This window comes from Allobosea sp. FW305-C-101, from assembly GCF_058783685.1.
In genome coordinates, this window is record NZ_JBYSYT010000012.1 from 1 (window position 1) to 55,064 (window position 55,064).

A 55,064-nucleotide genomic window follows, 5' to 3' on the forward strand; every position below is an offset into this window, starting at 1 on the left:
GACAGCGGTCACTATAGCCGCTTCATGCCCTGGCATGCAGCGGCCGAACACCGGCTCGATCTTGCTTTCATTCGCAGCGAGCTTGCGAAGGCGCACGAGGGGCCGACCGTTGTGGTCACGCACCACGCGCCACACCCGCAATCGGTCCAGCCAAGACATCAGGGCAGCGCGCTGTCGCCAGCCTTCGTCTCGGATCTGAGTGCCCTGATCGAGGACTACCAGCCAGACCTCTGGATCCATGGTCATGATCACGGATCGCACGACTACAGGGTGGGACGCACGCGCGTTTTGGCCAACCAGGCCGGTTACCCAAATCTGCACGGCGATCGAGAGAATCGACGGTTCGACCCTCTTTGCGTCGTTGAGGTCTGATCAATCGATCAACGCACGTCACAGGTGATCTGTGAAGCGAGATCAGCCTATCCGTCCCAGCCCATCAATTGGCCCTCGAGGGCCAGCGGATGTGCAGGTCATCGATCACGAAGGCGTGGTCATGACGATGGCCATCGGCCTCGACCAAGTGAGGATGATCCGGCGGCAGATCGTCATGGCTGTGAACCTGGGTCTCGGCGTCGGCCGCGGGCCAGACCTGTGCGGCAACGACGAGTGCGGCAAAGGTGAGGGCGGAGAAGGCCAAGGCGGTGACGGCGAGCGGAAGCGTAGCACCGAGCCATCCAGCGAGCGGATAGGTCACCAGCCAGCAGGCATGCGATAGCGCGAATTGCGCGGCAAAAACGGCCGGACGGTCGGCTGCCTGGGCGGAACGCCGCAGCAACCTGCCCGATGGTGTCTGCACGGCTGAGTAGCCGATACCGAGCAGCAGCCAGGTCGACAGGAGCAAAGGCCAGACCTGGCTTCCCGCGGGCAAGGTGGTGTTCGTGGTACCGGTGCCGGAAGCGGCAAACAGCGACGCGCTGAAGAACGCCAGGACGAGGCCGAGCCAGAACGCCGCGGCCAGCATCACGCGCCGGTCGGGAAGCTTGTCGAGAATGCGCGGCAGGACGAGCGCCGCAAGCATGGAACCGCCTCCAAAGCAGGCCAGCACCAGGGCAACCTGCCCATCTCCCAGCTCGAGCCAGCCCTTCACGATAACGACGGTGTTGACGATCACAAGCGCGCCGCCGGCTGCCGCCGCCATGTTCAGAGCCAGTAGACCCCGCAGGCGCGGCGTCGCCAGATAAATGCGCATCCCACGCGTCGTCTTGTCGTAGACGCCTCCCTGCCGATGGGCGGCGGGCGATGCGGGTAGTGACACCGACAGCACGAGGGTTGCGGAGCAGAGAAAGCCGACAACTGTGCCTGAGAATAGCCAGTGGAAGCTGATCAGGCTCAGCAGTAGTGCCGCGAGAGCCGGGCTGACCAGGCTCTCGAGATCGTAGGCCAGGCGCGAGAGCGAGAGGGCCCGCGTATAGTCGGCTTCCTCCGGTAGCACGTCGGGGATCGTCGCCTGGAAGGTTGGCGTGAAGGCCGCCGAGGCCGATTGCAGGAGGAAGATCAGGACATAGATCTGCCAGACCTCGGAAACGAAGGGCAGTAGCAGAGCGATCGCCGCCCGCACCAGATCCATCGCGATCAGGAAGAAGGCGCGTCGCGGCAGTTGTGCGGCGAAGGCACCGACCACGGGCGCGACCGTTACATAGGCGATCATCTTGACCGCCAGCGCGGTGCCGAGAACCGCGCCCGCCTTTTCACCCGCAAGCGCGAAAGCGAGTAGTCCCAGCGCGACGGTCAGAAGGCCGGTCCCAAGCAGCGCGATGATCTGGGCGAGGAAGAGGTGCCGATAGGTTCGGTTGGCGAGAACGTCGAGCATGATCGTCCGATGCAGTTCTAATCAGCCGCGGAGCGGCGAAGTCGGGGCCGCCTGGGATCACGTTCTCATAGGTATTTGGCTATCTCCTTGAACTCGTCGATCGAGCGGCGCTGTTCGCGTGCGAGAGGGCCGACGACGTCTTCAAGGCAGTGATCGAGATGGTCTTGGATGAGGTTCTTCTTGGCCTGCCCGATCGCCTTTTCGACCGCCTGGAGTTGCTGGGCGAGCTCCAAGCACGGCCGGCCGGCTTCGATCATTTCGATGACCTTGCGCAGATGGCCCTCAGCCCGCTTCAGGCGTTTGGCGATCTCGGGATGGCTCTCGTGAAGATGGCTATCGGACATAGCGGATGGTATCCCCCTGGATAGGATGAGTCAAAGCGCCGCATTCCTGGCGGTGTGCGCGATGTTGCTTAGTGAATGAGCGCGAAGATCATTTAAAGCAGTGTGCCAGGCCAGTGTGCCTACCGTCCATCCGGCGCAGCACGTGCGGTGCTCGTAACGCATACCAATTCGCAAATGCGATGGCATAGTGAACAGGATCTGAAGTCGGCCCCCCGCTTCCGACCGAGGCAAAAGCGAGGCGGTGAAGAATGTAGTCGAATTTTTCTAGATCAGGTTAGATAAGGAGGATGCTGTACGAAGGGGAACAAGGGAGTGAAATCTAAATCTCACCTGCACCAGAATGAATTGTGAGCTTTGCCATGGAGGTCATGTCAAAGAGCACATACTGAGGTTTGGAAAAACGGTCCCTCGCCAGAAGATCCTGCGTCCCATCTTTAATTAGGTCGCGGAATTGCCGCCCTTGTAGAATGGCTTCGCAGCTTGCAACAGCGGTGCACACTCCGGAGCGGCCTTGAGAATTGCTCCTTCGAAGCCACCCCCCTGAAGCCAAATTTCCGCAGCCAGGGAAATGCCCTGCGACGGTTGCGAAGCAATCCTCTTCACTAGATCGGGCAAAGCCGCATTGACACACGAATTAGCGGAGGCGACCAATGCGGCAGGGGCCTGGGCTTGTTTCAGCCGGGCATCGATCTGCGATGTGATCGGACCGACGATCACGAGCTGCACCAGAAACAAGAGGATGCTGTTCAACATAAGGCTCGCCCTCCAATCGGACTATCGAGCTATTGGGGTATCCCGAAGAGCGTTGTCTACTTGGTTGTGTCCGAGCGTTGGACGCCGCCGCCTCCCATCTCGCGTGTCACGTGTCGGAAACTCAACACAAACGCGAATGCGACAAAGGCGATGAGGCCCAGCAGTACAATCAGATTGCGTCTGCGGAGCTTGGCGGCGGCCCCAGCTCGTTCAGTTTGATGTGCTGACATATTCCAAAACTCTGCGAGATTTGACTAAGCTGGGTCAACGAACGCTGATCGTGCCCGTTGCTTCGGGCGAAGATCCGGTCGCTCCATAGGGATCGAGCAGGGCGGCATCTGGTCGGCTTATCTCGACGCGGCCAGCCACAAGGCTTTGCAGGCGCTCAGGGCCCATTTCCTTCAACATTTTGCGGAAACTGGGATGCATTCCGCCATCCGCGTAAGCGAGGATCGGCGATGCTGAGCTTACGCTGGTAAGCGCGCTGAACCGCCTCTCATCGCTCGCGCGTCTTTCTGAGACGAGAGACTGAATTGCCGGCTCGACTTCGTAAGCTGGGCAGGGCGCACCTGCGATCAACCGTGAGCTATCGCCCGCTGCGTCGAAAACATATCGCCTTTCGCATGCCGCGACCTTCGGAGGTTGCTTTGTCGCCTCGAAGTGATCAGACCCTTCCTTCAGATTGCGCCAAAATGCGATGTGCGGGCTATTGCGATGAGCTGCCATGTTTTCCGGGGTCATCCGGAAGGGTAGCGCCTGCACCTGGAAGCTCTTCTGGCCGCCGGCAAATGCCTCGCGAGCCAACCCGAATACCTCCGTCACGCCATCATCGGTCATAGCGAAACAGCCCGCGGACGTGCAGGCCCCATGGACCATGAGCGCTGAACCCGTGAACCCCTGCGACCGCTCCAACGCGTTCGGATAACCCAGATTGAACGATAGGTAGAACTGTGACCGGGGGTTCATCAGGTCAGGAGTGACCGTATAAATTCCCTCTGGCGCTTGCCGATCGCCTTCGCGCGTTTTGGGACCAAGTTGCCCCGACCAGCGACACATCGGATAGGTCTTGAGGAGGGCAAACCGGCCGCTCCGATCCCGCTTCCAGACCTCCAGTTCGCTCTCCCTTTTGAAGATGCGGATGAAGATCGGATCGGCCTGCGACATGCCTTTAGCCGACATTTGCGAGACCAGCTTCACAGGCAGGGGCTGCAAATGGCGCGCGTCATCGCCTTCGCCGACGACGCAGCCGGCAAGCAGCGCCAAAAGGCCGATGGCCGTCGCTATTTTGACCAAGGTCGAGGAGCGTTGAGACATTGCGTGAGGATGATCGGCTATGGCTTCTGAGGCGTTAATAGTGGGGGAGCCTACAAGCTGATGCCACTAGAGGTTCAAGGGGCAAAATGCCGCGCGATTGAACCTTTGTCAGAATGGGACTTGAACCTCATGTCACTATAGGTGCGACACCTGCGGGAACGTAGGAGTTTGCGAAGTGAAAAGTTCCCGCCAGATTCTCGGGCACCCAAGCGCGACGTTCGCGGCGGATTGGAGAGAGCCGGCCGAATCCCAGAGCCCGCGCTGCGACCTCCCTGACGCGATGCTGCCATCGGCGGGCGGAGACATTTGAGCTGTGTCCGCCGCCCATAAATATCGCCCTTGTTGGCTTCATGGAGCGGAACAACCCGGAAGCCGAGATCGCGATCCTCGTATGAAGGGGGCCGCCGAGCCCCTAGCGAGATGGGGTGATACTAGCGGTCACTACATCCGGACGGCCGAGAATGCGCCCCAAGTCCTGCCAATCATTCTGGTTGGTCGGGGACTGGCGCTTGATGAAGGTCAAGCCGGAGCGCGACCAAGGGAGTATTCTTTCGATCTGGTTGTCGAGAACGAATTCGCCGCGATCGGTCACGACGGTCAGAACTGCATGTCCGCCACCTTCGCGATCAATCACAATCGTGATCAGGAGAGCGGAGAGGGGCCAGCCTCTCTTCGACAGCTCGCGACGCTTTTCCAGTACATAAATGGATGCATCGGATCGGATCAAGGAATACTGAAATGAAATCTCGGAACAGAGCCTTAGCGTTGGCTTTGATTGTCTTGGCGGGCGTCTTTTACGCTGTATCTTTTGTTCGCATGCAACAGACGGAAGACCGGAGACATGTCGAGGATCCGAACGTGCATTCGACGCCAGGCAAACTATGACGCGGGGAGTTGCGTCATTCCGCCTCAGAATGCCGCCTTGAACCTCTAGTGACTGTAGCTTGTATCCTGTGCGCCCAGTGTTCGTTAGGAGCGCCTGCAATGAATGATACCGCTTCCAAGCCACATGAAGGATTGCCGTGCCCGGTGTGCCGCGTCGATCTCGTTATGAGCGATCGACAGGGCATCGAAATCGATTACTGCCCCAAGTGCCGCGGTGTCTGGCTCGACCGCGGCGAACTGGACAAAATTATTGAGCGCAGTTTGCGCGAGCCAAGTTCCGTTCAGGACCAATCCCAGCCAAGCTTCATACCTCAGCCGGGCGCGCCGACACCTTGGGGGTCCGCACCCGCTCAACCAGCCTACCAGGGCTATGCGCCTCAAGGCGGTCATCAAAGTGGCTACGACAGTCATGGTGGCAGCGGCCATGGAGGGGGGCACGGCGGCGGTCACGGCCGACGGGGGTTCCTCGGTAGGATCTTCGACTAAGCTGACCGCGAAGCTCAGATCCGAGTGTCGTGTCCAGAGGACTGCCTAATATCCTCGTCCTCAATCTGAATGGTCGTGTGCGAGATTCCAAACTCCTCGCGCATGACCACGCTGGCGGTCTGCAAGGTGCTCTTCGCCTGCGACATATCCGACGTGATGACGTGGCAGCTCATCGCATCGAGACCGGATGTGAGAGTCCAGACATGGAGATCATGGACCGCGGTGACATTCGGAAGTGACGACAAACGAGCTTCGATCGCTCCGACGTCGACTTCAGGCGGTGTCCCCTCCATCAGGATGTGGACCGCTTGTTTCAGGAGCATCCAGGTGCGTGGAACGATGAAGAGTCCAATCGCCGCGCCGATGATCGGATCGGCCAGCTTCCACCCTGTAAACATCACCACTGCAGCAGCGACAATGACACCTAGCGAGCCCAGCATATCGCCGAGCACCTCGTAGTAGGCGCCTTTGACATTCAGGCTTTCGGACGAACCGCCGGCGAGCAGTTTTAGGCTCAGTAGATTTACGAACAGGCCGACGACCGCAACCACCAGCATGGGACCACCAAGGATCTCCGGCGGGTTTTTGAAGCGCTCATAGGCCTCGAATAGAATGTAGACGGTCAGCAGTAACAGCACGACCGCGTTCGCGAGCGCCGATAAAATTTCGAGGCGGACATACCCGAACGTCTGCCTTGGCGTGGCCGCGCGCTCAGCAAATCGAATGGCAATCAGGGCCAGCGCCAAACCGCCCGCATCGGTGAGCATGTGCGCGGCGTCCGCCAACAGGGCCAGACTGCCGGTCCAGAGGCCTCCGACAACCTCCGCAACCATAAAGGTTGTCGTGAGACCGAGAGCAAGCGCGAGACGCGACTTATGCTTACCCGCGCCGGTGGCTTGCGCTCCGCCGTGAGAATGTCCTGCGCCCATGAGGCCCTCTCAATCGATTTGCAGCTAGCCGGTCGGAAACGGAACCTGGAGGAGTTGTGACGAAGGGGCACCCTTCCGGGCAGTCCCCCGGTCCCAGCCAACGAGGCTAGGAGTGGTCATTGTGAGGCGGCTGACCCGGGCTCTCGATCCGAATGTCGGCTTTTAGCCGACCAGCCCGAGCAAAAATGAATTCGACGGGCAGAGTCGTACCTGGCTCTACCTTCTGCCTCAATCCGACGAGGCGAATCTGCTGATAGTCAGGCTTGAGGCTTGTCTTTGCCGATGGAGCCAGATCGATCTCTCCAAGCTCGTCCATTTTCGTGCTCGCTGAGCGCCCGACGATCTTCTCAAACACGGCGCCAGAGGCTGCAGTCGTTTCGACGGCGACAAGTCGATCCAGCGTCGGGGCGTTATTTTCAAAGGTTGCGAACACTGGCAGGTCGTCCCCGACCAAGGCGGTCCCGCTCGACCAAGGATGTATTACCGAGACGCCATTGGCTCGTGCGACCGGTTCGGTATGGGTCATGCCCAGCAGTAGGAATGGCCCGACACCTATCAGAGCAAGGCCGACTGTCCTGCCAACCGCTTTATAACTCGGAGAGGCGACTTGGTCGGCTCGTCCGAGAGCATCGATAAATTTCCTGAAGCCGGCACCGATCATTGGGAGCCATCCTCCAATCCTGTGTTGGACGGAGCCGATCGCGAAATCAGCGGCGTCAGGCTGACGGCCACTATCAAAGAAACGCCGATGCTGATGGCGATGTCGGCGCCGTTGAAGGTCGGCCAGTGGTAGCCTACCCAGTGAAGGTCGATGAAATCTGTGACGGCACCTTGTCGCCAGCGATCCGTGGCGTTGCCGAGAGCCCCGCCCGCGATCAGAGACAACCCTGTCTGTTCCAGGCTTGCCTCACTCCTCGCAGCCCAGACCAGCAATCCTATAGCGACGACAAACTTGAAGAGGCCTAGCGCGCCGGGCCAGGCGTCGAGCCATTCGCTGCCCAAGCCGAAGCTGACCCCATAGTTGAAACCGAGACGGAGATTCAGAAACGGTGTCAGTTCGATGATGCGCGGTGGCACCATGACCTTGGTGAGGATCAGCCACTTGGTGATCTGATCGGCAGCTAGTGCGACGCCTGCCCAGGCAAGCACGCGACTGGTTATCCGAGCCTGTGACATCAGGTGTTCCCGGATTGATGAGACTGGTAGCCAACCCATCGGCCTACGCGCGCGGAATAGGCGCGATAGGATTCGCCTAACGCCTCCAGCAAAACGCCTTCCTCGATGCGCACCTGAAGCGCGATCGCATAGAACGCGGACGCCGTGAGGCCGGCTTGAACGAGGCTCGGCTTGGCTATGAAAAGGCCGCCGAATAGGAGCGCTTGGCCGACAAAAACCGGATTCCGCGAGATAGCGAACGGGCCACCGTCAACAATACGCCCAACGTGATCTTCGGCCGCCCCAATCCGCCATGAGTTACCCATGTAGCCTTGTGCAAAGAGGGCAAGGCAGGCTCCGGCAAGCACCAAGGCAAACCCAATCACGTCAGGCGCTTTTCCGCTCAATAGTCCCGACAACGGATCGGCCGAAAATGCGCTGCCGAAAACCGTCGTACCGAGCGGCCACAGCACCGCTCCTGCGAAGGACAGCCTGAACAGCAACCCCGGCAGGGTTTGTCGACGCGATCCCTTTTCAAATAGCCAGACCGGCTGATCTGACGACCTTGCCAGTGCGAACGTCAGAGCGAGGAAACCCGCAACGTAGCCTATCGCGGTCCCGTAACTGGCTACCTCGAGGGGCGACATTCTTATGACACGCGGCTGGCGTTGAAGCGCAACAACCGCAGAGCGTTCGCTGTCACGATCACGGTCGCGCCGGTATCGGCAAGGATGGCAACCCACAAGCCGGTGTAGCCCAAGACGCTGGTCACGAGGAACACGCCCTTCAGAGCCAGGGCGATGGCGATATTTGTCCGGATATTGCCCATCGTCGCCCGCGCCAGGCGGATCATTGCAGCGACATCTCGAACCCGGCTTTTGAGAACGGCTCCGTCCGCCGTCTCCAGAGCAACATCCGTACCAGAGCCCATCGCCACCCCGACATTGGCTGCAGCGAGGGCCGGGGCGTCATTTATGCCGTCACCGACCATCATCACAGCGGTCTCGCTCGCGAGTGATTTGATGGCGGTGACCTTATCGTCGGGCATCAGCTCGGCTTTGTGCTCCATGCCAAGTCCATCTGCGATGGCGGCGCCGGTTCGAGCGTTGTCGCCCGTCAACATAAGCGATCGAATTCCCATCGCCTTTAGCTCGGCCACAGCCAGGGCAGCATCATCGCGGGGTTCATCACGTAGCGCGATTAGCCCCACCAGTTTGCCGTCAGCAATGACGGCGGCGACGGTCTTGCCATCGGATTCAAGCCGCTCAACATTTGCCTTGGCCTCGGCGTCGAACGTCGCCCGGGCAATTGCATGCCGGGGCGCGCCCACAAAAACCGATATACCATCCAACGATCCTGTGACGCCCTGCCCAGCGATAGCTGAAGCATTTTGCGCCGGTCGAACCGTGATGGCGTGAGACCGGGAACGCTCCAGGATCGCCTCAGCTAGAGGGTGGTTAGATCCGGTTTCCACGGATGCCGCGAGTTCGAGGACGCGGCGTTCATCCTCTCCGAGTGCGATCACTTCAGTCACGCGCGGAGTACCAGCGGTCAACGTACCGGTCTTGTCGAAAGCGACGATGCCCGTCTTGGCGGCCGCTTCAATGACAACCCCGCCCTTCATCAGTAGACCCTGACGGGCGCCAGTAGACAATGCGGCTGCAATGGAGGCGGGCACCGAGATGACGAGCGCGCAGGGGCAGCCGATCAATAGCAGCGCCAGCGCGCGGTAAATCCAGACCGACCACTCGGCGCCGAGCAGGAGCGGGGGCACCAGCGCGACCAGCACGGCAAGCCCGACGATCGCCGGCATGTACCAACGCGAGAAGCGGTCGATGAAGCGCTCGGTCGGGGCGCGCGCCTCCTGCGCCTCCTCGACCAGGCGGATGATGCGGGCGATGGTGTTGTCCTGCGCCGCCTTGTCGACGCGTACGCGCAGCGCCGCCTCGCGATTGACCGAGCCTGCATAGACCGGCTCGCCGACACCCTTGGTCTTGGGCATCGACTCGCCGGTGACCGGGCTCTCGTCAATGCCGGAGATGCCGTCGGTGATCTCGCCATCGGCCGGGATGCGGTCGCCGGGGCGGACCAGCACGGTCTGGCCGATGCGAAGGCTTGCGGCATCGACCTGCCGGGTCGCGCCGTTCTCCTCGACGATGGCCGTCTTGGGCACGAGATCGCCGAGCGCGCGGATCGAGGCGCGGGCGCGGTCGGCCGCGACGCCTTCGAGCACTTCGCCGACCGCGAAGAGGAAGACGACCAGCGCCGCTTCCTCGGCGGCGCCGATGAAGAGTGCGCCGATGGCGGCGATCGTCATCAGCATCTCGATGGTGAAGGGGATGCCGGCGCGGGCCGCCGCGAAGGCGCGCTTCGCCACCGGCGCGACGCCGACAATGCAAGCCAGGAAGAAGGCCCAGTGGCCGATACCCGGCCAGATCAGGCCAGCCGCATAAGCGGCGCCGAGGAACAGGCCGGTCGCGATGACGAGCCGGCCCTTGCCGGTCTGGTACCAGCTCGCACCGTCGGGCGTGGCCTCATGGACATGGCCGGGCAGGCCGTGGCCGTGGTCACTCACCGCAGATGTGGAGCCCGAGACTTTGGCACTGTGTGAATGAGCGGCGTGCTTGTGGCCTGAACGATCGTGATTGTGGTCGCCGTGATCATGCTTATGGCCAGCCTGATCATGGTTGTGCCCGTGCTCATGACCATGGTTGTGCCCATGGCCATGAGCGTGCGAGTGGCCATGGGCATGGCCCGAACATGAATTTTCGCCGTGATCATGTTTGGCATGATCGTGATCATGGTGATCGTGAGTGTGACCCGCGTGTCCATGATCATGCCCGCAGCCACAACTGTCTTCTTTTGCCGCCGGCGCCGGTGATGCCAGTGCTGCAAGCGCGGTAGTCGTGTAGCCGAGGCCCTTCACGCGCTTCTCGATCGCGTCAGGGGCGGTTCTTCCGGCATCCAGTGCTAGGGTCAAAGTCTCGGATATCACCGAGACTTTGACATTGCTGACGCCGGGGAGGCGCTCCACGGCGCCGCGAATCTTCGCTGCGCAGCTTGCGCAGTCCATGCCCGCGACCTTCCAGGACAGAGTGTGCTTCGACGGTTCAGCTTTGTCGTGGTCGTGGTCGTGGGTTTGGCCGACGGCGTCATTCGCGTGGCGCTTGCTCTCGACCATAGCTATTGCGCCAAAGCCTAGGCTTTTCACGCGCTGCTCGACCGCCTGGCGAGACGTACGCGTCTCGTCTAGCTTCAGCTTCATCGTTTCCGACATCAGCGAGAGCCTGAATTCGGACACGCCTGGCATTTTTTCGACGGCCCCGCGCACCTTGGCAACGCAGCTGGCGCAATCCATCCCGCTGATCTTCCAGCTCAAAGGCTGAAGCTTGCTGTCCTTGCTGGCCGCCATAGGGATGACTCCTGGTGCCCGAATTTCGGAAGCAGCTTCTCTACAACCTCTAGCGACTTCAGGTTCAAGCGAAAAATTTCAGACTCTGGTTGCGGACGAAATCGCCCGCCGAAGGAATTTCGTCGGGCTTCGGATCGCTCAAACATTCAACGGGTATCCCCGGGCCTTGACAGGCTTCAGCAAGTTCTCTTATTGCAAATGAAATGCATTTACAGAAAGACCTTCCGATGAAGGGCAGTGAGATCGTTGAAACTGGCTGGCGCAGGCAGCGCGGCGAGCCGTCCATGCTCGAAGTGTTTCGGAGCATCACAGTAAATCCTGGTGCGACGCCCTGGCGCAGATTCCTTGCCTTCGTAGGCCCCGGCTATCTCGTTGCAGTAGGCTATATGGACCCCGGCAATTGGGCGACTTCACTCGCTGGGGGAGCGCAGTTCGGCTACGCGCTGCTGGTCGTCGCTCTCATTTCCAACATCATGGCGATTATTCTGCAGGCCCTTTGCGCCCGCTTGGCCATCGCGACCGGCCGGGATCTCGCGCAAGCGTGCAGGGACGCATTTCCAAAGGCGATCTCCTGGCCGCTGTGGGCCTTTGCGGAGCTGGCCATCTGCGCAACCGACCTGGCTGAAGTCATCGGGACGGCAATCGCGCTGAATTTGCTGTTCGGCATGCCCATGGAAATCGGCGTCTTGGTCACCGCTCTCGACGTGATCGTTATCCTTTGGCTGCAGAATATGGGCTTCCGTTGGGTCGAAGCCTTTATCATCACGCTACTTGGCGTAATTGCGCTCTGTTTCGGCATCCAGATTGCTCTGGCGGATCCGAACTGGGGTGAGGTCATTAAAGGTTTTGCACCGACGATCGAGATCGTCCGCAATCCCCAGATGCTCTACCTGGCCTTGGGAATCATCGGTGCCACGGTGATGCCGCATAATCTCTATCTGCACTCCGGCATCGTGCAGACGCGGGCGTACGGGAGCACGATCCCTGAGAAACGAGACGCGTTAAAGTGGGCAACTCTCGACTCAACGATCGCGCTGATGTTTGCGCTCATCGTCAATGCGTCCATCCTCGTACTGGCTGCTGCAAGCTTTCATAAGACAGGGCAGACCGAGGTCGCGGAGCTCGGCAGAGCGCACGAGTTGCTCGCGCCGCTCCTCGGAGCTTCAATCGCACCGACCCTTTTCGCGATTGCCCTTCTCTGCTGCGGGCTCAACTCGACGGTCACCGCGACGATGGCGGGCCAGATCGTCATGGAAGGCTTCCTCGATATCAAGCTTCCCTCGTGGCTACGACGGTTGGCGACCCGGCTCGTGGCCATCGTTCCCGCCCTCCTCGTCACCTGGATCTATGGGGCTGGAGAGACGGCGAAGCTTCTGATCCTAAGTCAGGTCGTCCTGGGTCTGCAGCTGCCTTTCGCGATCGTTCCACTCGTCATGTTCACTGCGTCGCGGACAAAAATGGGCGAGCTCGTCGCCCCACGCTGGTTGACGGTGACCGCAGCGGTGGTGGCCGCCATCATCATCGTCCTCAATATCAAATTGCTGGTCGACCTTGCGGTTGGGTGAACATCTCGTCGCATTGCCTGAGCGCAGTGGCCGGCTTAACAGGGCATCGTGAGAAGCATTTCGAGCGCATACTGTTGGCGGTGCCTATGGGCAGTTGCGCTCGCGTGCGCGCTGGTGCTGACGTGTTTGATGCAGCCCGTTCAGGCCAGCTACTCACTCGAATTAACCGTCGCGAGGTCTGCCAAAGCCCTGCCGCGCGATTCTGGTTCGCAGGCGCCGGCCCGCGTTTCGGACCACCACCAATCTTTGCAGAATGGGAAGTCCGACCGGTACGCGCCAGGCGATAGGGCTTTGCTGCTTACCGGCAAGCTAGCTGTTGCCCACGAAAACAGCTTGCCTCAGTTCGTTCACCCACCTCCGCCCGCCGTCGACGCTACGGTTGCATTGCCAGTCCGGGCACTTCTTCGACAAGGATCAAGAGCACCACCAGCCCTCATAACGTGAGTTGAACCGGCCTAGCGGCCCCTTCACTATGAGGAGACCACCTTGATGATTGTGCCCCCCGCAAGCGGCCTTCCGAAGTCCGGCTTGGGCGCTGATTCCCCAACTCTTGCCATCGGTCATAGTGGGAACCGACGAGCGGCAGGCCATGCCTTTCGTCGCTATCAGCGCCACGATCAAATGTTTCAGCCATGCCATTTCTAAAGTGGATACGGTACGGAGCGTGGGCTGCCGTTATCCTGATCAGCTTCACCTGCGCGGCGATTTTGCTGGGCTGGTGGCGGGTTGACGGATCCAGGGTTACCGCGGAGAGCCAATCCAACATCTCCGCGCCCGTGGACATCGGAGGGCCATTTTCGCTGACCGATCACCGAGGGAAGTCTGTCACCAACAAGGACTTTGTCGGCAAACCGATGGCCGTCTTTTTCGGCTTCACGCATTGCCCAGAGGTCTGCCCAACCACGTTGGTTCAGTTGGGAAACCTAACGAAGCAGATCGGACAAGCGGCGGACAAGCTCCAGATCCTGTTCATCACGGTGGATCCTGAACGCGACACGCCGGAGCAGATGGCGCTCTATTTGGAGTCCTTCGACCCGCGGGTCGTCGGCTTGAGCGGGACCCGTGAGCAGGTGGCGGCTGCTCTGAAGGCGTACAAGGCCTATGCCAAAAAGGTCCCGACCGATGGCAGCTACACCATGGATCACACCGCGTCCGTTTATCTTATGAACGCGGACGGCAGCTTTCGAACAATGATCGACTACCACGAGGAAGATAGCTCGGCGCTCGCCAAAATTCGCATGGTGTTGAGGTGATCAGCAGGCGCCGGTGGCTCGGCGCTTCCGTCGTCATATTAGGCATCGTGGCCCCGGCAGCATATCTCGGGCTGGCTTGGCGACTTGGGGGGCAGGCAGAATTCCGCCCGGCAGTGACCTTTGAGGACGTCAACGGCCAGCCGCGATCGCTGGCCGATTTCCGGGGCAAGTACGTGCTCTTGAATGTCTGGGCGACCTGGTGCCCACCTTGCGTGAAAGAGATGCCTTCGCTCGATAGGCTTCAGGCTTTGAAAGGCGACACTCGCTTTGAGGTTGTCGCCCTTTCAGTCGACCGGAAAGGTCCGCAGCTCGTCAAAGACTTTTATCTGCGCGCGAATATTCGATCGCTTGGAATCTACCTCGATCGCGAGGCCCGGAGCATGTCTGCCCTCCGGGTCACGGGACTTCCGATGACGCTGTTGCTCGATCCAAGCGGCGTCGAGGTCGCGCGGTGGGCTGGAATGCGGGAATGGGATAAGCGTGAGATGATGCGGGAGATCGACGAGCGGATCACCGAAAGCTCGACGGGTCGATGATCCCCTCCGGACGACACCTTCAAGAAAGCGCGAGCCTCGGCCTCCCAAATTGCCTCGGATGCTCAACTCGCGATAATTCGGAACCATGATGGCAACCAGATCAGCTCGAACGATCGGACGCAGCCTCTTGGCTGTCGTTGGCGGTCTCGTGCTGCTGCTTCAGCTGCTGGTTAGCGCGTCGGCGACGAACAACCGCCTCGGCATCGTTCAACGAGACACTCCGCTGTCAGAAATTTGCGGGACGACGCCGGCCACCAAGGGTGATCGCGCCGCGCATATCGAAGGCCTGAACAGTTGCTGTTTCTGGGCGAAACCCATCGCCTTGGCGTCCTCGATCCCGCCTGCGGCCGCAGTCTTGGTTTCGGATCGTCCCGGGCCTGCCAGGGTGGTTTTTGCGCCGCCTTTCGTTCGGTTCGTTTTGCCACCCTCGACCGCACCGCCGCGCGCGACTGGCCCTCCATCCCAAGGTTGATCAAGCGGGTCTCGCGAGAGGCTTTGCTAGGACCGCGTTCAGCGGATCCGAAATCGTAGCTGAACCTCACGCGCACAGACAGCGCCGTGGATTGGGGCAGCTCATGATCCCGATCAGCCCAGGAGCGCCGCGGAGTGCTCGGCAAAATTCTCAAGTCCCGGTTCGCTATCCTCACGGCTGTCGCAACTGCGGCAGTCGCGATTTTGGCTGCGTCACTCTTAGTAGCTGAGAAGGCTCCGCGACCGGGAACCGCTGGGGCACTCGGGTTCAATCGACTTGGTGGGGAATATGCCGACCTGAAAAGCTTCCAGGGCCGGCCGGTTCTTTTGAGCATCTGGGCGACGTGGTGCTTGTCATGCCGCGAGGAGCTTCCAGCTCTCGCGCGCCTAAACCGCGAGTGGAAAGAGCCGAGCCTTGGCGTCGTCGCACTGTCTGTCGATCGTGACGGCGCTGAAGTCGTAGAACCTTTGCTCCGTAATCTGGGCATCGTGGACTTGCCGGTCTTTCTTGATCCCGCAGGCCGAGCCGTCAAAGAATTTTCGGTTTCCGGGCTGCCTACATCCATCCTTCTCGATCGCAATGGTCGGGAGCTCGGCCGCTGGTTCGGCCCCAGATCTTGGGATGCGACGGCGACGAGGCAGGAGATCATCGGGCTGATCGCAAAAGGCGGGAACGAAGGATGGAAGCCCTGATGGAAATCGCAAACATCAGCATTCTAGCCGCTCTTGCTGCCGGCGCCGTCTCGTTTCTGTCCCCTTGCGTGCTGCCGTTGGTCCCTGGGTACCTGTCGTATGTCGCGGGAAGCTTGTCGGCCGACTCCGACAGCCGGAGAGCGCGGACAAGTGCCTTTGCCATGAGCTTCTGGTTCGTGCTCGGATTTTCGACGGTTTTCGTCATCCTAGGCGCGGGAGCCTCTGCGGTAAGCCGCCTTCTGCTCTCCTATCGCTATGAGGCCGGCCTCGTCGGCGGCGCGATCATCGTGGTCTTTGGCATTTTCAGCACCGGGGTTGTGCAAGTTCCCTGGATGGAGCGGGAATTCCGACTGAGTCCGCAAGTATCAGGTGGGCGGCCGCAAAGCGCTTACGTTCTCGGGCTCGCATTCGGTTTCGGTTGGACGCCCTGCATCGGGCCGATTCTCGGCGCAATCCTCACCGTGAGTGCGACCTCCGCGACGCCCGCGGCGGGCGTGACTCTGTTGGCAATCTATTCGCTCGGCCTGGCCATCCCCTTTCTCCTCACCGCACTGCTCGCCGGCGGCATCACTGCGCGCCTGCGGCGGCTGCGCAGCTTCGGTCGAGGTCTCCAGATTTTCACGGGCCTAACGATGGTCGCCATGGGGCTCGCCATGATGACCGGGCGCCTCTCAACCATGGCGTTCTGGCTACTCGAAACCTTCCCAATCCTCGCACTTATCGGTTGAAAGGCCTCCATTTGATGACAAATCCCAGCATGTTACCCGACCAGGAAGGGCGGTGGTCGTTTCTGTATCTGGCATGGCTCGTCGCGCTAGTCGCGAGCTTAGGCGCGCTCTTCATCGGCGAGGTGATGGGCCAGGCTCCCTGCAGCCTTTGTTGGCAACAGCGGGCTTTCATGTTCCCGCTCGCCATCCTACTCGCTTTCGCCAGCTTTCGTGCGGACACGACGGTGTGGCGATATGCATTGCCGCTGGCCGCTCTCGGTGCGGCGATAGCTCTGTTCCACAGCCTGCTCTACGCTGGCCTGATCCCAGAAGGCATCCAGCCGTGCTCGCAAGGCCCGTCCTGCGCGAGCGCAGAGATGACCATCCTCGGAGTTCTGCCGCTCCCATACCTCTCGCTGGCGGCATTTTTGGCAATCGTGCTCGCCCTGCTTGCTTCAAAGTCGAAGGCACAATCATGAACCGTCGCGGCCTTGTCCTTGCAACTGGCGCGCTGGCGCTCTCGTTCTTCGTGGGCGGGAGTGTGGCTTACAACGCTCAACAAGCGCGGAGAGCCCGCGAGATTGCCGCGGCCCGTGCCGAGGCACTGGTGCGGAGCCATTCCCCGGTCCTTGGTTCACCGAACGCGCCCGTCACAATCGTGGAATTCTTCGATCCATCGTGTGAGGCGTGTCGAGCCTTCTATCCGGCTTTGAAGCAGATCATGGGATTGTTCCCCAACGATGTTCGCCTCGTTATGCGCTACGCGGCATTTCACGACGGCTCCGACGCCGCCGTAAAAATCCTCGAAGCGGCTCGCCTTCAGGACAAGTTCGTGCCTGTCCTCGAGGCGCTCCTGGAGTTTCAGCCCGAGTGGGCCGATCACTCCGGCCCGGTGTTGGAGAAGGCATGGGCGCGCGCGAAAGACGCGGGCTTGGATATCGAGCAGGCCAAGCGGGACTGGACACGCGCTGAAATCCAAGCTGCCCTGGAAAGCGACACCCGCGACAGCAAATCTCTGGAAGTGACACGCACTCCGACGTTCTTTGTGAACGGTCAACCGCTGACCGACTTCGGCCCACAGCAGCTCTACGACATGGTTCGTCGGGAGGTGCAGAAGGCGAAATAGCGCGGATATGTTCGATATGGTGGCTGGATGCGCCCTGCGTGCACCAGCCACCAATTCGCGATTGTGGAGCTGTACCTTGTCCCGAAGAGCGATTGTAAACTTACTATTCAGGGTAGCGATATTGATCGTCGCCGCAATCGGCATCTGGACCGGTTGTATCAAGCTTCGCGGATGAGAGAACCATTCTTGTGGACGAGCGCCAAGGAAGCGCTAGGGCTGGAGTGGATACGTCATGCTTGACCCGCATCATAGCGCCCATATCATGCCTATGATCGGGGAGTTGCAATGGATCTACGTCAGCTTGAAGCGTTTGCGGCGGTCATGTCCGCTGGGAGCATCACTGGTGCAGCGCGCCTTCTAGGACGGTCACAGCCCGCTCTGACACGCCTCATTCAAGATCTCGAAAACTCGCTTGGCTTCAGCCTGCTTCATCGAAGCGGACCGCGCGTAACAACCACGGAACAGGGCCTCCGATTCTATCAAGAAGTCGAGCCAGTGCTAGCTTGGCTCCGACAACTGCGAGAGCGTGCGGACGCGATCGCGGTCGACAAGCCGAGATCGCTCTCCATCGCGTCCATCGCGTCTTTTTCAGTCGGAATGCTTCCGGCTGCTTTGCGTCGCCTCGGGCTCGATAACCTTCCTGACCAGATCCACATTCGCACCGCGATTGCCGAGCAAGTCGTTCAGGACATCGCTACGCAAGTGTCAGAGATCGGCATCACGAGCTTGCCGGTGGATCACCCGGCGTTGGAAATCCATTGGATCGGTGAAGCCCCTTGCGTCGCCGCGATCGCATCGGACGATCCTCTCGCGGAGCTGGACTGCGTGCCATTATCCGCATTGGCCGGCCGACGGCTGATTACGCTCGCCAACCCGTTCAGATGGCGTCGGCGGGTCGATCTTGCCTTGGAGGCTAACGGCGTCACTCCCGCGGCGGTGTTGGACACCAACACGTCGAACGCAGCCATTATGTCAGCCCGGGCAGGTCTGGGAGTGGCGCTCATCGAGCCCATCATCGCATATGGAATGCCTGTCGAAGGGGTCGTCATCAGGCCACTCGACGTTAAAATCTCTTTCTTCTGGGCAATCGTGACACCTTACGGTCGTCCGTTGGCTGCGCTGGTTTCGGGCCTGATCGACAAGTTCGATGAGATTGGCCGGGAGACCATCCCGGGTTTCGTTAGGCACCCGGCGGAGGCAAGGCAGCAACTCGTGGCAGACCTTGCGCGGCCGGCATATTCTTCCGATCGCTGATCATGCGCCTAACCGATCTGGCTCACGCCCCGATAAGAGCAAGCTCTTGAAGTCGGTCGCGTGAAAGGTCCTGGATATCCAGCAAGGGCAATAGGTCATTGTCGCCGGCAAGCGGACGGCCGTATGCCGCCGATAGCAGCGCCAAACCCGCTTCGTGAAGGCTAGCTGGACGCCCCACAAGTCTGCCCAGCAGTATCGTTGGCCACAGGCCGTAGGGAGCGTCCTCGAGGACGTAGCGGCTCTCCGTTGTCGTAGGTCCAAAGCCGCCTTTCCCGCGCTTGTGAAGCTCCTGGTTCATTTCCGCGATGCTGGCGATGGGGAGCTGGTAAGAGAAGGAGTAGTGCTCCTTGATCGACCGCACCGAGACGCCGAACTCCGCTGCGATCGCTAGTCGTTCGGCATCTAGTTCCTCCATGACCCGACCCACAGACGCGGTGACGTTTTCAGCCTGGCCCCATCGTTCCCCGCGCTCCATTCGTGTGAGATTGAAAAGCGAGATGGCCAGGTGATTTTGTGGATTGAGATTGCTGAGTGAGATGGCCAGCAATCCGTCGCGCCGGACAAAGCGATCGCCGAACAGCGCTGTGCAAAGCGTGTGCCCGACCTCGATGTCACTCTCGGGAACCGTTGCGAGGTCGATCTTGGACCGAACGGAGTTCACCCCAACCTCAGCGGGCCCTTGTTTGCGCCCAGTCGTCAGCGTTGTGCCCCAAGCAATGATCGGGGCCTTTATACCTCGCTCCGAAAGCAGCCGGGACAGATAAAGTGCTCCGAACGAAAGATGGGAGCTGATGATTGTCGGTTGGCCATCGCGCAGGTTGCCGGCGATCGCTTCTATCGCCATGCGATGGGCATTCCCGGGCATGGCGATTATCGCCACATCGGAGCCGGCGATCACCTCCTGAGCGCTCGAAGCAATCCGAGGCCGAAAACTCAGGTCGAGAGCACCCGACGCTTTCAGAGATGCCCCGGCTGCGAGCTCGGCCGTGCCGCGCCCCGAAGGAGACCAGAGAATCGGCTCATGTCCGTTGAGATGGAGGTAAGCCGCCGTTCCAAAGGCGATGCCACCTGCACCGAGAATGCCCACCCGCATTGAATAACTCCGTTAGATCGAGCGGCCAGATGCATTTCTCGCGTTGTTGAGCGCGTTGGAGCTGCATTTCGCGCCCCTGGGATACCAATTACCGCTGTGACGGCTCTCGCTCGGTTGGCTCACCTAAGGTGTGCATGAGACGATTGGCCCATCCGAAGAGCGCGCTCGAATGAACGAGATCGACGGCCTCCAAAGTGTTCAGGCCTGCATTTGCCAGATTCGCTACCGCGGCTTCTGGGATCGCGGGCGGGGTCTCAGACAACTGTGCGGAAAAGTCGAAGATGGCCTGGTCCCGCGGTTCGAGCTTGGCCTGGCGCTCTCGATCGAAAATCTCGTCGATGACATCGAGGCGCTTGGACAGGTTGTTGAAGCGCGAAGCGTGAACCGCGGCGCAATAAATGCAGCGGTTCACGACGGAAGCGCCGACTGCGCCTAACTCACGCTCTGCTGAGCTCAACCCGTCCTTTCCATACATGATCTGGTTGAAGAGAGGCGATCGAACAGCCAGCGACTCCGGATCATGCGCGAGGGTCAGCACATAGGGCGATACCCCCTTGTTGGATGGGGTGACCTGCATTGCGGCCAACTGCTCGGGCGTCGCAGATGCTAACTCTACCGGCCTTATATACGGTGACCAAACAGGGACCTGCGTGGTGAAGTTTTCGACGACGCGGGTCATTTTGCCCCCTTCAGCGCCTGCAGGCCTTTGATCACCCTGGCTTGATAGCTCACGAATGCTGCCAATTCAGCGAGACGAACGATATCTGGCTCGCCCATGCCCGATGCTTTCAGCTTCTCGATATCAGCTCGCGTCGCGTCGCGAGGGCGCAATGTCAGCAGGTCGGAGTGCGCAACGATTGCAGCGGTCTGAGCGTCTGTTGCTACGTCGTGCAGTTCGTCGTTATCGCGGCTCTGTTGGATCAGCTCCTCATAATGCTCAGCGAGCTTTGGCACCTCGTACTGGCGGGCCATCCGGGCAGCGAGGGCGGCGCGCAGTCCGTGGCTTATGGCGCCCGGCGATCGAGCGAACAGCACGGCGTCGTGGATTGATTGGCTCAACCGCAGGATCTCAGCACGGTGCGAAAGGGCTTCGGCCAGATTCGAACCAGGACAAGCATCCACGATCTCTTCGATCAGTGTCACAGCAGGCGCCTCCTTGATCCGGTCAGCGTGTCATCATGTGACTGACGCATCAAGGGAGGTCTTGTATTCAAAAAAGTTCGATTGAGCTCTCCATTCATCACACCTTCATATTTGATTTGCATCAAAGCGCATTTAGCATCCGGCATATGCATGCCATTGGATCGGCCGTTCAGGTATGGTCTGCCCGCGAAGACGCGGGCTTGGCGCCGTTGACTCATGTCTCCCGTTCGCTGGCGGGATTGGACGGCGGCCTCTCCGACAAGATCGCTGTCCGAGGGCAAGATGGTTGGAGACGCCGGCTGTGACGGCACCCGACGTCAACCTCCAAGCTCTGGAAGCGCGACTTACGCAGGATCTGGCTTGGTTGGAATTGCCCGCGAAGAGTTGGGTTCCGCCGCAGTACGTCGACGATAAGCGCGTTCGAGATGTCGTCATCGTCGGCGCGGGCATGGCAGGGCTCGTAGCGTCCGGCATGCTAAAGCGGCTTGGGGTCGACAATCAGCAGGTGCTGGATCGAGCGCCGTCAGGTTTAGAGGGGCCATGGGCAACCTACGCCCGCATGCGCACACTGCGGTCTCCGAAGCAGTTGACCGGCCCGGCGATGGGCCTCCCGGCGCTGACGTTCCGAGCCTACTTTGAGGCTCGGTTCGGGTGTGAAGCCTGGGAAAAGCTCGACCGCGCACCGCGTTTGGTGTGGATGGATTATCTAATCTGGTATCGGAAGGTTCTGAGCCTGCCCGTCGAGAACGAGGTCGAAGTTCAGGCCATCGATCCACGTCCCGATGGCCTCTTGGCACTGAAGGTCGCTCGCAATGACGGGGTCGAGACGGTATTTGCCCGGCACGTCGTGCTAGCAAACGGACGCGACGGGCTCGGCGGCCCCTTTGTCCCATCGATAGCGGACGCCATTGATCGAAAGTTCTGGGCGCACACCGCGGACGAAATCAACTTTGAAGCGCTGCAAAACAAGCGCGTGGCGGTTATCGGCGCTGGCGCGTCTTCGATGGACAACGCTGCGGTGGCGCTGGAAACAGGGTGTGCCCGGCTGGACCTTTTCATCCGTCGCAATGACATCCCTCGGGTCAACAAGTTTACTGGTATCGGCAGCCAGGGCGTTATTCATGGCTTTGCGGGCCTGCCCGACGAGTGGAAGTGGCGCTTCCTGGATCACACCATCCGTGCGCAGACGCCACCGCCCAGACCGAGCACACTGCGCGTGTCCCAGCACGCTAACGCTCACTTCCACCTCGGCAGCCCAATTCTGAAGCTTGAGGAGAATGGTGATCACGTCGTTCTGACAACGCCGAAGGGGGCATACGATGTGGACTTCATCATCTTCGGCACGGGATTTCAGGTCGATCTCCTGGCGCGTCCAGAGCTTTCGGCCGTGGCCCGTTACATCAGGCTCTGGCGCGATCGGTTCGCGGCGCCCGAAGACATGCCCAATCCCGAGCTCGAAAATTCACCCGACCTCGGCGGCAGCTTCGAATTCCTGGAAAAGGTGCCCGGTTCCTGCCCCGCGCTGCACCAGATTCACTGCTTCAATTTCCCGGCGACGTTAAGCCACGGCAAGCTCTCGGGGGACATTCCCGCAATCAGCGAAGGAGCTGATCGGCTGGCTAGGGGGATTGTTCGCAGCCTCTTCGTGGCCGATCGAGAGCGCCACTACGCAGCTCTCACAGCGTTCGACACGCCAGAACTTCTTGGAGACGAATGGACTGATGCCGACGCAACCGTAGGAGCACCGCATGCAGCGGCGTGACAGAACCGGCCGTCGACTCCCATTTTCTCCGGCTGCCCCGACAAGCGCCCTTTGATGTTGCACCCTGGAAAGGACACCAGCCCGCATGCTTGAACTCAAGAATATCAAGCTGTCCTATGGAAATACGCAGGTTCTCAACGGCGTTGATCTCTCGGTCAATCGCGGCGACGTGGTCTCCATCATCGGCCCGAGCGGCACAGGCAAGACCACCCTGCTCAAATGCATCAACTACCTCGTGAAGCCCTCATCCGGGACAATCGCGTTTGATCAGCTTCACATGGACTACGCTCAGGCCGACAAGAAGGCCATCCAGGCTATCCGGCTGCGTACCGCCATGGTCTTTCAACAGTTCAACGTCTTCAAGAATATGACCGTCCTCCAGAACGTGATGGATCCGCTGGTCGTGGTGCAGCGGAAGTCGCAGGACGAGGCACGTGAGATCGCCCTTCGCGAGTTGGATCGCGTTGGTCTCTCTGCGAAACGGGATAGCTATCCCTCTCAGCTGTCAGGCGGCCAGTTGCAGCGAACAGGCATTGCCCGGGCACTCGCGGTGCGGCCCGACGTCATGCTGTTCGATGAGCCGACATCGTCGCTCGACCCCGAACTCGTCAGCGAAGTGCTGAAGGTCATCAAGGATGTGACCTCGTCCGGCATCACGTCACTGCTCGTTACACACGAGATGCAGTTCGCGAAAAATATCTCGAACCGGATCGTCTTCATGGATCAGGGCGTCGTTGCAGCTGACGGTAGCCCGGCCGAGATTTTTGACGCCCCCGCCAACCCACGCCTTGCTCAATTCCTGCAAACCGAACTCGCCTTCCACTGAGAAAAGGAGTTTTTGAAGATGTCTGCGACGAATTCAATTTCTCGCCGCGGGTTCGCGGTCGTAGCCGGCAGCGCCATGGTCCTGCTCGCATCCGCAACCGGCGCATTTGCCCAGGCTGCTGGTGGCGCACCGCGCGTGGTCAAGATCGCAACTTCAGCGGAATCCAAGCCGCTCGCGTGGGGGGCGATTGGCGTTGAGCCGCAGGGATATGAGCCCGACCTGCTGCGCGCCATCAACGCGAAGCTCCCTCAGTACAAGTTTGAAATGGAGGGCGTCGCGGACATCGCCCAGGAAACTGGCCTGGCCACTGGCAAGTACGACATCGCTTGCGGCGGATATTACAGGTCAGACGCACGCGCGAAGCAGTTCGTCATCCCTGAGAACCCGATGGGAGCGAGCTTGCTGAAGATCTACAGCCGCAAGGATAGCGACATCTCGGCGATGAAGGATCTCGTAGGCAAGCGGATCGTTCCGCTCACCGCCGGAGGTGGCACCTATCGGTTCGTCGTCAGCTGGATGCAGGAGAACCCTACTCACAAGCTGGAAATCACCACGTCCAGCGCCGGTATCCCGTACCCGGATCGGCTCAAGGAGGTCCAGAATGGCAAGTTCGACGCGCTGATCCTGCCCTCGAACCTCGGTGAACAGACTGTCATCGAGGAGCAAAAGCTCGACATCAAGGCATCCGAGCCGGTCTTCAGCGCAAACACCTACATGCTGATCCATAAGGCCGACAAAAACAAAACCCTCGCTGAGGACGTGAACAAGGCCCTGAAGGAGCTCAAAGAAGACGGGACGATGGATAAGCTTTCGAAGAAGTGGTTCGGCGAAGAGATCGTCCGATACATGAAGTAACGCCTTTTATAGCATTCGCACACAGAAGCCGGTTACGAGCGCCAGTTTTGAAAGGGAAGTGAACGTGGATCTTAAGACGATGATCCCCGAGTTGATGACGGCTCTGCCGCTGACGCTCGTTATCACTTTCGTGGCGCTGGTGGCCGGCTTCTGCTTGGCCCTCATAACGACGACATTACGTGTCGTCCGGATCCCGATCCTAAGTTCGCTTGCAGCGCTCTACGTCTCCTATGCGCGCAGTGTTCCTGTGGTGCTGCAGCTGTTCGTGGCATTCTACGGCCTGCCGCTCCTTGTCGCCATTTTTGGGATGGCTGACTTCTTCACCCCCACCGTTGCGGCGATGCTGGGGTTGAGCTTCTATCATGGCGGCTACTTGTCCGAGGTGATGCGCCCGGCGTTTCTCGCAGTCGATCGTGGCCAGCACGACGCTGCGGACAGCCTTGGGTACACCTTCAGACAGAAAATGATGCGTGTCGTCGGCCCCCAAGCGGTGCACATCGCACTACCTGGTTACGGCAACGCGCTCATCTACCTGACCCACAACGTCGCCCTCGTGATGTACATCGGCGCGGCAGACGTGATGGCCACCGCGCATCTCATCATGGAGCGCGCATACAACCAGTATCAGTTCGAGACCTATCTGGTCCTCGCGGTCATCTACTCGATCATGTGCCTGATTATCTGGGTGATCGTACGGTACTTCGAGCGCCGCTCGCCCATGTACGTGCCAGCAGTCGGTCCCGCCAAGCGCGTGGCCATGCCTAGCCTCTGAGAGCAGGGACGACCGACATGTTTGAAGCTGACATTCTCCTCGAAGACATTCGAGAAATCCTCAGCGCCGTGCCGTTTACGCTCTTCATGGCGCTGGTGACGTTCGGGTTCTCGACGATCATCGGCAGCCTGTTTGCCCTCGCCGAATACCGGAATATCCCGATCCTTCGCGAACTCATTTTTGCATACAAGGTCGCCTTCAAGGGCATCCCGCTCGTAATCGTCATCTTCCTTGGTTATTACGGCCTTCCGCCAACGATCCAATTCCTGGCATCGCTGCTCGGGATCAATTTCAACGGGCACCTCACTCCCAACTGGGTCCTGCTTGTCATCGGAGTGACTGCTTGCATCGCTGCCTTCCAGGCAGAGGTGATTAAGGGAGCCCTCAACTCTTTTGATAATGGCCAAGCGGATGCGGCTCGCTCACTTGGATACACCAATGGCCAGCTATTTCGCCGAGTCATGTTCCCTCAGGTCGTGATCGCGGCGATTCCGGACCTGACCAATTCCATCATGGTTATCATGAAGGCGCTGTCGCTTGGCTTCGCTATCGAAGTGGTCGACATTTTTGCCCAGTCGCAGCTCACGGCCGCGCTGAACTTCTACTATCTCGAAGCATTCGTGATCGCCGTCATAATCTACATGATCATCGCGTTCCTGGTCACGACCGCGGCTGACCGACTGGAACGGTCGCTTCGCGTGTGGACTTAGCGCTTGTATTGTAGGATTTGCTTGGCCATGCTTCCTCGTTGGTTATGGGCGGCATCCCTCGATACGGACGCCGCAGCCCGAGCAGCTTGCTTCGGCACCCCTATTATCTCCTCGCTCTTTGCATGGCCGTGTTCCGGCGAAGGCGGCGGCGGGCAGTGCGTCCAGCAGAGCGACCGCCGTAAAACAATTGCATGGACGGAACTGGCGTAAAGACTTCGCGTTAAGAACCTGCGGCATTGCAGGCGGTGGCCATGATGGCATCAGGAGCGATCAAATCGGGCTTGATCCTCGCAGCAATCGCGCTAGGTGCGACCAAAGCGTCGCTGCTAATTCAGCATCTTTTCCCTTCGCAGCCGATATTGATTTTGCTCGGGCCGGTCCTGGCAGCCGCCGCCGTGGCGACGATCTTTTACAGGCAGCACTGACATGGCTACTGCAGAGCAGAATAGCAGCCCCGTCGTGGAGCCGTCGAAACCCCGCCTTTTAAAGGTCCTTGGGCCCGGATTAATAACCGGCGCGTCTGACGACGATCCGAGCGGGATTGCCACCTATTCGCAGGCAGGGGCGCAATTCGGGTTTTCGATCACCTGGACGTTGTTGCTGACACTGCCTTTGATGGCCGTCATTCAGGAGATCGCGGGTCGGATTGGCCGGGCCAGCGGGCTGGGACTTGCTGGTGTCATAAGCAAAAACTTTCCTGCCTGGGTCATGCAAACGATCGTCTTTCTCTTGTTTTTCGCAAATATCATCAATATCGGAGCAGATTTGGGTGCGATGGGCGACGTCGTTAAATTGATAATCGGCGGAAAAAGTATGATTTACGTGATTATATTCGGGGTTATTTGCGTATTAATGCAAGTGTTCATGAAATATAAACGATATGTCTCTGTCTTGAAGTGGCTGACAATTTCGCTGTTCGCCTATTTTGGAACTGCGCTGGCCGTCAATGTGCCGTGGTCAGAAGCGCTGAGCGGCCTCGTCATCCCAACTTTCAGCCCAGATCCTCAGTTCTGGACCGTCGTCGTGGCGATTTTGGGCACTACCATAAGCCCCTATCTGTTCTTCTGGCAGGCAGCGCAGGAAGTCGAGGATCTGGGTGAGAAGCCGACGAGAACAGCCCTCGTTGAGGCGCCGAAGCAGGCACCCAAGGCACTTGCGAGGATAAGAACTGACACGGTGGTTGGAATGGCATTCTCCAACCTTGTGGCGCTGGCGATTGTAGTTACGGCGGCTGCAACGCTCCATGCCAATGGCGTAACTGACGTTCAAAGCTCGGCCCAGGCTGCTGAGGCCCTGAAGCCTGTCGCCGGTCAGTTTGCATTTTCCATTTTCGCTCTCGGGATCATTGGAACCGGCCTTCTCGCCGTCCCCGTGTTAGGAGGATCGGCTGCTTATGCGCTCGGCGAGGTCATGAAATGGCCCGTTGGGCTAGCTCGACGCCCGAAAGAGGCTAAGGCGTTCTACGCAACTTTGAGCATCGCGACCCTCGCGGGAGTTGCGCTCGACTTTACGCCGATCGATCCGATCAAAGCGCTCTTCTGGAGCGCGGTGGTAAATGGTGTAGTTGCGGTGCCGGTGATGGCGATCATGATGATCATCGCAGCTCGCCCCGAGATCATGGGCAAGGGTGCGATTCCGACTTGGATGACGGTGGTCGGCTGGGCAGCTACCGGCATCATGGCTATCGCGGCGGTCACGATGGGCGCGCTGTCGCTCCTTTAGGTGCCATCGCTTCCCTGGCGTTGGTTCTTTCCCGATGGAAGCAAGGTGGGAGGATCGGATCCCAGACCTAAGCTTGTCGTGCCGAGGGCCACGTGGCGCTCCAATAGGCAACGGACGGAACGTTGGCCGGGCATTCTCGTTTTGCCTATGCCAACAAAGGAGGCGACAATGGACCATTCCAGACATACGCGGCTCTCCCCGACTGAGCTGACAGCGGATATTCTCGACGGCGCAACGGTCTACGGCCTTGAGGATGAGACGATCGGATCGGTTTCTCACCTTCACGGATCAGGGCCGACAGCGCAGATCGTGGTCGATGTTGGCGGCTTTCTCGGCATTGGGGCAAAACCGGTCGCCCTACCGTTAGACCAAGTTGAATTCATGCGCGACGAAGATGGCGATGTACATGCCGTCTCGAAGTGGTCGAAGGATGAACTCAAGGCAATGCCCGAGCATGTCGACCCCTAGAATATACTTGAGGGCCGGCGGCGCGATCGACCGGCGCCGGCTCGACGCCGGGATCATTTTTGCCGTTAGACGTCGCGCGACCAACGCAATGGCCTGAGATTTCATCTGCTTCGCCCCGTCGGGATTTGCGTTCGATTGGCGATTTTCTATTGGGGAAGGATCAAACGTCTCGCTGGGCAGTTCCTGTGAGCACCGCGTTAGCGTGGATGCGGTTCACACGGAGTTGAAACGATGCCTCAAGAGAAGCCTGGTCAGCATCACGACCATCCCGGCCACAAGCCCGGTGACCTCGATCAGCATGGCCATCGAGACAAGGCGGGACAAAAGGAAGTCCCTGGGAAGCACCACGACCATCCTGGCCACAAGCCTGGCGATCTCGACCAGCACGGTCATCGCGACAAAGGCGCGACCGACAAAAGTTAGATCCACCTTGTCCTGCAGCGGGGAATTACCCTCCGCTGCAGCGCGACGTAACTCCTCGCAATACACCTTCAACCGGTCATAGCGGAGTTGCCGCCGGAGATAATTCACTTGATAAAAGTCAAATATGTCGATAAGTCTCGACATATGGAAAATGAAGAAGTGATTCTTGCCCTGGCGGCCCTGGCTCAGAGCACCCGCCTCGATGTCTTCCGCTTGCTGGTGACCGCGGAGCCGGAAGGGCTGCCCGCCGGCGAGGTCGCGCGCCGCCTCGAGGTTCCTCACAACACGATGTCGTCCCATCTCAGCATTCTCAGCCGGGCCGGGCTCGTGTGCTCGGAGCGCTTCAGCCGCTCGATCGTCTACCGGGCCGATCTCGACGCGCTTCGATCAACCATCGCCTTCCTTCTCAATGATTGCTGCGGCGGCCGCCCGGAGATCTGCACGCCGCTCCTGGCCGAGTTCACGCCCTGCTGCCCCCCGAAGGTCACGACCGATGCCTGATCGCGTCCACAACGTGCTGTTCCTCTGCACCCACAATTCCGCTCGGTCGATCATGGCCGAGGCTTTGCTCAACCATCTGGGCGAGGGGCGCTTCCGGGCCTTCTCCGCCGGCAGCGAAGGTGGCCCCGGGCCGAAGCCGATGGCGCTCAAGGTGCTGGACGCCGAAGGCATCCCGACCGAGGGCCTCTCGTCGAAGACCTGGGATATCTTCGCGAAGCCCGGCGCGCCCGTCATGGATCTCGTGATTACCGTCTGCGATCAGGCGGCGGGCGAGGCCTGCCCGCATTGGCCGGGCCAGCCGATCACGGCGCATTGGGGCATCGAAGACCCGTCCAATATCCAGGGCAGCGAGATCGAGCGCGAGCGGGCCTTCGTGACGGGCCTCCGCTATCTCAGGAACCGGATCAACGTCCTCCTGTCGCTGCCCGTCGCGAGCCTCGACGAGATGGCTCTGGCGCAGCAGGTCAGGCGGATCGGCGGCCTCGAGGGCGCGAGCGGCAGCCGCCCGGAGGTGGCGTGATGGACGTCGTCATCTACCACAACCCGGCCTGCGGAACGTCCCGGAATACGCTGGGCCTGATCCGCAGTGCAGGGGTCGAGCCGCATATCGTCGATTACCTGAAGACGCCGCCAACACGCGCGCTGCTGAGGCAGCTCCTCGATCGCGCCGGGCTGGCCGTCCGGGACATCCTGCGCGAGAAGGGCACGCCCTTCGCCGAACTCGGTCTTGGCGACCCGAGCCTTTCCGACGATGTCCTGCTCGACGCGATCGAAGCGCACCCCGTCCTGATGAATCGCCCGCTCGTCGTTTCGCCCGAGGGCGTGAAGCTGTGTCGTCCGTCCGAGGCGGTGCTGCCCCTCCTGCCTCCTCAGCGCGGCGAGTTCCGCAAGGAGGACGGCGAACTCGTCGTCGATGCCGCCAGCCGGCCCGCCGCTCACGCCTGAGGTCGCCATGTCCACCTTCGAACGCTACCTCACCCTCTGGGTCGCGCTGTGCATCGTCGTCGGCGTCGCGCTCGGCCATGTCATGCCCGGCGTGTTCCAGGCCATCGGCGGCGCCGAGATCGCCAAGGTCAACCTGCCGGTCGCCGTGCTGATCTGGCTCATGATCATTCCGATGCTGCTGAAGATCGACTTCGCCGCGCTGGGGCAGGTCGGCCGGCACTGGCGCGGGATCGGCGTGACCCTCTTCATCAACTGGGCGGTGAAGCCCTTCTCGATGGCCGCGCTGGGCTGGATCTTCATCGCCTGGCTGTTCCGGCCGTGGCTGCCCGCCGACCAGATCGACAGCTATATCGCCGGCCTCATCATCCTTGCCGCGGCGCCGTGCACCGCGATGGTCTTCGTCTGGTCGAACCTGACGAAAGGCGAGCCCCATTTCACGCTCAGCCAAGTCGCACTCAACGACGCGATCATGGTCATCGCCTTCGCACCGATCGTCGGGCTGCTGCTCGGCCTGTCGGCGATCACCGTGCCGTGGGGAACGCTGGTCCTCTCGGTCGTGCTCTACATCGTGGTCCCAGTGATCGTCGCCCAGGTCGTACGTGGCCGGGTGCTGGCAAATGGCGGTCAGGCCGCCCTCGATCGCCTTCTCGGACGGCTCGGACCGGTCTCGCTGGTCGCATTGCTCGCCACCCTCGTGCTGCTGTTCGGGTTCCAGGGAGAGCAGATCCTCGCCCAGCCGATGGTGATCGGGCTGCTGGCGGTTCCGATCCTGATCCAGGTCTATCTGAACGCCGGGCTGGCTTATCTCCTGAACCGGATCGCCGGCGAGCAGCATTGCGTCGCGGGACCGTCCGCCCTGGTCGGCGCCTCGAACTTCTTCGAGCTCGCGGTAGCCGCGGCGATCAGCCTGTTCGGCTTCAACTCCGGAGCCGCCCTCGCCACGGTCGTCGGCGTCCTCATCGAGGTCCCGGTGATGCTGACCGTGGTCTGGATCGTGAACCGGTCGAAGGGTTGGTACGAGCGCGGCGTTTCGAGAGAGCAGCACCTGGCAAATCGGCGCGGCGCGCCTTAGATTTCAGTCGCTCCACGGCGCGCCGCGCGCCCGTCGTGAAGCGCGCCGCCACGTCGGTTTGCCGGGCACAGGTGCAACCGCTCTGCCGTTCCCGGGGCCACCGTTCCGGTCGGCGAGATCGCCAACCATTGGCCGGTGATTGTGAACCTCTTTGCCGGAAGCCTGATTTATGCCTGATTCGACGCCGGATGACCGAGCAGACCGGGCGGCTTCTCAGCAGGCAGCGTCATGACGAACCGGGCCTGGGGCCGCAAGCAAGGAAAATCGGATGGTTCACGCAATGGCATGAGGTTTTCCTTGATTCTCGGAACGGAGTTCAGCGCAGCTTGCGCGCCAGAGCGTACATTGCAGCCGCTGCCAGCCCGGACAGGGCGACCAGGAGCAGCGTGCTCGGCATCAATCCGGCACGTTCGAGCAGCATGGCGAAGAGGAGCGGCGCGGCAGCCTTAACAACGAGCCCGGGTGCGGAGAGCTTACCCAGCATCGCCCCATAGCCGGCGGGACCGAAGAGCTTCAGCGGAACTGTCCCGCGCACGATTGAACTCAGGCCCATGCTGATGCCATAGAAAATCGCGAACAGACCCGCGAGCCCGGCCGCGGGTCCGCCGATTGTCAGCAGAACGAATCCGACCGGCATCAATGCGGCGGAGGTCCAGGCCGTCGTTACCGGATCGACCGACGTGCCGAAGAGCATCTCGACCAACCGCCCAGCAACTTGCGAGGGGCCAACCATTGCACCAATGCCGACAGCGACGGCTGCGCTCAGCCCAAGTCCCTGAAGCAAAGCCAGCATGTGCACTGACATTGCCGACATGACGAAGCCCTGAAGCGAGAATGCCAATGCCAGCAGGGCGAAGGCGCTCCGTCGAGCGTTCCCTTCAAGATACCTGACCTGCGAGGCATCTGCGTCATCGGCCCTGGGCGCGGAACTCGCTGCGCGATGGACCGGCCCCGGCAGCAGCAACTGATGCAGCGGCGCGCATAGAGCGATCTGGACGACCGCGTAGATTCGGTAGATGTCGCGCCAGTCAAAGGAGTTGAGCAGGGCAGTCGTCAGCGGCCAGAACAGCGTCGATGCGAAGCCTCCGATCAAGGTGAGTTGGCTGATCGCGCGCCTTGCGCCTGGGCCGCGTGCCTGCGTCAGCGCCGTGAACGCTGCATCATAGAGGACGAGGGTCGAAACGATCTCCAGGGCGATCATGGCCGCGAAATATCCAGCCGGACCGCGCGCCTCCGCCAAGCCGAAAAGCGAGAGGCCGGCAAGCACCGACCCCAAGGTCATCATCAGCCGGGTGCCGTAATGATCAATCAATCGCCCAGCGACGGGCGCAACCAGTCCGCCGATCAGCAGCCCGGCAGCGAACCCGCCATATGTCCACTCCGGGGACCAGCCGAAGCTCTCGGTCATCTTCGGAGCCAGTACGGCGAAGGCGTAGTACAGGCCGCCATAACCAGCGACCTGCGTGACGCCGAGCGCCGTGATCAACGCGAGACCGCGCCCTCCGGTGGGAGCGGGTATAGGCAGCGACAGACTGGACATCAGGCTTCGGCCGTCTCACGGGTGGTTTCGCGGGAGCTGGACGAGCATCCGCATCCCGCCTTCCCGGATTGCTTGGCAACCGCGTCATCGGCGCAGCAGGCATCGACGGCCGCAGGAGCGGGGCCTCCACAGCAGCTCGATGTCGAAGCCGAAGGCCCGCCGGGCGTCGCGCTGCAAACACCGGTCTCGGGCAAGACGAGCTCGACGCGCCGGGCCGCAGCGTGATCGCCGGCGAGTTCAGCCACGATCGAGCGGACTTGTTCATGCCCCGTCGTGAGCAGGAAGGTCGGCGCTCGGCCATAGGACTTCATGCCGGCGATGTAGAAGCCCGATTCCGGATGGGCGAGCGCAGCGGCACCGTGCGGAGGCACCGTGCCGCAGGAGTGGACGTTGGGGTCGATCAGCGGCGCCAGGCTTGGCGGGCATTCGAGCGCGGGATCGAGCTCGACGCGCAACTCGCGCAGCAGAGCCAGTTCCGGGCGGAACCCGGTCGCGACGATGAGTTCGTCGACGGTGATGGCCTGCTTGCTTTCGTCGCTTGAGATCAGGCGCAGACCGGAAGCATCACGTTCGATCTGTTCCAGCCGAAAGCCGGTATGGGTCCTGATGCGGCCCTGCTTGACGAGATTCGCCATCTGGAGACCGAGTTCGCCGCGGGCGGAGAGCTGGTCGGCGGCACCGCCACCAAATGCCTTCGCCAGGATCGGCCCCCGATAGAGCCAGGCGATCTTGGTCGCGGGATGCTCGGCCTGAAGCTCGGATAGCGCGATGAGGGTGCCGATGGCCGAATGGCCTCCGCCCAGCACAGCGACCTGCTTCCCGGCATAGCGCGATCGGGCTGCTCCGGAGATGTTCGGCATCCCGTAAGCGATATTCTCGGTCGCTTCGATCTCGCCGATCGCCGGCAAGCCGCCAACCCCAGCCGGGTTCGGCGAAAACCAGGTCCCGGACGTATCGATGACGGCATCGACGGCCAGGCTCGCGAGCGTATCGCCGTCGCGATAGCGCACAAGCAGCGGTGCTGCCTCGCGGCCATCCGTCTTCACCTTGTCGAATCCTGCCCGTGAGATCGAGATCACCTCGGCATTGAGCTTGATCCGATCCCGCAGCCGTTCGGCCAGGGGGGCGACGTAATGCGAAACAAGGTCACCGCCCGTCGGGTAACTATCCGGGTCGGGGCGCGTCCAACCCGTCGCCTCGAGGAGACGTTCCGCCGCCTTGTCGATGTTGAAGGCCCAGGGCGAGAACATCGGAACATGGGCCCATTGCCGAATAGCGTGTCCGGCCGTCGGTCCTCGCTCAAGGACGACGGGAGACAAGCCGCGCTCCAGCGTATGAGCAGCTGCTGCGAGACCCACCGGACCTGCTCCGATGATAGCGACAATTTTCACTGCCATCTTTCTCTCCTGCCGTTATTCTAGAAATATTGAAATAGAAGGCCTGGCAACTCACGCGGCGCTCTGGTTAGAGCTGCACTGGCTGTCGACGCAGCATTCGGCGACGAGAAATTCGACGAGCGCATTCATCCGGTCGTAGTTCGCGCGGCAGATGAGACTCGTCCCGTCACGCTCCTGGCTGATTAGCCCGACGATGACGAGCGCTTTCACGTGATGGGAAAGCGTTGAGGCGGCGACCTCAAGTCGTTGTTGGCACTGGCCGACGGACAACCCCTCGTGTCCGGCTCTTACGAGAAGACGGTAGAGCGAAAGCCGCGTCGGATTGCCGAGGGCTTCGAGTTGAGCGGCGGCGTTCTGGGTCGTGAGCATGAAGGGAGTTTGGCGCGAGCCTCGCATCGAGTCAATTCGTGTTTCCAGAAATATAGAAATACGAGATGCCCGGCTGGCCAGACTGGTGGACGGCCACTGACACACAAGGTGAAATGACTGTCGCAAATTGAGCGGGCATTGATTCGATAGAGCAGGTTGAGGGCAGACCTCAGCATTCCAACTGGTCCAGCACGCGCTGCCCTCGGCTCCATGCAGCTAGGTCAAGCGATCTGCCTTTCAGGAGCGATGCCACCGACCGACTCTCCGGGAAGAGAATTTGGCGGTCGGGCTTTGATTTGATGCGCTTTGGACAAAGTGATCGTTACGCATAGGCCGCCGTTCGCGCGGTTCGCCAAACTGATGTGCCCGCCATGAGTCTGGATCACGGATGCTGCGATGGTGAGCCCCAAGCCCGTGCCGCCAGTCTCACGTCCGCGGGATTCCTCGAGACGGACGAAAGGCTGAAACACCCGCTCCATATCTACCGGTGGAATGCCCGGGCCTTCGTCTTCGACGGAAATAATGAGGTGGTGATCGATCTCTGAAATCGTAACGCTGGCCGTCTCGCCATATTTGATGGCATTGCTGATAATGTTGGAGAAGGCCCGTTTGAGGGACAGGACGCGTCCCAACACCGGAGCGGAGGCGACCCCCGTCAACGAGACCCGATGCCCCTGATCGATATGCTCATCGACGATCGTCTCAATGACCGAGGCGAGGTCGATCGGCCGGACCACTTCGCTGGAGACGCCGCCACGCAGATATTCCAGCGTCGAGTCGATCATCGCCTCCATCTCCCCGAGGTCGGCGTCGATCAAATCGCGGGTCGCTTCGTCGTCGAGGAATTCCGAACGGAGCCGCAGTCGTGTGATGGGCGTTCGTAGATCATGCGAGACCGCTGCCATCGCCTGCATGCGCTCCGTGACGAGACGCTGGATGCGCTCGCGCATGGTGTTGAAGGCTCGCGCCGCCCGGCGCACCTCGATCGGGCCGTTCTCGGGAAGCAACTGAGGTGTCTGGTCAAGGCTGAAGCGCTCGGCCGCGATGGCGAGATCGCGTAGCGGCCGCGTCGCCCAGCGCAGCAGAAGCAGGGCGACGACGACGATGCCGACGCCGAAGCAGATCATGACAGCGACCACGCTCCACTCGATGTGTTGGGTGGACCCGAGGGCGGAGGACGAGAAATTCACCCAGGAGCCATCGGTCAGACGCACAGAGACCAGCATCATGTGCCGATAGGCATCGGCATTTCCACTTCCCAATGCACCGTCATCCGCGAAGCCGACACGGAATGACTCCGCGGCAAGTTCGGGCGCCAGCTCCTTGAGGCGCGCCTCCATGAGCTGGGCCCGTTCCGTCGCTGGCGCGTTGCCGAGCACCAGGCTGACTTTGCTCCAGTGAACCTCAAGGCTGGCACTCGACAGATCGTGGGCGACGCGATCGCGCTCCGGCGCATCAAGAGTGCTTGCGATTGCTCGCTTGACCGAAACAATGTGCTCGGCGAGGCCGCGGTCGCGTGCCGCCATTGCCAAGCTCTCGAAGCCGACGCGATAAGCCCAGAAGCCGAGCAAATGAAAAGCTAGGAGTGCGGCCACCAGGATCAGGATGGCGCGGCTGGCGACCGTATCAGGCCAAAGCCGTTCGATGTGCTTTCTCACGCGGATTGTCCTTCCCGTATGCGGACCTCCGAAGCGAGTATATAGCCGGCACCACGGACGGTTTTGATGAGCTGGCTGCCATTCGTCACCGCTTCGAGCTTGCGCCGAAGCCTGCTGATTTGGACGTCGATGGTGCGATCGAACGGGTCACCGCTGCTTCGCGCCTTGGCAAATTGCATCAAGGCTTCTCGCGACAGCACGCGGTTGGCGTGCTCCACAAAGGCGACGAGAAGGTCGAATTCACCGGTTGAGAGATCGACCAGCGTCCCCGCAGGGGATTGCAGCTCTCTGCGACGAAGGTCCATCGACCAGCCATCGAACATGACGATCTCGGAACGTCGGATTTCAGTGGCGTTGCGTGAGCGAGTGCGGCGCAAGACGGCTCGAATCCGCGCCAGCAATTCGCGCGGGCTGAATGGCTTGGTCACATAGTCATCCGCCCCGCCCTCGAGGCCGACAATACGATCGCTCTCCTCACTGCGGGCAGTCAGCATGACGATGGGAACCTGGGACGTCATGCGGACATCACGGCAGAGCTCGACACCGGATCGACCTGGCAGCATGAGGTCGAGCACGATCAGATCGATGGTGATGCGGGCAACGACATCCATCATCACGCGCCCGTCCGGTGCTCCGGTGACCTGATAACCATGGCGCTGGAGGAAACGTGAGACCAGAAGTCTGATCTGCGGATCATCGTCTACCACGAGGATATGCCCGTGATCTTCGGCAACGGTCTTGATTGGATCTTGATCCATCTTTCGCTCGGCTTCCCAGAACAGGCTTGTCCTGTGCTGCCGCTTCTCACCTTGCGGCGATTTCACAATAGCGCGCTTATCGCGGTGCCGCCCGCGTTGCTTTGATACAATTTGTAACGGACGCCAGCGGCAAAGCGCTGCTACCCCCATGTCGTCGAAACATGGGGAGCCGAATCGTGACGTTCGTGAAGGTGCCGTTGCTGGCAGGCATAGGACTGGCATTAGGCGCCTGTTCGCTGACACCCGTTCCAGACCACCTTGCCAGGCCAGCTGATCCGAATGTCCGTGTCCCTGCCGCCCCCTACAGCAGCGTGACCGCGGGCGCAGCCACATTCCGCCCGGCTGATCCTAAGGATTGGCATGAGCTCAACCGCAATGTCGGCCCCAAGTCATGACGTCGCCTGCAGGATCCATTTCAGCGATTGAATTTACTCGGAGAAGGGCCGTCTTGACCGCTTCAGCGATATCGAATGCCCCTCGTCTGTTCCGCTTCGGGCTGCTCGCAGGAGCGGCGGCCCTGCTGGGCGGCTGCGCGAGCTTTTCCGCCGATGGCGGCATGGGCACGATCCAGTCTGCCACTTACGCTGATATCGCCAAGGATGTCGTGAAGGTCGGCGACGACCAGGCTGCGCTCACGGCTAAGGCGCGCGTCGATCAGCTGCTGCGCAAGCCATTGACGGCGGGTACCGCAGTCCAGGTCGCGCTTCTCAACAATCGCGGCCTGCAGGCTGCCTTCAACGAGCTCGGCATGGCTGAGGCCCAGATGGTGGCAGCCAGCTTGCCGCCCAATCCGCGGTTCGGCATCTCGAAACGCTCGGGCACCTTCGAGCTTGAGATCGAGCGCCAGATCGCCGCTAGCCTGCTGGCGCTCGCGACCCTGCCGGCAAGGGCGGAGATCGCCCGCGATCGCTTCCAGACTGCGCAAATGCGCACCGTTGAGGCGGTGCTAAAGCTGGCGGCCGATACCCGTCGTCAGTATTACCGCGCTGCCGCCGCCAATGCCCAGGTCACCTTCTACCAGGAGGCGAAAAGCTCGGCCGACGCGGCCTCCGAACTGTTCAAGCGGCTCGGCGAGACCGGCGGCGTCAACAAGATCGACCAGGCACGCGAATTCGCCTTCGAGGCCGAGCTGACCGTTCAGCTCGCCCAAGCGCGACAGTTGCAGCGCCAGGAGCGCGAGCGACTGGTGCGCCAGCTCGGACTTTGGGGCGATGATCTGAAATTCCGGGTCGGGAGCTTGCCCCCGCTACCGCAACTGCAATCCGTGAAGGCGATCGAGGCTGAGGCTTTGCGTAAGCGCGTCGATCTCCGGATCGCACGTAGCGAGCTCGACACGCTGGCGAAGTCGCTGGGGCTTACCCAGGCGACGCGCTTCGTCAACGATGTCGATCTGCTGGGACGCCGGACCTACGATCGCGGGCGTGTCATCACGGAAGATGGCCATGTCGAGCGCGAGACCAGCCGCAGCCGGACGCTGGAACTCGAGATCGACATCCCGATCTACGATTTCGGCCAGTCGAAGGTCGCTCTCGCCGAGCAGACCTATATGCAGGCTGCAAACAAGCTGGCGGAGAAGGCGGTCAACATCCGCTCGGAGGCGCGGGAAGCCTATACCGCCTACCGCGCCAATTACGACATCACGCGCCAGTACCAGAATAACGTCCTGCCGTTGCGCAAGATCATCCAGGAGCAGTCGCTGCTGCAGTACAGCGGCATGCTCACCGACGTCACCGACCTGATCGCGGATGCCCGCAGCCGCATCCTCTCGAATGTCGCCGCAATCAATGCCCGCCGCGATTTCTGGATCGCCCATACCGATTTCAAGCACGCGCTGATAGGCGGCGGCAGCGGGGGCGGGGGCGGGGGCGCGGCAACCGTGGCAGCGGCGAGCGGCGGCGACGCCGGCGGCGGGCACTGAAGGAGCTTCCAAACATGACACCCCTATCCCGCAGAGGTTTCATCGGCTCGTCCGGGCTTGTGCTGGCCGGCGCCGCCGCCGTCTCGGGCCGTAGCGCCTTCGCGGCCGTGCCCGAAGCCCCGACCATGACGGAAGCGACGACGCAAGCGCCGCTCGTTCCGACCACGGGGCCGGATTACCAGCCAGTTGCAACCTTGAACGGCTGGTCGCTGCCCTGGCGGATGAACGGCGACTGGAAGGAATTCCATCTCGTGGCCGAGCCGGTGGTGCGCGAACTCGCGCCCGGCATGAAGGCCAACCTCTGGGGTTATAACGGCCAGTCGCCGGGGCCGACCATCGAAGCGGTCGAGGGCGACAAGGTCCGCATCTACGTCACCAATAAGCTGCCGGAGAACACGGCCGTCCACTGGCACGGCCAGCGTCTGCCCAATGGCATGGACGGCGTCGGCGGGCTGACGCAGCCGCATATCCCGCCGGGCAAGACCTTCGTCTACGAGTTCCTTCTCCGACGCTCGGGCACCTTCATGTACCACCCGCATTCGGACGAGATGGTCCAGATGGCGATGGGCATGATGGGCTTCTTCGTCGTCCATCCGAAGGATCCGGCCTTCCGCCGGGTCGACCGCGACTTCGTATTCCTGCTCAACGCCTTCGACATCGAGGCTGGCTCTTATGTGCCGAAGGTCAACACCATGACCGATTTCAACCTGTGGTGCTGGAATAGCCGCGTGTTTCCCGGCATCGATCCCCTCGTCGTCGGCAAGAACGACAAGGTCCGGATCCGCTTCGGCAACCTGACCATGACCAACCACCCGATCCATATGCATGGTTACGAATTCAAGGTGTCGTGCACTGATGGTGGCTGGGTCGACCCTGCTGCGGCCTGGGACGAGGTCTCGATCGACTGTGCCGTCGGCCAGATGCGCGCCTTCGATTTCGTCGCCGACGAGCCAGGTGACTGGGCGATCCACTGCCACAAATCGCACCACACGATGAATGCCATGGGGCATTCGGTGAAAACCTATATCGGCGTGAACAAGAAGGATTTGGCGAAGCGCATCGCCAAGATCGCGCCGGGCTACATGCCGATGGGCTCGAACGGCATGGGCGAGATGGGTGGCATGGAAATGCCGCTGCCCGATAACACCCTGCCGATGATGACGGGTTTCGCCCAGTTCGGTCCGGTCGAGATGGGAGGCATGTTCTCGGTCGTGAAGGTCCGCGAGGGCCTAGCGAAGAACGACTACAAGGATCCGGGGTGGTTCAAGCACCCGGAAGGTACGGTCGCTTTCGAACACAAGGGCCAGAAGCTTGCGGATGCGCCGCGAGGAACGTCGTTGGATAGCGGCGTCGAGGCTACCGAATGGCGTGTCAAGGATCCGCGGAAACCGAGCCTCGGACCTGATGGCAAGCCGCTGCCTGCCACCAAGAACCCGCATTCCAATCACTGAATTGGCGACAAACTAAACTCACCCCTGGAGAGATACATGAAGACAGTGACGTTCAAATTGGCCGCGATTGCCCTTCTGATGTCGGCCGGCGCCGCCTTGGCGGGCCCCGGCGCGGCGGGGCATGGCCATGGCACCGAGACGGCCTATGGCAAGCCGGGTGATCCCAAGAAGCCGGCCCGGCCCGTCCAGGTTGTCATGAGCGAGAAGGACGGCAAGATGACCTTCATCCCCGACCGGATCGAGATCCGGCGCGGCGAGCAGGTCCGCTTTCAGCTCCGCAACAACGGCGAGCTGGATCATGAGCTCGTTTTGGCCACGCTCGAGGAGAACCTCAAGCACGCCGTCGAGATGCAGAAGAACCCCGACATGGAGCACGACGATCCGAACGCCAAGCGGCTGGCGCCGAAGAAGACCGGCGAGATCGTCTGGGCGTTCACCAAGCCTGGCGAGTTCGACTTCTCGTGCCTGATCCCCGGTCACCGCGAAGCGGGCATGACCGGCAAGGTCATCGTCAACTGAGTGATATCAGCGAAAGGATCCTCCCATGCTGAAGACTGCTGCAACCCTCGCTTTCCTGATCGTTGCGCTGCCGGCCGTAGCGCAATCCGTCAACGGCACCGTCACCAAGGTCGATGATGCTCAGGGCAAACTCACCATCAATCACGGCCCGATCAAGAATCTCGACATGGATAGCATGACCATGGTGTTCAAAGCCGGAGATGCCGGGATGCTGAAAGGACTGAAAGCCGGTGACAAGATCAAGTTCGACGCCGACCGCGTCAACGGTCAGCTCACGGTGACCAAGCTCCAGAAGGCCAAGTGATTCCGATGCGCGGCAAGGCGTGAAATCGCCTTGCCGCGCATCGCGTCGTTCCCAATTACTGTTTCAGCCAAACCGGCATCCTGTCGCCGAACTCCGGCGATCCTCGTTGGGACAGCAGGTGCATTGTCTGACGAGAGCACCAGGGCGAGCCGTCAGACGCTACGCCCCCATCATTCAGAGAATGAGACAAGTTGAAAGGCGAGCCATGCGATTGGTCTTGCTGATGATTTCTTTTGCGCTTGTCGCTCTTCAGGCGCGAGCGGACGACGGTGACCTGCAGCGTGCTCTGAACGGAGCATCCTGCCCCACTGCCAAGATCACACGCCTCAGTCCCATTGGAAAAAGTGAAGTTTATGAAGCGAACTGCTTCGGTAGGCGCATCGAGATCGTCTGCATGAGCGGGCGCTGCTCCGCGTCGGCTCCATCTCGCAGCCGGGATGATCCGAAATGAACGCCCCGCGGACAATTTCACTGCCTCGGCGAAGAGGCATCATGATCGGGAAATGCCTGAGGTCAGCGCGAATGCACCCGCTTTTGGCGCTTTGTGGGGTGGCTGTCGTGACGCTCTTCATCGGGCAGGCGGAAGCGCAGTCAGTCAAGATCGTCGGAATCGGCGCCGCAAGCTGCCAGTTTTTCCTCCAGGAGAGCAATGGCAAGCCGGAGGTGGAAAGAAATTTTTTCGCCTGGGCACAGGGCTACATGAGCGGCTTGCTGCTGCGGGCGCCTCCGGGAAGGGATGAGGATCTCGATCTTGAGCCGGACGTCTATCCGTTGCTCAAGCAGGCCGAGTTCCTGCGGAGCTTCTGCACGCGTAACCCCGACGCCGATTTCAACGATGGGGTGAACGATCTCTACCGCACGCTTCGAGCTCCCTCGAGCTGAGCCCGCGATTTTACCCTGAAGCTAAGGCAAATGGCGCCGACATCGGCGGCGTCGTTACCGAAGATTGAGTTCAACAGACGTGTCCGCGACGTTCCAGTTTATCCACGATCTCGGCCACCGGATCATGGGTCTCGATTATCCGCACGGCCACTGGCTGATCAATGTCGCAGCAACGCTGTTGTTCGTCGTTGCGCCGGTATGGACGCTCTCGATTGGGCTGCGACTTGCCTACCGGAGCTATAAGGCGAAACGCCACCGGCGCGCCCGGCTTGTTGCGGCGACCTCGCGCGCCCCAGAACGTCCCGCCGCCAGCGAGCCCACGCGGTCGCTGGAATCTTACATTATCCGAGCAACGGCAAGACCGCAGGTGAAACTCGTGTCAATCATGCTCTCGCCGGCGCGAGTGATAGTGGGCACGTCGACATGACGCTGCTTGGCCTACCACTGGACCGCATGGCGCTCCTGTTTGCGCTCTGCGCGGGCTACCTCGGCACCCTGACCTTGAACGGCCTGATCAAATACGTTGCCATGCGCATCCGTGGCCGGGTGAGTGAGCGCCTAGTCCGCAGGCTTCGGCTCGGTGTCCTGCGCCGCGCACGGGCGGGCACGAGCGCCGAACAGCGGGCGCATCTTTCGGCGGTAGTAGTCCAGGAAGTCGAACCGATCGGGTATTTCGGCGGGAGCCTCGCCGTTGTCCCGGTCATTCAGGGCGGGGCCCTGCTGACCAGCATTCTGTTCCTGCTGATGCAGAATCCGGCACTGGCTCTGGCGGCACTGCTGATGTTGCCGCTGCAGCTCACGATTCTACCAGGCTTGCAAAAGCGGCTGAATGCGAAGGTGCGTGACAGGGTCCGTTCAACACGGAAGCTCGGTGGTCTCATGGTGGCCGACGGATCAATTTCCAATCCCCATGGCTCACATGCGGCAGGCAGCCGGGCAGATGTATCACGCCTGCGCCATCAGATGCGAATGACCGCGGCCCTCGAAACGATCCGGGTCGAGATCAACGATCTGAAAGGCAGGATCAAGGGTTTGTACAATTACACCTCTAATCTGACGCCGTTTTTTTTCTTCACGATCGGTGGCTACCTCGTTGTGAGAGGCCAGTTGTCGCTCGGCGCGCTCGTTGCCGCTCTTGCCGCTTATCGGGAAATCTCGCCCGCTTTGCGGGAGCTGTTCGATTTCATGCAGAATTGGTCGGACGCGAAAGCCCGCTTCAGCGAGGTCACCCGAGCCATGGTGCAGGTGCGTACGATTCCGATGGCGACCGATGCTTCTCAAATCCCGCTTCGTCGTGAGCGCAGAGCGGGCTGAGGAGTCGCGGAGCGGCACCTACTCGATGATTGCACGCCGCGTGGCCACCTTGGCTTCGCGTCGCCGTCGCTCTGCCAGAATCTGGCGACGCTTGTGGTCAGTAAGCTTGCGCCATCGGCGGATCTCTTCCGTCGTGCGCAAACATCCGACGCACAGATCCGCCTTGCGATCGAATTTGCAGATATCGAGACATGGTGACGCTATAGCCAAGGTCACACCTGCGCAGATTCCGGCTTCAGATCCGGCGTCGCAGAGACAGTCTTCTCCGGCGTTGGCAGGAGGCGGGCCGAATTAAGGATGAACACCAGCTCCGACACGACATGGATGCCGGCTGCCAGCAGTGGGTTCAAGAAACCGAACGCTGCCAGTGCGATACCAAGCGTATCGACACCGATCGTGCCGGCAAAATTCTGCCAGATGATACCGCGGGTGCGCCGGGCCACGGCGACCGTCTCAACGAAGCGCTCGAGGTCATTGCCTAGCAGCACCACATCAGCGCTCTCCTGCGCGACATCGGCACCTGAACCCATCGCAACGCCGACATTGGCTTCGGCAAGCGCGGGGGCATCGTTGACGCCATCGCCGACCATGGCGACCTTGCGATTATCCGCGACGAGGGCCCGGACGCGTGCCAGCTTGTCTTCCGGCAGCAGTTGCGCTTCGACCTCCTTGATGCCGAGCGCCGCACCGACAGCGTCCGCGACGCGACGCGCATCGCCCGTGAGCAGCACCGTTCGGATACCCATGCGGTGCAAGGCTTCCACCGCTCGCTTTGCCTCGGGCCGCACGGTATCTGCGACTGCGATGGAGCCCAGCAAGCGCCCGTCACGGGCGACAAAGACTTCCGAGCCAGCCAAGCCGATTTGGCCGGAAACTCCCGCTGGCACGCTGATCCCGTTGTCGGTCATCCAGGCTTGGCTGCCGACAAGGATCGTGGCGCCAGCAGTTTTCGCGGTGATGCCGCGCCCCGGCGTGTAGGCAAAGCTCAAGGGCTCGATCGCGTCGCGACCCTGCTTGCGGGCATGGGCGACGATCGCCTTGCCCAGCGGATGCTCAGAGCGCAATTCGGCCGTAGCTGCGGCATCGAGCAGTTCATCAGCGCTCACGCCGGCGACGGGGAAAACCTCTTGGACCTCCGGGCGGCCGAAGGTGAGCGTCCCCGTCTTGTCCAGCACGACCGTGTCGACCTGACCCAGGGTCTCGAGGTGGACACCGCCCTTGACGATAGCGCCAAGGCGCGCGGACCGGCCGATGCCTCCAAGGATGGCAAGTGGTGTGCCCGCGGCGATACCGCAGGCGCCGGCAACGATGATCACCGAGATCGTGGAATAGATGTCGCGGGTGATCAGGAAGGTCAGGATGGCGGCGCCGAGCGCAAAATAGACGAGATAGCCCGCCATGCGGTCGGCCAGACGTTGGACCGGCGCGCGGGATTTCTCGGCCCGTTCGACCGCCTCGATGATCTTGCCGTAGCTCGTGTCGCGACCGATCCGTTCCGCGGCGACCTCAAGCGCGCCGGACTGGTTGATGGAGCCGGCGAAGACGTGGGCACCCGCCGTCTTCTCGACCGGCATGGATTCGCCCGTGATACGAGATTCGTCGACAAATGAATGGCCGGACAATACGGCGCCGTCGACAGGAATGCGCCCGCCTGGAGCGACCATGATGGCGTCGCCGACCGACAGCTCTTCGGCGGAGATCGACTGGATCGAACCGGCACGGCGCACCGAGACCTCGCGCGGCAGGAATTCCAAGAGGTCGCGGATCGCTTTGCGACCGCGGCCGACGGTCAGGCCCTCCAGGACCTCGGCGACCAGCACAAACAGGGTGATGACCAGCGCCGTGAAGAATTCGCCGATGGCTGCGGCCGCAACGATCGCGATCGTCATCGACAGTTCCATGGTCATTCGTCGTTCGACGACGTTCTCGACGGCTTCCTTGAGGATGGGCCAGCCGCCGATCACAAGGCCGATGACGCCGATTATGCTGATTGCTGCGAATGGCTCCCATATGCGGAGCCACACGGCCGCCGCCGCGACAGCGACGAGCGCGATGCGAACGGCCTCGGACCATTCGAAGGGATGGTCGTGATCATGCCCGTGCTCGTGGTCATGATCATGATCGTCATGGTCACGCGGATGCGCCTCGGTGGCCGGTGCAATCGTGCGTGCCTCCGCAGCATCCGCGAGCGTCCGGCTATGGGTATTTTGGACTGTCATGACGGCAGCCTCCGATCCTATTTGAGATATGCGCGTACGACGTCGATGAGTTCGGCCGCGCCTTCATTGCGTTCGGTCTGCGCTAGCGCGTGATCCGCCACGTGCAGCAGAATGTGATCTTCGACGACCTCGGCCATCAGGCCGTTGATGGCCCCCCGAACGCCCGCGATCAGTTGCAGCACCTCCGCGCAGCCCTTCTCGTCTTCAAGCGCGCGCTCAACGGCTTCCATCTGGCCGCGTATGCGGCGCACCCGGTTCAACAGCTTCGTTTTCTCGCGGGTGGTGTGCGACATGCGGGTCTCCTATATCTCCCTAAATAGGGTACCCCCCTATATTATTCAACGGCCATTTCGTCGATCGGCTTGGCAAGCGCAATCGAGGCACCTTGGCGCCGGGGTCCGACATCAGGCCTTGAGCTGCGGGCGTCCATGCCACCGCACGGTAATGCGCTAGCCAGGCTCAATCGGAGTGAGATCGAGTGTAGTGCTCGTCGGGGCCACGGCGTTGGCGTTCGCGAGAAGCTATCTCGCGCTCTCCTCCGAAACCGCAAAGGCGTTCCGGATGGCATAGAGCTCGGCGATGAACGCCGAGACGAGGCGGGAGTTCGCGCTGCCGGGCGGTCTGAGGAGGAGCGCCCTGAAATGCACTGCCGGCTCGAAGGGGCGGACGACAATGCCCTGGATCATCTTGTCTGCGATGATGAACGGATTGACCAGACCTATGCCGAGGCCTTGGGAAGCCAGGATGGCGATGGTCACGCCATAGGGCGTTTCCACCAGAATGCGGGGCTGGACGCCGTGTTCCGCAAAGATTTTGTCCATGGCGAGCCGCACGGTGTCCTCCGGTGCGAGCGCCAGGAAGCCCTCCTCGTCCAGGTCCGCAGGTGTGATGACATCCCGGTTTGCCAGAGGGTGTCCCTGCGGGATGACGCAGACGGCGCGAGGCGTGGTGAACACACTGTGCAAGACACCATCAGTGTCGATCTCGTCGGCTGCCAGACCAATGTCGAAGCTGCCTGAAGCCACCAGATCGCGAACGACGTTGGACGTGCGGACTTGATAGCTGATCCGCACCTGCGGATGCTTGCGCGAGAATGCCGTGATCGCCCGTGGCACCAGACCATGTCCCAGGGCCGACAGGCTGGCGACGCGGATTGTCCCGGCGCCGACTTCCTTGATCTGAGCTGCACGCAGCTTGAGGCGGTCGAGCCCGACCAGATTGGCCTTCACTTCGGCATGGAAGAGCAGGGCTTCCCGGGTCGGTACCAGGCGACCCCGGATGCGGTCGAAGAGGCTGAAGCCGAGTTCGGCCTCGAGCTTGGCAAGGGAGCGGCTGATGGCCGGCTGCGACGTGCTGAGCAAGGCAGCCGCCGCTCCGGCGCCGCCGCTGATCATGATCGCATGAAAGACGTCGATGTCGCGCAGGTTCATGAGATAGCCATATCAGAAATGGATCGACTCTATCGATGCGGCCATAGATGGCAATGTTAGCGCGCGCTAGCGTCAGCCCATGACGAAATCCGACGACACCTCGCACATTCATCCGCCCGAGCGTTCGCGCCAGCCATTTCAGGCAGTGGCAATGCCGGTTGAGCGCGCTTCAACGATCGTTTTCGACGATCTCGATGCATTCGAGAAGCGGGCCGAGCGCGTCTATGACGGGTTTAGCTATGGGCTGTACGGGACGCCGACAAGCCGGCTCCTCGAGGACCACATTGCCCAGCTCGAAGGGGCGGCGAGGGCGCTCGTTGTGCCGTCGGGCATGGCGGCGATAACGCTGGCGACAATGGCGGTGTGCCGGAGCGGCGACCGGATCCTGATGCCTGAGACACTCTATGGGCCGGCTCGGGACATGATCACTCGCTTCCTGGGGCCACTCGGCATCGGGGCGCAATCCTACGACCCACGGCTCGATGCCGAAATTGCAGAACTTCTCGACGACCGGACGCGGTTGGTCTGGGTGGAATCGCCGGGGTCGGGGACATTCGAGGTTCAGGACGTGCCTGCGATCGTCGCGGCGGCCCACGCGGTGGGCGCACTGGTCGCCGCCGACAACACCTGGGCGTCTCATCTGCTGTTCAAGCCGCTAGCTCACGGCGTCGACATCAGCATGCAGGCGCTGTCGAAACATGCCGGCGGTCATGGTGATCTGCTCATGGGCTCGCTCGCCGTGCGCGACGAAGTTCTGTTCCGGCGCCTGAAGGATACCGCGCGTTTCCTCGGCTACGGCGTCTCACCGGAGGATTGCGCGCTGTGCGAGCGCGGCTTGATGACCATGCCGGTCCGCATGCGCCATGCCGCCGCAAGCGCGGCCAAAATCGTGAGCTGGCTGTCGCAGCGCCCCGAGGTCGCTCGCATCTTGCACCCGGCGATGCTGGACCACCCCGGGCATGCGGTCTGGAAAAGAGATTTTTCCGGTGCGGCCGCCGTGTTCTCTGTGGTTCTCCGACCGGAGCTTGCGCCCTTCCAGTCCGAAATCCTCCGGCGAATGCGGTTGTTCAAGCTCGGTGCGAGCTGGGGCGGCGTGCATTCGCTGGTTGCCGTCAACGACCCGCGGAAAGGTCGGACCAGCCTTGACTGGCTGCCATCCGGACCCGTCTGGCGATTGTCGATCGGGCTGGAAGCGCTCGATGACCTGATCACTGATCTGGAGCAGGCCTTAGCCGTGCCTGCTGCAGCTTCTGCGACGGCAGGCCGCAAGGCAGCTGAATGACTGCAAAGAACCAAAACAGGGGAATGGAGATAACCATGACAAGATTGAAAGTGCTGCTCGGCGCGGCTCTTGCCGCCGCCGGACTGACCGCAACTATCAGCGGAGCCGGCGCGCAGAGCGTCGTGAACAAGATCAAGCAGCGCGGCTATGTGAGCTGTGGGGCGAGTCAGGGTGTGCCCGGCCTCTCGCGGCCTGACGAGAACGGCTACTATCGCGGCTTCGATTCCGACATCTGCCGGACCTTCGCGGCGGCCATCCTCGGCGACAAGGACAAGATCCGCTTCGTGCCGCTCAATGCCGGCCAGCGCTTCCCGGCGCTGCAGACCGGCGAGATCGACGTTTTGTCGCGGACTTCGACCATCACCCTCTCGCGCGACACCGTGGTCCGCTTTGTCTGGATCACCCTCTACGACACCGATGGCCTGCTTGTGCGCAAGGCCGACAAGATCACGGATCCCAAGCAGCTCGCCGGAAAGACGGTGTGCCTCCAGGGCGGCGGCAGCCTGACCGAGAAGGCGATCGAGGAGACCGAGGAAGAGCACGGGATCACGATGAAGAAGGTCTACTTCGACTCGACAATTCAGGCGCGCGACGCCTTCTTCGGCGGCCGCTGCGATACCTATGTGACCGATGGCACGGCGGCCGCCGGCCAGCGGGCCTCAGTGGCCAAGAACCCGGACGACTATGACATCATCAAGGTGGGCCATGCAGCCGAGCCAAACGGCGTCGCGGTCGCGCGCGGGGACGATCATCTCTTCGACATCACCCGATGGACGATCAATGCTCTGCTTTGGGCCGAGCTCCATGGTATTACCGCCAAGAACATCGACGAGAAGCTGAAATCGGGATCGAGCGAGATCAAGCGGGTGCTTGGTCAAGAGCCAGGCTTCGGTAAGCCGCTCGGGCTGGATGACAAGTGGGTCTACAACGTCGTCAAGCAGATGGGGAATTACGCCGAGATCTGGGACAACAATCTCGGGAAGAATAGTCCTCTTAAGGTCGACCGCGGCCTGAACGCGCTCTGGAAGGATGGCGGGCTGAACTACCCTTACCCCTGGGATTAGGCGAAGTCTGGGGGGAGCGGAACGAGCGCTCCCCCTGTTCCATGGCGCATTCAAAAAGAAGGGGAAAGCGGCATGCTCAGCGATGCCAGGACGAGATCGATCGTCATTCAATGCGCGCTGGTGGCGGGCGTCTTCGGCGCAGCGATCCTGCTCGTTACTACGACCTTCGCGAATCTGCAGGCGCGCGGCATTCCAATCGGGTTCGACTTCCTGACGATGCCGTCCCGGATCGTGATCTCCGAGGCAATCCTCTCTTACAAGTCGCGTGATCCGTATTACTGGGCGATCGTCGTCGGCCTGGCGAACACGATCTTCATCTCCGCGCTCGTCATTGTCTTCTCGTCGGCGCTGGGGCTGATCGTCGGCGTCACCCGGCTAAGCAGCAATCCGCTTGCCTCGGGCATGTGCCGCATCTGGGTCGAAATCGCGCGCAATTCGCCGCCGATAGTCTTGCTGATTTTCCTTTATTCGCTCTGGTGGAAGGTCCTCCCGCCGGTCACCGAGGCGCTCAATCCGGTTCCGGGCGTCTTCGTCTCGATGCGCGGCGTCATGGTCCCGAGCGTTCACATCAACATAGCAACTGCAGGCGTGGTCCTGATCCTCGTTGCCGGCGCGGTGGCCCTCGCTGCTCGGGTCGCCGGTAGCCTGCGCAAATTTCGCTCCGTCCTGAGCTGGACTGCGGTTGCCGTGCTTTTGGTCGGCCTCTGGATAGCCGATGTCGGCTTCTCGACCGATTGGCCGGTGTTCGCGGGCTCGAATTTCCGGGGCGGACTGGAGTTAACGCCGGAACTCAGCACAATCCTGATCGGCCTCACGATCTATACGACCGGCTTCATCGCCGAGATTGTGCGCGGCGGCGTCTTGTCGGTCGGGCGGGGGCAATGGGATGCCGGCCGTTCGGTGGGCCTGTCCCGGACCCAGATTCTGCGGCTGATTGTGATCCCCCAAATGCTGCGGGTGATCGTGCCGCCGCTCAACAGCCAGTACATCAACGTCGTCAAGAATTCGACGCTGGCGATCGCTGTCGGCTACCCGGATTTCCTTGCGGTGATGAATACCATCATCAGCAAGTCCAGCCATTCGATCGAAGGCGTCTTCATCATCCTGGGCGTCTATCTCGCCTTGAACCTGACCCTGTCGAGCGCGGCCAACTGGTACAACCGCCGCATCGCGATCGTGGAACGCTGATCCGTGAAGACGATTTCACTCCCTCTCTCCGAGACACCGGCGTCGGTGCAGGCCTGGTCAGCCCCGCTCCTGGCCTCGCTACGCAGGACCGCCGGGCTCCTGTTTGGCTCGCCGCTGAATGCTGTTCTGACGCTGGCTTTCGGCGCAATGCTCACTGTTGCCCTGCCGCCGATGCTGCGCTGGATGGTGCTCGACGCCGTGCTGTTCAATCCCGATCCGGCGGCCTGTCGCGCCGCGTCCGGCGCCTGCTGGAGCTTCATCTACGCCAAATCGGGCCAGCTGCTGTTTGGCATCTACCCGGTCGAGGAACGCTGGCGGCCGGCTCTGGTCTGCTTGCTGATTGTGGCCTTGCTCGGCTGGTCAGTTCGGCCGGCGAGCTGGACGCCGCGCCTGGTAGGCTTTTGGATGGCAGCGCTTGCGCTGATCGTCTGGCTGATGGGCGGCGGCCTCGGGCTCGAAGAGGTTCCGACCTCGGCCTGGGGCGGCCTGCCGGTGACGCTGATCCTGACCGTTGTCGCGATTGGAATCGCCTTTCCGGTCGGCATCCTGCTGGCGCTCGCGCGCCGCTCTGCCATGCCTGTCGTCAGGATCGGGGCGGTGGTCGCGATCGAGTCGATCCGCGGCCTGCCGCTGCTCTCGATCCTCTTCGTCGCCTCGATCATGTTGCCGCTCTTCCTGCCGGAGGCGCTGCTGCCCGACAAGTTCGTGCGTGCGCTTGTCGCCCTGACGATCTTCGCGGCGGCCTATCTCGCCGAAGTCATCCGCGGCGGGCTGCAGGCGGTCTCGAAGGGCCAATACGAGGCCGCGGCCGCGCTCGGCTTGCCGTTCTGGCGCACGCAGTATCTCGTCATCCTGCCGCAGGCGATCAGGGTGGTGATCCCGGCGCTGGCTAACACCATCATCGTGATGATCAAGAACACCAGCCTCGTGCTCGTGGTCGGGCTCTTCGACCTGATCAGCTCGGGCAAGGCCGCTCTGGCCGATCCGGCCTGGCCGTCGCCGGCCGCGGAAACCTTCCTGTTCATCGGCGCGATCTTCTTCGCCCTGTCCTTCTCATTCGCGCGCTTTGCCGATTTCCTGGAACGGCGCGGTCCCGTTGCTCATTAGGAGACGTCACCATGACCTTGGCCCTGGCCGAAATTGGGATCGGCTCCCGCCCCGCGGCGCTGAAGCAGACCTCACTGAACACCGCGACCGCCGTCGAGATGATCGGCGTCAACAAGTGGTACGGCGAGTTCCACGTCCTGCGCGACATCAACCTGAAGGTCGGTCGCGGCGAGAAGCTGGTCATCTGTGGCCCGTCCGGTTCGGGCAAGTCGACGATGATCCGCTGCATCAACCGCCTGGAAGAGCATCAGAAGGGCCAGATCATCGTTGATGGCACGGAGCTCACTAACGATCTCAAGAAGATCGACGAGATCCGCCGCGACGTCGGCATGGTCTTCCAGCACTTCAACCTGTTCCCGCATCTGACGATCCTCGAGAACCTGACGCTGGCGCCGATCTGGGTGCGCAAGATGCCCAAGAAGGATGCCGAGGAGATCGGCATGCACTATCTCAAGCGCGTCAAGATCCCCGAGCAGGCTCACAAATATCCGGGCCAGCTCTCGGGCGGCCAGCAGCAGCGTGTGGCGATCGCTCGCTCGCTCTGCATGAGCCCGAAGATCATGCTGTTCGACGAGCCAACCTCGGCGCTCGATCCGGAAATGGTCAAGGAAGTGCTCGACACCATGGTCTCGCTGGCCGAAGAGGGCATGACCATGCTCTGCGTCACCCACGAGATGGGCTTCGCCCGCCAGGTCGCCGACCGCGTGATCTTCATGGATGCCGGCCAGATCGTCGAGATGAACACGCCGAACGAGTTCTTCAAGAACCCGCAGCACGAGCGCACCAAGCTCTTCCTCTCGCAAATCCTGCATTGAGGGAGTCGCGAACGTAGGGCAGGCTGAGCTCGACTGAAGCGGTTCGACCCTTTCCGAGATAGGAGATGGGGCAAGCACTCATTACCAGGCGATCGCCGGTGGCGGCTCGCTATAGTCGCGTCATTTGGGGACATTTTCTGACGGGTCTGCAATCTGTTCCGTTGCCCGGACGATGCGTTTGATGGGGCTGATGAAGTCCGGAATATCCACTAACGCCAGAAGTAGGCCTGCAATCCAAAAAATATTCATGTGCGTGAACATGGCCAGCAACCCCAGCACACATACGATCTGCAGTTGAACCTTATTATGAGCAATGCGGTCCGGCAGGGCGTGGAGGCGCAAATATAGAATACCCGTAGCCAGGGTGAAGATGACCAAAAATATGCCCATCGCAATTATGAGCCAGTCCATTTGACCGGGGCCGATGAGGAATGCCGGCAAGTGAGTCGAAGCGGCTGCTGGATGAATGGCTTGGCTCATAAGTCGTCCGATGCTGGAACTGGTGAGCTTTGCGAAGCAATCTAACATCTGCCGCTCGCGCAGCTATTGTCCCCTTGGACAAGATACTCGCGCTCACCAGCCCCGCGTTTGGCGCTCTCAGAAAGCACTCGAACGCGAATGCAACATGCCCTTGACCTTCCCATTATGGGAAGCCGTAGGGTGCTGTAATCGTCAACCATGGGACATTGCAGCGATGTGCTCCTGCCAGCAACATTCGGATACCGCCGCCAAGGCGACCAGCGCGCCTGAGGGCGCGATCAGCTTTCGCGTCGAGGACATGACCTGCGGCCATTGCGCCGGCACGATCAAGAAGGCGATCGAGGATCAATTGCCCGGAACCGCGGTCACCGCGGACCCGGCTTCGAAGCTCGTCAGCGTCGTCGGCGCGGCCGATTTCTCCGCCGTCAGGTCGATCGTGGCGGGCGCCGGATACACGCCCGGCGCGGATCGCATCGGCTGATCGCGGGCGGCCGGCGCGAACCCGCCGGCTGCTCACGCATTGGCAAGGCAAAGGGGCAGGAAAGCAAAGCGGCGAGCCATGGCAGATCACCAGCACCACGGCGGTCATCGGCACGATGACCATTCACACCACCACCACGGCGATTCTCATGGCGCAGGGGAGAGTGTGAAGGACCCGGTCTGCGGAATGACCGTCGATCCCGCCACGGCAAAGCATCGCGCCGCGCATGCGGGGCAGACCTATTTCTTCTGTTCCGCCGGCTGCCAGAACAAGTTCGAGGCCGATCCGGCTGCCTATGCCGGCGAGAAGGCCGAGGCGCCTGCCGCAAAGGCGGCGCCCGAGGGCGCGATCTACACCTGCCCGATGCATCCCCAGATCCGCCAGCCCGGCCCGGGCAATTGCCCGATCTGCGGCATGGCGCTCGAACCGGAGATCGCGACGCTCCAGGAAGGGCCCAGCGCCGAGCTCGTCGACATGACCCGCCGGTTCTGGGTGGGCCTCGCGCTCGCCCTGCCGGTGTTCGTGCTGGAGATGGGCGGGCATCTCGTCGATCTACACATGCTGCTCAGCCAGCAGAGCTCGAACTGGCTGCAGCTGATCTTAGCGACGCCGGCCGTGCTCTGGGCTGGCTGGCCGTTCTTCCAGCGGGCCTGGGCCTCGCTCGTCAACCGCAGCCTGAACATGTTCACGCTGATCGCGATGGGCACCGGTGTCGCCTGGGCCTACAGCGTCGTCGCCACCGTCGCTCCGAACCTGTTCCCGGAAACGCTCCGCTCCGCGGAAGGCGCGGTCGCAGTCTATTTCGAGGCGGCGGCCGTGATCACCGTTCTGGTGTTGTTGGGCCAGGTCCTCGAATTGCGGGCCCGCGAGCAGACGGGCGGCGCGATCCGGGCCTTGCTCGACCTCGTGCCGAAGACGGCCCGGCGGGTGCGCGACGACGGCGAGGACGAGGATATCAAACTGGACGCGGTCCATGTCGGGGACCGCCTGCGGGTCCGCCCGGGCGAGACGGTTCCGGTCGATGGCGAACTGATCGAAGGCCGCAGCTCGATCGACGAATCCATGGTCACGGGTGAATCGATGCCGGTCACCAAGGAGGGCGGCGCAACCCTGATCGGCGGCACGCTCAACACCACCGGCGGCTTCATCATGCGCGCCGGCAAGGTCGGCAGCGACACCATGCTGGCCCGGATCGTCTCGATGGTGGCGGAGGCCCAGCGCTCGCGGGCACCGATCCAGCGCCTGGCGGACCAGGTGTCCGGCTGGTTCGTTCCGCTCGTCATCGTCACTGCCATCGTCGCTTTCGCCGCCTGGATGGCGTTCGGGCCGGAGCCGCGCTTCGCGCATGGGCTGGTCGCCGCCGTCGCCGTGCTGATCATCGCCTGTCCCTGCGCGCTCGGTTTGGCGACGCCGATGTCGATCATGGTTGGGGTCGGGCGTGGCGCCCATCTCGGTGTGCTGATCAAGAATGCCGAGGCGCTGGAGCGCTTCGAGAAGGTCGATACCCTCGTCGTCGACAAGACCGGCACATTGACTGAAGGCAAGCCGCGGCTGACCGGGTTGAAGCCGGTTGGCGCAATCGCGGAGAGCGAGCTGCTGCGGCTCGCCGCTTCGCTCGAGCGGGCGAGCGAGCATCCGCTCGCCGCCGCGATTGTCGATGCCGCCAAGGAACGCGGCCTCGCCCTGGCCGAGGCGCAGGATTTCGACAGCCCGGTCGGTAAGGGGGTAACGGGGACCGTCGAAGGTCGCGCGCTGGTGATTGGCAGCCACCGGATCATGACTGAGGCTGGTATCGACACCGCGGCTCAGGCAGCCGAGGCGGAAACGCTGCGCGCCGAGGGCGGCACAGTGATCTTCGTGGCGATCGATGGCCGCGTCGCCGGACTGCTGACAATCTCTGATC

61 protein-coding genes (1 of these 61 running past the window's edge) are annotated in these 55,064 nt (G+C 61.5%); 37 read left to right on the plus strand and 24 right to left on the minus strand.

The annotated features are described in order from the left end of the window. Positions 1 to 372: metallophosphoesterase (locus AC3WMA_RS25550; protein ID WP_492288069.1), on the plus strand; the 372-nt coding region annotated here is incomplete at its 5' end. 64 nt (positions 373 to 436) lie between these two features. Here the strand turns inward: AC3WMA_RS25550 and AC3WMA_RS25555 are convergent. The 5 genes from AC3WMA_RS25555 to AC3WMA_RS25575 all read right to left on the minus strand — a co-directional run bounded on the left by AC3WMA_RS25555 (position 437) and on the right by AC3WMA_RS25575 (position 4,948). Then, positions 437 to 1,810: an MFS transporter gene (locus AC3WMA_RS25555; protein WP_492288070.1), complete on the minus strand. Its 1,374-nt coding sequence runs from the start codon at positions 1,808 to 1,810 to the stop codon at positions 437 to 439. A gap of 65 nt (positions 1,811 to 1,875) precedes the next feature. Next, positions 1,876 to 2,154 carry a metal-sensing transcriptional repressor gene (locus AC3WMA_RS25560; protein WP_492288071.1) on the minus strand — a complete coding sequence of 93 codons (279 nt, stop codon included), beginning with the start codon at positions 2,152 to 2,154 and terminating at the stop codon, positions 1,876 to 1,878. Between the two features lie 438 nt (positions 2,155 to 2,592). After that, a complete protein-coding gene (locus tag AC3WMA_RS25565; protein WP_492288072.1) occupies positions 2,593 to 2,907 on the minus strand; it encodes a hypothetical protein in 315 nt (104 codons plus the stop codon). A gap of 264 nt (positions 2,908 to 3,171) precedes the next feature. Further along, positions 3,172 to 4,221 (minus strand): L,D-transpeptidase family protein, encoded by a 1,050-nt coding sequence (locus tag AC3WMA_RS25570; protein WP_492288073.1) that lies wholly within the window; start codon positions 4,219 to 4,221, stop codon positions 3,172 to 3,174. Between the two features lie 412 nt (positions 4,222 to 4,633). Beyond that, on the minus strand, positions 4,634 to 4,948 hold the full coding sequence (locus AC3WMA_RS25575; RefSeq protein ID WP_492288074.1) for a transglutaminase-like cysteine peptidase: 315 nt from the start codon (positions 4,946 to 4,948) through the stop codon (positions 4,634 to 4,636). An 11-nt stretch (positions 4,949 to 4,959) separates the two neighbouring features. Here AC3WMA_RS25575 and AC3WMA_RS25580 point away from each other — a divergent pair, with 11 nt between their 5' ends. Together AC3WMA_RS25580 and AC3WMA_RS25585 are read left to right on the plus strand one after the other, a co-directional pair. Continuing rightward, entirely contained in the window at positions 4,960 to 5,106 is a 147-nt protein-coding gene (locus AC3WMA_RS25580) for a cytochrome c oxidase system small membrane protein (RefSeq protein WP_492288075.1), read from the plus strand. Positions 5,107 to 5,271: 165 nt separating this feature from the next. Further along, the gene (locus tag AC3WMA_RS25585; protein ID WP_492288143.1) at positions 5,272 to 5,592 is read left to right on the plus strand and encodes a TFIIB-type zinc ribbon-containing protein; all 321 of its coding nucleotides are present in this window, start codon (positions 5,272 to 5,274) and stop codon (positions 5,590 to 5,592) included. 14 nt (positions 5,593 to 5,606) lie between these two features. Here the strand turns inward: AC3WMA_RS25585 and AC3WMA_RS25590 are convergent, their stop codons facing one another. From AC3WMA_RS25590 to AC3WMA_RS25610, 5 genes are all read right to left on the minus strand, one after another. Then, positions 5,607 to 6,521: a cation diffusion facilitator family transporter gene (locus AC3WMA_RS25590; protein WP_492288076.1), complete on the minus strand. Its 915-nt coding sequence runs from the start codon at positions 6,519 to 6,521 to the stop codon at positions 5,607 to 5,609. Between the two features lie 106 nt (positions 6,522 to 6,627). Next, entirely contained in the window at positions 6,628 to 7,182 is a 555-nt protein-coding gene (locus tag AC3WMA_RS25595) for a copper chaperone PCu(A)C (protein ID WP_492288077.1), read from the minus strand. Beyond that, a complete protein-coding gene (gene lspA, locus AC3WMA_RS25600; protein ID WP_492288078.1) occupies positions 7,179 to 7,697 on the minus strand; it encodes a signal peptidase II in 519 nt (172 codons plus the stop codon). Before lspA ends, AC3WMA_RS25595 begins: the two co-directional genes overlap by 4 nt. Beyond that, complete coding sequence (locus AC3WMA_RS25605) at positions 7,697 to 8,323, minus strand: methyltransferase family protein (protein ID WP_492288079.1); 627 nt, start codon at positions 8,321 to 8,323, stop codon at positions 7,697 to 7,699. Before AC3WMA_RS25605 ends, lspA begins: the two co-directional genes overlap by 1 nt. 2 nt (positions 8,324 to 8,325) lie before the next feature. After that, positions 8,326 to 11,088 carry a heavy metal translocating P-type ATPase gene (locus tag AC3WMA_RS25610; RefSeq protein WP_492288080.1) on the minus strand — a complete coding sequence of 921 codons (2,763 nt, stop codon included), beginning with the start codon at positions 11,086 to 11,088 and terminating at the stop codon, positions 8,326 to 8,328. 227 nt (positions 11,089 to 11,315) lie between these two features. Between AC3WMA_RS25610 and AC3WMA_RS25615 the strand changes: the two genes are divergently transcribed. From AC3WMA_RS25615 to AC3WMA_RS25650, 8 genes are all read left to right on the plus strand, one after another. Then, entirely contained in the window at positions 11,316 to 12,653 is a 1,338-nt protein-coding gene (locus tag AC3WMA_RS25615) for an Nramp family divalent metal transporter (RefSeq protein WP_492288081.1), read from the plus strand. Between the two features lie 632 nt (positions 12,654 to 13,285). Beyond that, on the plus strand, positions 13,286 to 13,906 hold the full coding sequence (locus AC3WMA_RS25620; RefSeq protein WP_492288082.1) for an SCO family protein: 621 nt from the start codon (positions 13,286 to 13,288) through the stop codon (positions 13,904 to 13,906). Between the two features lie 113 nt (positions 13,907 to 14,019). Then, positions 14,020 to 14,442, plus strand: a complete 423-nt coding sequence (locus AC3WMA_RS25625) for a TlpA disulfide reductase family protein (protein WP_492288083.1) — start codon at positions 14,020 to 14,022, stop codon at positions 14,440 to 14,442. Between the two features lie 606 nt (positions 14,443 to 15,048). Next, on the plus strand, positions 15,049 to 15,606 hold the full coding sequence (locus AC3WMA_RS25630) for a TlpA disulfide reductase family protein (protein ID WP_492288084.1): 558 nt from the start codon (positions 15,049 to 15,051) through the stop codon (positions 15,604 to 15,606). Next, on the plus strand, positions 15,594 to 16,334 hold the full coding sequence (locus AC3WMA_RS25635; protein WP_492288085.1) for a cytochrome c biogenesis CcdA family protein: 741 nt from the start codon (positions 15,594 to 15,596) through the stop codon (positions 16,332 to 16,334). The genes AC3WMA_RS25630 and AC3WMA_RS25635 overlap by 13 nt, the downstream gene beginning before the upstream one ends. Positions 16,335 to 16,363: 29 nt before the next feature. Then, positions 16,364 to 16,792 (plus strand): disulfide bond formation protein B, encoded by a 429-nt coding sequence (locus tag AC3WMA_RS25640; RefSeq protein ID WP_492288086.1) that lies wholly within the window; start codon positions 16,364 to 16,366, stop codon positions 16,790 to 16,792. Further along, positions 16,789 to 17,439 (plus strand): DsbA family protein, encoded by a 651-nt coding sequence (locus AC3WMA_RS25645; RefSeq protein WP_492288087.1) that lies wholly within the window; start codon positions 16,789 to 16,791, stop codon positions 17,437 to 17,439. Before AC3WMA_RS25640 ends, AC3WMA_RS25645 begins: the two co-directional genes overlap by 4 nt. 285 nt (positions 17,440 to 17,724) lie before the next feature. Continuing rightward, positions 17,725 to 18,693, plus strand: a complete 969-nt coding sequence (locus AC3WMA_RS25650) for a LysR family transcriptional regulator (RefSeq protein ID WP_492288088.1) — start codon at positions 17,725 to 17,727, stop codon at positions 18,691 to 18,693. 22 nt (positions 18,694 to 18,715) lie between these two features. Here the strand turns inward: AC3WMA_RS25650 and AC3WMA_RS25655 are convergent, their stop codons facing one another. From AC3WMA_RS25655 to AC3WMA_RS25665, 3 genes are all read right to left on the minus strand, one after another. Then, positions 18,716 to 19,786 (minus strand): NAD/NADP octopine/nopaline dehydrogenase family protein, encoded by a 1,071-nt coding sequence (locus AC3WMA_RS25655; RefSeq protein WP_492288089.1) that lies wholly within the window; start codon positions 19,784 to 19,786, stop codon positions 18,716 to 18,718. Between the two features lie 88 nt (positions 19,787 to 19,874). Further along, a complete protein-coding gene (locus AC3WMA_RS25660) occupies positions 19,875 to 20,465 on the minus strand; it encodes a peroxidase-related enzyme (protein ID WP_492288090.1) in 591 nt (196 codons plus the stop codon). Continuing rightward, complete coding sequence (locus AC3WMA_RS25665; protein WP_492288091.1) at positions 20,462 to 20,929, minus strand: CMD domain-containing protein; 468 nt, start codon at positions 20,927 to 20,929, stop codon at positions 20,462 to 20,464. The genes AC3WMA_RS25660 and AC3WMA_RS25665 overlap by 4 nt, the downstream gene beginning before the upstream one ends. Before the next feature lie 301 nt (positions 20,930 to 21,230). Between AC3WMA_RS25665 and AC3WMA_RS25670 the strand changes: the two genes are divergently transcribed. The 8 genes from AC3WMA_RS25670 to AC3WMA_RS25705 all read left to right on the plus strand — a co-directional run bounded on the left by AC3WMA_RS25670 (position 21,231) and on the right by AC3WMA_RS25705 (position 28,044). Continuing rightward, a complete protein-coding gene (locus AC3WMA_RS25670; RefSeq protein WP_492288092.1) occupies positions 21,231 to 22,691 on the plus strand; it encodes an NAD(P)-binding domain-containing protein in 1,461 nt (486 codons plus the stop codon). Between the two features lie 85 nt (positions 22,692 to 22,776). After that, positions 22,777 to 23,517: an amino acid ABC transporter ATP-binding protein gene (locus AC3WMA_RS25675; RefSeq protein WP_291664782.1), complete on the plus strand. Its 741-nt coding sequence runs from the start codon at positions 22,777 to 22,779 to the stop codon at positions 23,515 to 23,517. Positions 23,518 to 23,535: 18 nt separating this feature from the next. After that, on the plus strand, positions 23,536 to 24,372 hold the full coding sequence (locus tag AC3WMA_RS25680; protein WP_492288093.1) for a transporter substrate-binding domain-containing protein: 837 nt from the start codon (positions 23,536 to 23,538) through the stop codon (positions 24,370 to 24,372). Between the two features lie 64 nt (positions 24,373 to 24,436). Continuing rightward, a complete protein-coding gene (locus AC3WMA_RS25685) occupies positions 24,437 to 25,144 on the plus strand; it encodes an amino acid ABC transporter permease (protein WP_492288094.1) in 708 nt (235 codons plus the stop codon). A 17-nt stretch (positions 25,145 to 25,161) separates the two neighbouring features. Next, complete coding sequence (locus tag AC3WMA_RS25690; protein ID WP_492288095.1) at positions 25,162 to 25,854, plus strand: amino acid ABC transporter permease; 693 nt, start codon at positions 25,162 to 25,164, stop codon at positions 25,852 to 25,854. 251 nt (positions 25,855 to 26,105) lie between these two features. Further along, on the plus strand, positions 26,106 to 26,279 hold the full coding sequence (locus AC3WMA_RS25695) for a hypothetical protein (RefSeq protein ID WP_492288096.1): 174 nt from the start codon (positions 26,106 to 26,108) through the stop codon (positions 26,277 to 26,279). Position 26,280: 1 nt separating this feature from the next. Next, positions 26,281 to 27,576 (plus strand): NRAMP family divalent metal transporter, encoded by a 1,296-nt coding sequence (locus AC3WMA_RS25700; protein WP_492288097.1) that lies wholly within the window; start codon positions 26,281 to 26,283, stop codon positions 27,574 to 27,576. A 168-nt stretch (positions 27,577 to 27,744) separates the two neighbouring features. Further along, positions 27,745 to 28,044, plus strand: a complete 300-nt coding sequence (locus AC3WMA_RS25705; protein ID WP_492288098.1) for a PRC-barrel domain-containing protein — start codon at positions 27,745 to 27,747, stop codon at positions 28,042 to 28,044. Positions 28,045 to 28,257: 213 nt separating this feature from the next. Here AC3WMA_RS25705 and AC3WMA_RS25710 read toward each other — a convergent pair whose 3' ends face one another. Further along, positions 28,258 to 28,749, minus strand: coding sequence for a hypothetical protein (locus AC3WMA_RS25710; protein ID WP_492288146.1), 492 nt, complete (start codon positions 28,747 to 28,749; stop codon positions 28,258 to 28,260). Between AC3WMA_RS25710 and AC3WMA_RS25715 the strand changes: the two genes are divergently transcribed. The 4 genes from AC3WMA_RS25715 to arsB are packed head-to-tail and all read left to right on the plus strand — an operon-like array spanning position 28,648 to position 30,985. Further along, positions 28,648 to 28,968, plus strand: a complete 321-nt coding sequence (locus AC3WMA_RS25715) for an ArsR/SmtB family transcription factor (RefSeq protein ID WP_492288144.1) — start codon at positions 28,648 to 28,650, stop codon at positions 28,966 to 28,968. The two genes, AC3WMA_RS25710 and AC3WMA_RS25715, sit on opposite strands and share 102 nt — an antisense overlap. Beyond that, on the plus strand, positions 28,961 to 29,488 hold the full coding sequence (locus tag AC3WMA_RS25720) for an arsenate reductase ArsC (RefSeq protein WP_492288099.1): 528 nt from the start codon (positions 28,961 to 28,963) through the stop codon (positions 29,486 to 29,488). Before AC3WMA_RS25715 ends, AC3WMA_RS25720 begins: the two co-directional genes overlap by 8 nt. Further along, a complete protein-coding gene (gene arsC, locus AC3WMA_RS25725; RefSeq protein ID WP_492288100.1) occupies positions 29,488 to 29,913 on the plus strand; it encodes an arsenate reductase (glutaredoxin) in 426 nt (141 codons plus the stop codon). Before AC3WMA_RS25720 ends, arsC begins: the two co-directional genes overlap by 1 nt. 7 nt (positions 29,914 to 29,920) lie before the next feature. Then, positions 29,921 to 30,985, plus strand: a complete 1,065-nt coding sequence (arsB, locus tag AC3WMA_RS25730) for an ACR3 family arsenite efflux transporter (protein ID WP_492288101.1) — start codon at positions 29,921 to 29,923, stop codon at positions 30,983 to 30,985. Between the two features lie 316 nt (positions 30,986 to 31,301). On the opposite strand, the gene AC3WMA_RS25735 is transcribed toward arsB, so the two are convergent. The 5 genes from AC3WMA_RS25735 to AC3WMA_RS25755 form a co-directional block, all read right to left on the minus strand. Further along, the gene (locus AC3WMA_RS25735) at positions 31,302 to 32,471 is read right to left on the minus strand and encodes an MFS transporter (protein ID WP_492288102.1); all 1,170 of its coding nucleotides are present in this window, start codon (positions 32,469 to 32,471) and stop codon (positions 31,302 to 31,304) included. A 53-nt stretch (positions 32,472 to 32,524) separates the two neighbouring features. Continuing rightward, positions 32,525 to 33,922: an NAD(P)-binding domain-containing protein gene (locus tag AC3WMA_RS25740; RefSeq protein ID WP_492288103.1), complete on the minus strand. Its 1,398-nt coding sequence runs from the start codon at positions 33,920 to 33,922 to the stop codon at positions 32,525 to 32,527. 51 nt (positions 33,923 to 33,973) lie between these two features. Next, the gene (locus tag AC3WMA_RS25745) at positions 33,974 to 34,291 is read right to left on the minus strand and encodes an ArsR/SmtB family transcription factor (protein WP_492288104.1); all 318 of its coding nucleotides are present in this window, start codon (positions 34,289 to 34,291) and stop codon (positions 33,974 to 33,976) included. A 221-nt stretch (positions 34,292 to 34,512) separates the two neighbouring features. Next, the gene (locus AC3WMA_RS25750; protein ID WP_492288105.1) at positions 34,513 to 35,949 is read right to left on the minus strand and encodes an ATP-binding protein; all 1,437 of its coding nucleotides are present in this window, start codon (positions 35,947 to 35,949) and stop codon (positions 34,513 to 34,515) included. Beyond that, on the minus strand, positions 35,946 to 36,707 hold the full coding sequence (locus tag AC3WMA_RS25755; RefSeq protein WP_492288145.1) for a response regulator: 762 nt from the start codon (positions 36,705 to 36,707) through the stop codon (positions 35,946 to 35,948). Before AC3WMA_RS25755 ends, AC3WMA_RS25750 begins: the two co-directional genes overlap by 4 nt. A gap of 448 nt (positions 36,708 to 37,155) precedes the next feature. Between AC3WMA_RS25755 and AC3WMA_RS25760 the strand changes: the two genes are divergently transcribed. From AC3WMA_RS25760 to AC3WMA_RS25790, 7 genes are all read left to right on the plus strand, one after another. Continuing rightward, entirely contained in the window at positions 37,156 to 38,625 is a 1,470-nt protein-coding gene (locus tag AC3WMA_RS25760) for a TolC family protein (RefSeq protein WP_492288106.1), read from the plus strand. Positions 38,626 to 38,639: 14 nt separating this feature from the next. Beyond that, positions 38,640 to 40,076, plus strand: coding sequence for a multicopper oxidase family protein (locus tag AC3WMA_RS25765; protein WP_492288107.1), 1,437 nt, complete (start codon positions 38,640 to 38,642; stop codon positions 40,074 to 40,076). A 36-nt stretch (positions 40,077 to 40,112) separates the two neighbouring features. Beyond that, positions 40,113 to 40,595 carry a cupredoxin domain-containing protein gene (locus tag AC3WMA_RS25770; protein WP_492288108.1) on the plus strand — a complete coding sequence of 161 codons (483 nt, stop codon included), beginning with the start codon at positions 40,113 to 40,115 and terminating at the stop codon, positions 40,593 to 40,595. Positions 40,596 to 40,620: 25 nt separating this feature from the next. Then, entirely contained in the window at positions 40,621 to 40,899 is a 279-nt protein-coding gene (locus tag AC3WMA_RS25775; RefSeq protein ID WP_492288109.1) for a copper-binding protein, read from the plus strand. Positions 40,900 to 41,457: 558 nt separating this feature from the next. Further along, the gene (locus AC3WMA_RS25780) at positions 41,458 to 41,781 is read left to right on the plus strand and encodes a hypothetical protein (protein ID WP_492288110.1); all 324 of its coding nucleotides are present in this window, start codon (positions 41,458 to 41,460) and stop codon (positions 41,779 to 41,781) included. 79 nt (positions 41,782 to 41,860) lie between these two features. Further along, positions 41,861 to 42,208 (plus strand): hypothetical protein, encoded by a 348-nt coding sequence (locus tag AC3WMA_RS25785; protein ID WP_492288111.1) that lies wholly within the window; start codon positions 41,861 to 41,863, stop codon positions 42,206 to 42,208. Then, positions 42,205 to 43,095, plus strand: a complete 891-nt coding sequence (locus AC3WMA_RS25790) for a hypothetical protein (protein WP_492288112.1) — start codon at positions 42,205 to 42,207, stop codon at positions 43,093 to 43,095. Before AC3WMA_RS25785 ends, AC3WMA_RS25790 begins: the two co-directional genes overlap by 4 nt. A gap of 18 nt (positions 43,096 to 43,113) precedes the next feature. Here AC3WMA_RS25790 and AC3WMA_RS25795 read toward each other — a convergent pair whose 3' ends face one another. The 4 genes from AC3WMA_RS25795 to AC3WMA_RS25810 all read right to left on the minus strand — a co-directional run bounded on the left by AC3WMA_RS25795 (position 43,114) and on the right by AC3WMA_RS25810 (position 46,744). Beyond that, a complete protein-coding gene (locus AC3WMA_RS25795; RefSeq protein ID WP_492288113.1) occupies positions 43,114 to 43,311 on the minus strand; it encodes a DUF1289 domain-containing protein in 198 nt (65 codons plus the stop codon). Further along, the gene (locus tag AC3WMA_RS25800; protein ID WP_492288114.1) at positions 43,308 to 45,314 is read right to left on the minus strand and encodes a heavy metal translocating P-type ATPase; all 2,007 of its coding nucleotides are present in this window, start codon (positions 45,312 to 45,314) and stop codon (positions 43,308 to 43,310) included. Before AC3WMA_RS25800 ends, AC3WMA_RS25795 begins: the two co-directional genes overlap by 4 nt. A 17-nt stretch (positions 45,315 to 45,331) precedes the next feature. Further along, entirely contained in the window at positions 45,332 to 45,607 is a 276-nt protein-coding gene (locus AC3WMA_RS25805) for a metal/formaldehyde-sensitive transcriptional repressor (RefSeq protein ID WP_492288115.1), read from the minus strand. Between the two features lie 228 nt (positions 45,608 to 45,835). Then, positions 45,836 to 46,744 carry a LysR substrate-binding domain-containing protein gene (locus AC3WMA_RS25810; protein WP_492288116.1) on the minus strand — a complete coding sequence of 303 codons (909 nt, stop codon included), beginning with the start codon at positions 46,742 to 46,744 and terminating at the stop codon, positions 45,836 to 45,838. A gap of 79 nt (positions 46,745 to 46,823) precedes the next feature. On the opposite strand from AC3WMA_RS25810, the gene AC3WMA_RS25815 reads away from it, so the two are divergent. The 5 genes from AC3WMA_RS25815 (at position 46,824) to AC3WMA_RS25835 (ending at position 52,200) form a co-directional block, all read left to right on the plus strand. After that, positions 46,824 to 48,026, plus strand: a complete 1,203-nt coding sequence (locus AC3WMA_RS25815) for a trans-sulfuration enzyme family protein (RefSeq protein WP_492288117.1) — start codon at positions 46,824 to 46,826, stop codon at positions 48,024 to 48,026. 35 nt (positions 48,027 to 48,061) lie between these two features. After that, positions 48,062 to 49,090 carry a transporter substrate-binding domain-containing protein gene (locus AC3WMA_RS25820; RefSeq protein ID WP_492288118.1) on the plus strand — a complete coding sequence of 343 codons (1,029 nt, stop codon included), beginning with the start codon at positions 48,062 to 48,064 and terminating at the stop codon, positions 49,088 to 49,090. Positions 49,091 to 49,162: 72 nt separating this feature from the next. Next, positions 49,163 to 50,278 (plus strand): amino acid ABC transporter permease, encoded by a 1,116-nt coding sequence (locus AC3WMA_RS25825; protein WP_492288119.1) that lies wholly within the window; start codon positions 49,163 to 49,165, stop codon positions 50,276 to 50,278. 3 nt (positions 50,279 to 50,281) lie between these two features. Continuing rightward, the gene (locus AC3WMA_RS25830) at positions 50,282 to 51,385 is read left to right on the plus strand and encodes an amino acid ABC transporter permease (protein ID WP_492288120.1); all 1,104 of its coding nucleotides are present in this window, start codon (positions 50,282 to 50,284) and stop codon (positions 51,383 to 51,385) included. 98 nt (positions 51,386 to 51,483) lie between these two features. Continuing rightward, positions 51,484 to 52,200, plus strand: a complete 717-nt coding sequence (locus AC3WMA_RS25835; protein WP_257731984.1) for an amino acid ABC transporter ATP-binding protein — start codon at positions 51,484 to 51,486, stop codon at positions 52,198 to 52,200. Between the two features lie 120 nt (positions 52,201 to 52,320). On the opposite strand, the gene AC3WMA_RS25840 is transcribed toward AC3WMA_RS25835, so the two are convergent. Next, a complete protein-coding gene (locus AC3WMA_RS25840) occupies positions 52,321 to 52,680 on the minus strand; it encodes a hypothetical protein (protein ID WP_492288121.1) in 360 nt (119 codons plus the stop codon). Between the two features lie 214 nt (positions 52,681 to 52,894). Here AC3WMA_RS25840 and AC3WMA_RS25845 point away from each other — a divergent pair, with 214 nt between their 5' ends. Both AC3WMA_RS25845 and AC3WMA_RS25850 read left to right on the plus strand, forming a co-directional pair. Then, a complete protein-coding gene (locus tag AC3WMA_RS25845; protein WP_492288122.1) occupies positions 52,895 to 53,161 on the plus strand; it encodes a heavy-metal-associated domain-containing protein in 267 nt (88 codons plus the stop codon). Positions 53,162 to 53,239: 78 nt separating this feature from the next. Further along, positions 53,240 to 55,064, plus strand: the 5' portion of a protein-coding gene (locus tag AC3WMA_RS25850) for a heavy metal translocating P-type ATPase (RefSeq protein WP_492288123.1). It continues 554 nt past the right edge of the window; 1,825 of the gene's 2,379 nt are visible here — the first part of the coding sequence; the start codon lies at positions 53,240 to 53,242; its stop codon lies off the right edge, out of view.

Bases quoted from the DNA above. Each gene is read 5' to 3' on its own strand.
- arsB (WP_492288101.1), top strand. From the start codon at position 29,921: ATGTCCACCTTCGAACGCTACCTCACCCTCTGGGTCGCGCTGTGCATC.
- AC3WMA_RS25645 (WP_492288087.1), top strand. From the start codon at position 16,789: ATGAACCGTCGCGGCCTTGTCCTTGCAACTGGCGCGCTGGCGCTCTCG.
- AC3WMA_RS25770 (WP_492288108.1), top strand. From the start codon at position 40,113: ATGAAGACAGTGACGTTCAAATTGGCCGCGATTGCCCTTCTGATGTCG.
- AC3WMA_RS25675 (WP_291664782.1), top strand. From the start codon at position 22,777: ATGCTTGAACTCAAGAATATCAAGCTGTCCTATGGAAATACGCAGGTT.
- AC3WMA_RS25640 (WP_492288086.1), top strand. From the start codon at position 16,364: ATGTTACCCGACCAGGAAGGGCGGTGGTCGTTTCTGTATCTGGCATGG.
- AC3WMA_RS25845 (WP_492288122.1), top strand. From the start codon at position 52,895: ATGTGCTCCTGCCAGCAACATTCGGATACCGCCGCCAAGGCGACCAGC.
- AC3WMA_RS25605 (WP_492288079.1), bottom strand. From the start codon at position 8,323: ATGTCGCCCCTCGAGGTAGCCAGTTACGGGACCGCGATAGGCTACGTT.
- AC3WMA_RS25745 (WP_492288104.1), bottom strand. From the start codon at position 34,291: ATGCTCACGACCCAGAACGCCGCCGCTCAACTCGAAGCCCTCGGCAAT.
- AC3WMA_RS25635 (WP_492288085.1), top strand. From the start codon at position 15,594: ATGGAAGCCCTGATGGAAATCGCAAACATCAGCATTCTAGCCGCTCTT.
- AC3WMA_RS25775 (WP_492288109.1), top strand. From the start codon at position 40,621: ATGCTGAAGACTGCTGCAACCCTCGCTTTCCTGATCGTTGCGCTGCCG.
- AC3WMA_RS25840 (WP_492288121.1), bottom strand. From the start codon at position 52,680: ATGAGCCAAGCCATTCATCCAGCAGCCGCTTCGACTCACTTGCCGGCA.
- AC3WMA_RS25565 (WP_492288072.1), bottom strand. From the start codon at position 2,907: ATGTTGAACAGCATCCTCTTGTTTCTGGTGCAGCTCGTGATCGTCGGT.
- AC3WMA_RS25585 (WP_492288143.1), top strand. From the start codon at position 5,272: ATGAGCGATCGACAGGGCATCGAAATCGATTACTGCCCCAAGTGCCGC.
- AC3WMA_RS25700 (WP_492288097.1), top strand. From the start codon at position 26,281: ATGGCTACTGCAGAGCAGAATAGCAGCCCCGTCGTGGAGCCGTCGAAA.
- AC3WMA_RS25595 (WP_492288077.1), bottom strand. From the start codon at position 7,182: ATGATCGGTGCCGGCTTCAGGAAATTTATCGATGCTCTCGGACGAGCC.
- AC3WMA_RS25825 (WP_492288119.1), top strand. From the start codon at position 49,163: ATGCTCAGCGATGCCAGGACGAGATCGATCGTCATTCAATGCGCGCTG.
- AC3WMA_RS25690 (WP_492288095.1), top strand. From the start codon at position 25,162: ATGTTTGAAGCTGACATTCTCCTCGAAGACATTCGAGAAATCCTCAGC.
- AC3WMA_RS25615 (WP_492288081.1), top strand. From the start codon at position 11,316: ATGAAGGGCAGTGAGATCGTTGAAACTGGCTGGCGCAGGCAGCGCGGC.
- AC3WMA_RS25765 (WP_492288107.1), top strand. From the start codon at position 38,640: ATGACACCCCTATCCCGCAGAGGTTTCATCGGCTCGTCCGGGCTTGTG.
- AC3WMA_RS25800 (WP_492288114.1), bottom strand. From the start codon at position 45,314: ATGACAGTCCAAAATACCCATAGCCGGACGCTCGCGGATGCTGCGGAG.
- AC3WMA_RS25680 (WP_492288093.1), top strand. From the start codon at position 23,536: ATGTCTGCGACGAATTCAATTTCTCGCCGCGGGTTCGCGGTCGTAGCC.
- lspA (WP_492288078.1), bottom strand. From the start codon at position 7,697: ATGTCACAGGCTCGGATAACCAGTCGCGTGCTTGCCTGGGCAGGCGTC.
- AC3WMA_RS25740 (WP_492288103.1), bottom strand. From the start codon at position 33,922: ATGGCAGTGAAAATTGTCGCTATCATCGGAGCAGGTCCGGTGGGTCTC.
- AC3WMA_RS25570 (WP_492288073.1), bottom strand. From the start codon at position 4,221: ATGTCTCAACGCTCCTCGACCTTGGTCAAAATAGCGACGGCCATCGGC.
- AC3WMA_RS25805 (WP_492288115.1), bottom strand. From the start codon at position 45,607: ATGTCGCACACCACCCGCGAGAAAACGAAGCTGTTGAACCGGGTGCGC.
- AC3WMA_RS25705 (WP_492288098.1), top strand. From the start codon at position 27,745: ATGGACCATTCCAGACATACGCGGCTCTCCCCGACTGAGCTGACAGCG.
- AC3WMA_RS25610 (WP_492288080.1), bottom strand. From the start codon at position 11,088: ATGGCGGCCAGCAAGGACAGCAAGCTTCAGCCTTTGAGCTGGAAGATC.
- AC3WMA_RS25835 (WP_257731984.1), top strand. From the start codon at position 51,484: ATGATCGGCGTCAACAAGTGGTACGGCGAGTTCCACGTCCTGCGCGAC.
- AC3WMA_RS25560 (WP_492288071.1), bottom strand. From the start codon at position 2,154: ATGTCCGATAGCCATCTTCACGAGAGCCATCCCGAGATCGCCAAACGC.
- AC3WMA_RS25650 (WP_492288088.1), top strand. From the start codon at position 17,725: ATGGATCTACGTCAGCTTGAAGCGTTTGCGGCGGTCATGTCCGCTGGG.
- arsC (WP_492288100.1), top strand. From the start codon at position 29,488: ATGGACGTCGTCATCTACCACAACCCGGCCTGCGGAACGTCCCGGAAT.
- AC3WMA_RS25820 (WP_492288118.1), top strand. From the start codon at position 48,062: ATGACAAGATTGAAAGTGCTGCTCGGCGCGGCTCTTGCCGCCGCCGGA.
- AC3WMA_RS25590 (WP_492288076.1), bottom strand. From the start codon at position 6,521: ATGGGCGCAGGACATTCTCACGGCGGAGCGCAAGCCACCGGCGCGGGT.
- AC3WMA_RS25755 (WP_492288145.1), bottom strand. From the start codon at position 36,707: ATGGATCAAGATCCAATCAAGACCGTTGCCGAAGATCACGGGCATATC.
- AC3WMA_RS25810 (WP_492288116.1), bottom strand. From the start codon at position 46,744: ATGAACCTGCGCGACATCGACGTCTTTCATGCGATCATGATCAGCGGC.
- AC3WMA_RS25790 (WP_492288112.1), top strand. From the start codon at position 42,205: ATGACGCTGCTTGGCCTACCACTGGACCGCATGGCGCTCCTGTTTGCG.
- AC3WMA_RS25555 (WP_492288070.1), bottom strand. From the start codon at position 1,810: ATGCTCGACGTTCTCGCCAACCGAACCTATCGGCACCTCTTCCTCGCC.
- AC3WMA_RS25695 (WP_492288096.1), top strand. From the start codon at position 26,106: ATGATGGCATCAGGAGCGATCAAATCGGGCTTGATCCTCGCAGCAATC.
- AC3WMA_RS25580 (WP_492288075.1), top strand. From the start codon at position 4,960: ATGAAATCTCGGAACAGAGCCTTAGCGTTGGCTTTGATTGTCTTGGCG.
- AC3WMA_RS25720 (WP_492288099.1), top strand. From the start codon at position 28,961: ATGCCTGATCGCGTCCACAACGTGCTGTTCCTCTGCACCCACAATTCC.
- AC3WMA_RS25655 (WP_492288089.1), bottom strand. From the start codon at position 19,786: ATGCGGGTGGGCATTCTCGGTGCAGGTGGCATCGCCTTTGGAACGGCG.
- AC3WMA_RS25815 (WP_492288117.1), top strand. From the start codon at position 46,824: ATGACGAAATCCGACGACACCTCGCACATTCATCCGCCCGAGCGTTCG.
- AC3WMA_RS25660 (WP_492288090.1), bottom strand. From the start codon at position 20,465: ATGACCCGCGTCGTCGAAAACTTCACCACGCAGGTCCCTGTTTGGTCA.
- AC3WMA_RS25620 (WP_492288082.1), top strand. From the start codon at position 13,286: ATGCCATTTCTAAAGTGGATACGGTACGGAGCGTGGGCTGCCGTTATC.